General features: G+C 28.4%; 60 protein-coding genes (1 of these 60 cut by a window edge). 23 read left to right on the forward strand and 37 right to left on the reverse strand.

Translation table 11 applies throughout. The features are described from left to right. The 4 genes from E4J94_RS11085 to E4J94_RS11100 form a co-directional block, all read left to right on the forward strand. Window positions 1-177: the end of a WbqC family protein gene (locus E4J94_RS11085; protein ID WP_135835871.1), read on the forward strand. It extends 429 nt beyond the left edge of the window; 177 of the gene's 606 nt are visible here — the last part of the coding sequence; the start codon falls outside the window, past its left edge; it ends in the stop codon at window positions 175-177. Between the two features lie 4 nt (window positions 178-181). Continuing rightward, entirely contained in the window at window positions 182-1783 is a 1602-nt protein-coding gene (locus E4J94_RS11090) for a S8 family serine peptidase (RefSeq protein ID WP_135835872.1), read from the forward strand. A 212-nt stretch (window positions 1784-1995) separates the two neighbouring features. After that, window positions 1996-3591 (forward strand): ABC-F family ATP-binding cassette domain-containing protein, encoded by a 1596-nt coding sequence (locus E4J94_RS11095; RefSeq protein ID WP_135835873.1) that lies wholly within the window; start codon window positions 1996-1998, stop codon window positions 3589-3591. Between the two features lie 137 nt (window positions 3592-3728). Then, on the forward strand, window positions 3729-4484 hold the full coding sequence (locus tag E4J94_RS11100; RefSeq protein ID WP_135835874.1) for an acyl-CoA desaturase: 756 nt from the start codon (window positions 3729-3731) through the stop codon (window positions 4482-4484). A 40-nt stretch (window positions 4485-4524) separates the two neighbouring features. Here E4J94_RS11100 and E4J94_RS11105 read toward each other — a convergent pair whose 3' ends face one another. Next, window positions 4525-5133, reverse strand: coding sequence for a class I SAM-dependent methyltransferase (locus E4J94_RS11105; protein WP_135835875.1), 609 nt, complete (start codon window positions 5131-5133; stop codon window positions 4525-4527). Continuing rightward, window positions 5133-6047, reverse strand: a complete 915-nt coding sequence (locus E4J94_RS11110) for a UbiA prenyltransferase family protein (protein ID WP_135835876.1) — start codon at window positions 6045-6047, stop codon at window positions 5133-5135. The genes E4J94_RS11105 and E4J94_RS11110 overlap by 1 nt, the downstream gene beginning before the upstream one ends. Window positions 6048-6206: 159 nt before the next feature. Here E4J94_RS11110 and E4J94_RS11115 point away from each other — a divergent pair, with 159 nt between their 5' ends. Both E4J94_RS11115 and E4J94_RS11120 read left to right on the forward strand, forming a co-directional pair. Next, window positions 6207-6920, forward strand: coding sequence for a CoA transferase subunit A (locus tag E4J94_RS11115; RefSeq protein ID WP_135835877.1), 714 nt, complete (start codon window positions 6207-6209; stop codon window positions 6918-6920). Between the two features lie 5 nt (window positions 6921-6925). Then, a complete protein-coding gene (locus tag E4J94_RS11120) occupies window positions 6926-7582 on the forward strand; it encodes a 3-oxoacid CoA-transferase subunit B (RefSeq protein ID WP_135835878.1) in 657 nt (218 codons plus the stop codon). A 36-nt stretch (window positions 7583-7618) separates the two neighbouring features. On the opposite strand, the gene E4J94_RS11125 is transcribed toward E4J94_RS11120, so the two are convergent. From E4J94_RS11125 to E4J94_RS11135, 3 genes are read right to left on the reverse strand one after another with little or no spacing between them, the layout of a single operon-like run. Next, window positions 7619-8407 carry a hypothetical protein gene (locus E4J94_RS11125; RefSeq protein WP_135835879.1) on the reverse strand — a complete coding sequence of 263 codons (789 nt, stop codon included), beginning with the start codon at window positions 8405-8407 and terminating at the stop codon, window positions 7619-7621. Then, window positions 8407-9216, reverse strand: coding sequence for a hypothetical protein (locus E4J94_RS11130; protein ID WP_135835880.1), 810 nt, complete (start codon window positions 9214-9216; stop codon window positions 8407-8409). Before E4J94_RS11130 ends, E4J94_RS11125 begins: the two co-directional genes overlap by 1 nt. Next, window positions 9213-10004 (reverse strand): hypothetical protein, encoded by a 792-nt coding sequence (locus E4J94_RS11135; protein WP_135835881.1) that lies wholly within the window; start codon window positions 10002-10004, stop codon window positions 9213-9215. The genes E4J94_RS11130 and E4J94_RS11135 overlap by 4 nt, the downstream gene beginning before the upstream one ends. A gap of 410 nt (window positions 10005-10414) precedes the next feature. Here E4J94_RS11135 and E4J94_RS17915 point away from each other — a divergent pair, with 410 nt between their 5' ends. After that, entirely contained in the window at window positions 10415-10546 is a 132-nt protein-coding gene (locus E4J94_RS17915) for a hypothetical protein (RefSeq protein WP_257468234.1), read from the forward strand. A 53-nt stretch (window positions 10547-10599) separates the two neighbouring features. Here the strand turns inward: E4J94_RS17915 and rimO are convergent, their stop codons facing one another. The 4 genes from rimO to E4J94_RS11155 form a co-directional block, all read right to left on the reverse strand. Then, the gene (rimO, locus tag E4J94_RS11140) at window positions 10600-11904 is read right to left on the reverse strand and encodes a 30S ribosomal protein S12 methylthiotransferase RimO (protein WP_135835882.1); all 1305 of its coding nucleotides are present in this window, start codon (window positions 11902-11904) and stop codon (window positions 10600-10602) included. Between the two features lie 338 nt (window positions 11905-12242). After that, a complete protein-coding gene (locus tag E4J94_RS11145) occupies window positions 12243-13280 on the reverse strand; it encodes a glycosyltransferase (protein WP_185145641.1) in 1038 nt (345 codons plus the stop codon). 6 nt (window positions 13281-13286) lie between these two features. Continuing rightward, entirely contained in the window at window positions 13287-13721 is a 435-nt protein-coding gene (locus E4J94_RS11150; RefSeq protein WP_135835883.1) for a DUF2750 domain-containing protein, read from the reverse strand. Window positions 13722-13726: 5 nt separating this feature from the next. Beyond that, window positions 13727-14884: a THUMP domain-containing class I SAM-dependent RNA methyltransferase gene (locus tag E4J94_RS11155; RefSeq protein ID WP_135835884.1), complete on the reverse strand. Its 1158-nt coding sequence runs from the start codon at window positions 14882-14884 to the stop codon at window positions 13727-13729. A gap of 137 nt (window positions 14885-15021) precedes the next feature. On the opposite strand from E4J94_RS11155, the gene E4J94_RS11160 reads away from it, so the two are divergent. From E4J94_RS11160 to E4J94_RS11185, 6 genes are all read left to right on the forward strand, one after another. Further along, complete coding sequence (locus tag E4J94_RS11160; protein ID WP_135835885.1) at window positions 15022-15930, forward strand: T9SS type A sorting domain-containing protein; 909 nt, start codon at window positions 15022-15024, stop codon at window positions 15928-15930. Between the two features lie 87 nt (window positions 15931-16017). After that, on the forward strand, window positions 16018-16713 hold the full coding sequence (locus E4J94_RS11165; protein ID WP_135835886.1) for an energy transducer TonB: 696 nt from the start codon (window positions 16018-16020) through the stop codon (window positions 16711-16713). 116 nt (window positions 16714-16829) lie between these two features. Next, window positions 16830-18611 (forward strand): aminopeptidase P family protein, encoded by a 1782-nt coding sequence (locus E4J94_RS11170; RefSeq protein WP_135835887.1) that lies wholly within the window; start codon window positions 16830-16832, stop codon window positions 18609-18611. Between the two features lie 141 nt (window positions 18612-18752). Continuing rightward, window positions 18753-19136, forward strand: coding sequence for a Fur family transcriptional regulator (locus tag E4J94_RS11175; RefSeq protein ID WP_135835888.1), 384 nt, complete (start codon window positions 18753-18755; stop codon window positions 19134-19136). Between the two features lie 5 nt (window positions 19137-19141). Next, window positions 19142-19870, forward strand: coding sequence for a class I SAM-dependent methyltransferase (locus E4J94_RS11180; RefSeq protein ID WP_135835889.1), 729 nt, complete (start codon window positions 19142-19144; stop codon window positions 19868-19870). After that, window positions 19867-20568, forward strand: a complete 702-nt coding sequence (locus E4J94_RS11185) for a ZIP family metal transporter (protein ID WP_135835890.1) — start codon at window positions 19867-19869, stop codon at window positions 20566-20568. Before E4J94_RS11180 ends, E4J94_RS11185 begins: the two co-directional genes overlap by 4 nt. A 41-nt stretch (window positions 20569-20609) precedes the next feature. Here the strand turns inward: E4J94_RS11185 and E4J94_RS11190 are convergent, their stop codons facing one another. Then, window positions 20610-21203, reverse strand: coding sequence for a hypothetical protein (locus E4J94_RS11190; RefSeq protein WP_135835891.1), 594 nt, complete (start codon window positions 21201-21203; stop codon window positions 20610-20612). 117 nt (window positions 21204-21320) lie between these two features. Further along, entirely contained in the window at window positions 21321-22019 is a 699-nt protein-coding gene (locus E4J94_RS11195) for a pseudouridine synthase (protein ID WP_135835892.1), read from the reverse strand. A gap of 71 nt (window positions 22020-22090) precedes the next feature. On the opposite strand from E4J94_RS11195, the gene E4J94_RS11200 reads away from it, so the two are divergent. Continuing rightward, the gene (locus E4J94_RS11200; RefSeq protein ID WP_135835893.1) at window positions 22091-22834 is read left to right on the forward strand and encodes a Rossmann-fold NAD(P)-binding domain-containing protein; all 744 of its coding nucleotides are present in this window, start codon (window positions 22091-22093) and stop codon (window positions 22832-22834) included. On the opposite strand, the gene E4J94_RS11205 is transcribed toward E4J94_RS11200, so the two are convergent. The 7 genes from E4J94_RS11205 to E4J94_RS11235 all read right to left on the reverse strand — a co-directional run bounded on the left by E4J94_RS11205 (window position 22831) and on the right by E4J94_RS11235 (window position 31058). Then, a complete protein-coding gene (locus tag E4J94_RS11205; protein WP_135835894.1) occupies window positions 22831-24180 on the reverse strand; it encodes a DUF6056 family protein in 1350 nt (449 codons plus the stop codon). The genes E4J94_RS11200 and E4J94_RS11205 overlap by 4 nt on opposite strands. Beyond that, window positions 24177-25115: a glycosyltransferase family 2 protein gene (locus E4J94_RS11210; protein WP_135835895.1), complete on the reverse strand. Its 939-nt coding sequence runs from the start codon at window positions 25113-25115 to the stop codon at window positions 24177-24179. The genes E4J94_RS11205 and E4J94_RS11210 overlap by 4 nt, the downstream gene beginning before the upstream one ends. Before the next feature lie 52 nt (window positions 25116-25167). Further along, window positions 25168-26088: a tetratricopeptide repeat protein gene (locus E4J94_RS11215; protein WP_135835896.1), complete on the reverse strand. Its 921-nt coding sequence runs from the start codon at window positions 26086-26088 to the stop codon at window positions 25168-25170. Window positions 26089-26168: 80 nt separating this feature from the next. Further along, window positions 26169-27569, reverse strand: a complete 1401-nt coding sequence (gene lpdA, locus E4J94_RS11220) for a dihydrolipoyl dehydrogenase (protein ID WP_135835897.1) — start codon at window positions 27567-27569, stop codon at window positions 26169-26171. A 256-nt stretch (window positions 27570-27825) separates the two neighbouring features. Further along, window positions 27826-28971 carry a DUF4062 domain-containing protein gene (locus E4J94_RS11225; RefSeq protein ID WP_135835898.1) on the reverse strand — a complete coding sequence of 382 codons (1146 nt, stop codon included), beginning with the start codon at window positions 28969-28971 and terminating at the stop codon, window positions 27826-27828. A 113-nt stretch (window positions 28972-29084) separates the two neighbouring features. Continuing rightward, window positions 29085-30098, reverse strand: a complete 1014-nt coding sequence (locus tag E4J94_RS11230) for a beta-ketoacyl-ACP synthase III (protein ID WP_135835899.1) — start codon at window positions 30096-30098, stop codon at window positions 29085-29087. 84 nt (window positions 30099-30182) lie between these two features. Then, window positions 30183-31058 carry a DMT family transporter gene (locus tag E4J94_RS11235; protein ID WP_135835900.1) on the reverse strand — a complete coding sequence of 292 codons (876 nt, stop codon included), beginning with the start codon at window positions 31056-31058 and terminating at the stop codon, window positions 30183-30185. A gap of 174 nt (window positions 31059-31232) precedes the next feature. Between E4J94_RS11235 and E4J94_RS11240 the strand changes: the two genes are divergently transcribed. The 3 genes from E4J94_RS11240 to E4J94_RS11250 all read left to right on the forward strand — a co-directional run bounded on the left by E4J94_RS11240 (window position 31233) and on the right by E4J94_RS11250 (window position 33878). Next, window positions 31233-32039 carry a TerC family protein gene (locus E4J94_RS11240; RefSeq protein ID WP_135835901.1) on the forward strand — a complete coding sequence of 269 codons (807 nt, stop codon included), beginning with the start codon at window positions 31233-31235 and terminating at the stop codon, window positions 32037-32039. A gap of 49 nt (window positions 32040-32088) precedes the next feature. After that, window positions 32089-32904: an HAD family hydrolase gene (locus E4J94_RS11245; RefSeq protein WP_135835902.1), complete on the forward strand. Its 816-nt coding sequence runs from the start codon at window positions 32089-32091 to the stop codon at window positions 32902-32904. Between the two features lie 80 nt (window positions 32905-32984). Then, on the forward strand, window positions 32985-33878 hold the full coding sequence (locus E4J94_RS11250) for a polysaccharide deacetylase family protein (RefSeq protein ID WP_135835903.1): 894 nt from the start codon (window positions 32985-32987) through the stop codon (window positions 33876-33878). Window positions 33879-33921: 43 nt separating this feature from the next. Here the strand turns inward: E4J94_RS11250 and tyrS are convergent, their stop codons facing one another. Both tyrS and E4J94_RS11260 read right to left on the reverse strand, forming a co-directional pair. Further along, window positions 33922-35124: a tyrosine--tRNA ligase gene (gene tyrS, locus E4J94_RS11255; RefSeq protein ID WP_135835904.1), complete on the reverse strand. Its 1203-nt coding sequence runs from the start codon at window positions 35122-35124 to the stop codon at window positions 33922-33924. Window positions 35125-35326: 202 nt separating this feature from the next. After that, window positions 35327-35785 carry a YciI family protein gene (locus tag E4J94_RS11260; protein ID WP_135835905.1) on the reverse strand — a complete coding sequence of 153 codons (459 nt, stop codon included), beginning with the start codon at window positions 35783-35785 and terminating at the stop codon, window positions 35327-35329. 75 nt (window positions 35786-35860) lie between these two features. Here E4J94_RS11260 and ybaK point away from each other — a divergent pair, with 75 nt between their 5' ends. Then, the gene (gene ybaK, locus E4J94_RS11265; protein WP_135835906.1) at window positions 35861-36352 is read left to right on the forward strand and encodes a Cys-tRNA(Pro) deacylase; all 492 of its coding nucleotides are present in this window, start codon (window positions 35861-35863) and stop codon (window positions 36350-36352) included. Window position 36353: 1 nt separating this feature from the next. Here ybaK and E4J94_RS11270 read toward each other — a convergent pair whose 3' ends face one another. After that, window positions 36354-37478, reverse strand: coding sequence for a redoxin family protein (locus E4J94_RS11270; RefSeq protein ID WP_135835907.1), 1125 nt, complete (start codon window positions 37476-37478; stop codon window positions 36354-36356). Window positions 37479-37636: 158 nt separating this feature from the next. On the opposite strand from E4J94_RS11270, the gene E4J94_RS11275 reads away from it, so the two are divergent. Beyond that, a complete protein-coding gene (locus E4J94_RS11275) occupies window positions 37637-38407 on the forward strand; it encodes a hypothetical protein (RefSeq protein ID WP_135835908.1) in 771 nt (256 codons plus the stop codon). 290 nt (window positions 38408-38697) lie between these two features. On the opposite strand, the gene E4J94_RS11280 is transcribed toward E4J94_RS11275, so the two are convergent. Beyond that, entirely contained in the window at window positions 38698-39036 is a 339-nt protein-coding gene (locus E4J94_RS11280; RefSeq protein WP_135835909.1) for a cysteine-rich CWC family protein, read from the reverse strand. A gap of 272 nt (window positions 39037-39308) precedes the next feature. Further along, a complete protein-coding gene (gene brnQ, locus E4J94_RS11285; RefSeq protein ID WP_135835910.1) occupies window positions 39309-40598 on the reverse strand; it encodes a branched-chain amino acid transport system II carrier protein in 1290 nt (429 codons plus the stop codon). A gap of 168 nt (window positions 40599-40766) precedes the next feature. On the opposite strand from brnQ, the gene E4J94_RS17615 reads away from it, so the two are divergent. Next, complete coding sequence (locus E4J94_RS17615) at window positions 40767-40931, forward strand: hypothetical protein (RefSeq protein WP_168801861.1); 165 nt, start codon at window positions 40767-40769, stop codon at window positions 40929-40931. Here E4J94_RS17615 and E4J94_RS11290 read toward each other — a convergent pair. The 4 genes from E4J94_RS11290 to E4J94_RS11305 form a co-directional block, all read right to left on the reverse strand. Further along, a complete protein-coding gene (locus E4J94_RS11290) occupies window positions 40928-41527 on the reverse strand; it encodes a hypothetical protein (RefSeq protein ID WP_135835911.1) in 600 nt (199 codons plus the stop codon). The two genes, E4J94_RS17615 and E4J94_RS11290, sit on opposite strands and share 4 nt — an antisense overlap. After that, window positions 41509-42912 carry a cell envelope integrity protein CreD gene (gene creD / locus E4J94_RS11295; protein WP_135835912.1) on the reverse strand — a complete coding sequence of 468 codons (1404 nt, stop codon included), beginning with the start codon at window positions 42910-42912 and terminating at the stop codon, window positions 41509-41511. Before creD ends, E4J94_RS11290 begins: the two co-directional genes overlap by 19 nt. Window positions 42913-42977: 65 nt before the next feature. After that, window positions 42978-43277 (reverse strand): winged helix-turn-helix domain-containing protein, encoded by a 300-nt coding sequence (locus E4J94_RS11300; RefSeq protein WP_038331250.1) that lies wholly within the window; start codon window positions 43275-43277, stop codon window positions 42978-42980. A 9-nt stretch (window positions 43278-43286) separates the two neighbouring features. Then, the gene (locus tag E4J94_RS11305) at window positions 43287-43919 is read right to left on the reverse strand and encodes a hypothetical protein (protein ID WP_135835913.1); all 633 of its coding nucleotides are present in this window, start codon (window positions 43917-43919) and stop codon (window positions 43287-43289) included. Between the two features lie 143 nt (window positions 43920-44062). On the opposite strand from E4J94_RS11305, the gene E4J94_RS11310 reads away from it, so the two are divergent. Further along, window positions 44063-44557 carry an SIMPL domain-containing protein gene (locus E4J94_RS11310; protein WP_246034310.1) on the forward strand — a complete coding sequence of 165 codons (495 nt, stop codon included), beginning with the start codon at window positions 44063-44065 and terminating at the stop codon, window positions 44555-44557. 282 nt (window positions 44558-44839) lie between these two features. On the opposite strand, the gene E4J94_RS11315 is transcribed toward E4J94_RS11310, so the two are convergent. Then, a complete protein-coding gene (locus E4J94_RS11315) occupies window positions 44840-45559 on the reverse strand; it encodes a 3-ketoacyl-ACP reductase (protein ID WP_135835914.1) in 720 nt (239 codons plus the stop codon). 150 nt (window positions 45560-45709) lie between these two features. Here E4J94_RS11315 and E4J94_RS11320 point away from each other — a divergent pair, with 150 nt between their 5' ends. Further along, window positions 45710-45979, forward strand: coding sequence for a DUF1294 domain-containing protein (locus E4J94_RS11320; protein WP_135835915.1), 270 nt, complete (start codon window positions 45710-45712; stop codon window positions 45977-45979). 5 nt (window positions 45980-45984) lie between these two features. On the opposite strand, the gene arfB is transcribed toward E4J94_RS11320, so the two are convergent. The 8 genes from arfB to E4J94_RS11360 form a co-directional block, all read right to left on the reverse strand. Beyond that, entirely contained in the window at window positions 45985-46377 is a 393-nt protein-coding gene (arfB, locus tag E4J94_RS11325; protein ID WP_135835916.1) for an alternative ribosome rescue aminoacyl-tRNA hydrolase ArfB, read from the reverse strand. Next, window positions 46377-47558: an MFS transporter gene (locus E4J94_RS11330; RefSeq protein ID WP_135835917.1), complete on the reverse strand. Its 1182-nt coding sequence runs from the start codon at window positions 47556-47558 to the stop codon at window positions 46377-46379. Before E4J94_RS11330 ends, arfB begins: the two co-directional genes overlap by 1 nt. Before the next feature lies 1 nt (window position 47559). Continuing rightward, the gene (locus tag E4J94_RS11335; RefSeq protein WP_135835918.1) at window positions 47560-48513 is read right to left on the reverse strand and encodes an aldo/keto reductase; all 954 of its coding nucleotides are present in this window, start codon (window positions 48511-48513) and stop codon (window positions 47560-47562) included. 262 nt (window positions 48514-48775) lie between these two features. Next, entirely contained in the window at window positions 48776-51808 is a 3033-nt protein-coding gene (locus tag E4J94_RS11340; protein ID WP_135835919.1) for a sensor histidine kinase, read from the reverse strand. Further along, window positions 51795-52589, reverse strand: a complete 795-nt coding sequence (locus E4J94_RS11345) for a LytR/AlgR family response regulator transcription factor (protein ID WP_135835920.1) — start codon at window positions 52587-52589, stop codon at window positions 51795-51797. The genes E4J94_RS11340 and E4J94_RS11345 overlap by 14 nt, the downstream gene beginning before the upstream one ends. Window positions 52590-52669: 80 nt before the next feature. Continuing rightward, window positions 52670-53824 (reverse strand): MFS transporter, encoded by a 1155-nt coding sequence (locus E4J94_RS11350; protein ID WP_135835921.1) that lies wholly within the window; start codon window positions 53822-53824, stop codon window positions 52670-52672. Window positions 53825-53832: 8 nt separating this feature from the next. After that, window positions 53833-54222: an SMU1112c/YaeR family gloxylase I-like metalloprotein gene (gloA2, locus tag E4J94_RS11355; RefSeq protein WP_135835922.1), complete on the reverse strand. Its 390-nt coding sequence runs from the start codon at window positions 54220-54222 to the stop codon at window positions 53833-53835. A 3-nt stretch (window positions 54223-54225) separates the two neighbouring features. After that, on the reverse strand, window positions 54226-55305 hold the full coding sequence (locus E4J94_RS11360; protein WP_135835923.1) for an NADH:flavin oxidoreductase/NADH oxidase: 1080 nt from the start codon (window positions 55303-55305) through the stop codon (window positions 54226-54228). A 297-nt stretch (window positions 55306-55602) separates the two neighbouring features. Between E4J94_RS11360 and E4J94_RS11365 the strand changes: the two genes are divergently transcribed. Then, window positions 55603-56937 (forward strand): NAD(P)/FAD-dependent oxidoreductase, encoded by a 1335-nt coding sequence (locus tag E4J94_RS11365; RefSeq protein ID WP_135835924.1) that lies wholly within the window; start codon window positions 55603-55605, stop codon window positions 56935-56937. A 51-nt stretch (window positions 56938-56988) separates the two neighbouring features. Here the strand turns inward: E4J94_RS11365 and E4J94_RS11370 are convergent, their stop codons facing one another. Beyond that, window positions 56989-57642 (reverse strand): hypothetical protein, encoded by a 654-nt coding sequence (locus E4J94_RS11370; protein ID WP_135835925.1) that lies wholly within the window; start codon window positions 57640-57642, stop codon window positions 56989-56991. Between the last annotated feature and the right edge of the window lie 29 nt (window positions 57643-57671).

The raw sequence follows: 57671 nt of genomic DNA on the forward strand, positions 1-57671 counted from the left end.
CCTGAAAATGATTTCAGAAATCAATTTTCTGCTAAAAAAGCTTCTCAATACAACTTACCAGAATATGCACAAGTTTTTGATGATAAATTTGAGTTTATAGAAGGTTTGAGTATCTTAGATTTACTTTTTAGCGAAGGGCCAAGTGCCGCAGTATATTTAAAAAACTTAATAAAATAACAACATGAGAAAATTATTTATTGCTTTAGGATTTGCCTTTACATTAGGGTTTGCTCAAGCACAAACAACAGAAGTACCAAAAGAAAAATGGTATCATGCAGGTGTAGAACAAACAGGTATTTATGGTGTAAATACAGATCAAGCTTTACAATTTTTAAAAGACAACAAGAGAAAAGCAAATACAATTGTTGTAGGTGTTTTAGACAGTGGTGTTGAGAATTTTCACGAAGATTTGAAAGCGAATATGTGGTCAAATCCAAAAGAAATTCCAGGAAACGGAATTGATGATGATAAAAATGGTTACATCGACGATGTACACGGTTGGTCTTTTTTAGGAACAGCAAAAGGAATCAATTACAATGATGATACAACTGAGGTAACACGTATTTACAAAGCTTTATCATCTAAATATGCAACTTTCGATCAGAAAAAAGATCAAGCTGCAATTGCAAAAAATCCTAGTGAATATGTTGAATTTCAAAAAATTCAAAAAGAATATTTAAGCGCTGTAGGAAAAGCAAAATATAACCAACAAGTTGCACAATCTAAATTGAATGCAATTGAAGGTGGCGTAAATAAAATGGTTCTTGAATTTGGTGATACTAAATTAACTAAAGATATTTTAAAGAATTACCAACCAACAGATTCTCAAATCTTAGAAGCTTTATGGATTTTTGGCGAATTAAAAGAAGATCAATGGGTTGGAAAAATGATGAAAGAAGTTTCGAATACCTATTTAGGAGCTGCTCGTCGTGCTGCTAAAGGTGATGCTTTATCTTCTCATTTAAATTTAGATTTAGTTGATCGCAAAGATGTAGATAATCCAAATGATAAGAAAGAACGTTTTTATGGAAACGGAGATTCTAACGGACCTGAGTCTTCTCACGGAACTCACGTTGCTGGAATTATTGGTGCTGTAAGAGGAAATAATATCGGTTCAGAAGGAACTGTTGGAGGAAATAATGTGAAAATTATGTCGGTTCGTACAGTTCCAAATGGAGATGAGCGAGATAAAGATGTTGCAAATGCTATTTATTATGCAGTTGACAATGGAGCAAAAATCTTAAATATGTCTTTCGGAAAACCTTATTCTCCTGATGCAGATTTAGTTTGGGACGCTTTTAAATATGCATCTGATAAAGGTGTTTTAATTGTTAAAGCAGCAGGAAATAGCAACGAAGATATTGATGTTCATGTTCATTATCCTACTAATTTCAGAAATGGAAATATTGTTTCTAAATCTGTTCTTACGGTTGGTGCTTCTACAAAGGACCCAAATGCTTTGAAAGCTCGCTTCTCTAATTATGGCAAAAAATCGGTAGATGTTTTTGGTCCAGGACAAGAGATCTATGCAACTTATCCAGGAGTTGATCAATATCGTTTCTTAAACGGAACTTCTATGGCCTCACCTGCTGTTGCTGGTGTTGCAGCATTGGTTTGGTCACATTATCCAAAATTAACAGCAGAAGATATTCGTAATATTTTAATGGAAACAGTAAATAAAAACGATCAATTAAAAGACATTTCTGTTACTGGAGGTGTTGTAGATTCTTACAAAGCCGTACAAAAAGCTGAGGAAATTTACAAACAACGTAAATTGAAATAATTTTAATACAACTAAAAAAATCAGATTAGATAAATTCTAATCTGATTTTTTTTGATTTAAACTTTTAAAAATATAAATCAAAAAAAGTCTTATATTTGCGCACAACTTTTTAAAGTAAGATTATACATGTAAAATAGAATTTCTTTCAGACACATTAAAAACAGCAACTATATCATAGTTGTAATATTGTTTCATCTATAAAGAAAGAAATTATGTTAATCTTACAAAATATTTCATATACACATTTAAACAATAATGTCTTGTTTAAGGACATTAATCTTATCGTAAATAATCACCAAAAAATAGCATTAATAGGTAATAATGGAACTGGTAAATCAACATTATTTAAAATTATTGCAAGTGAATTAAAACCTTCTACTGGAGAAAAAATAATAGAAAAGATTCCTTATTATATTCCTCAAATTTTTGGACAATATAATCATTTAACAATTTCTCAAGCATTGAAAGTTGATAAAAAACTTTCGGCATTAAAAGAAATCTTAAATGGAAATGTAACAGAAGAAAATTATTCTTTGTTAGATGATGACTGGTCTATTGAAGAACGTTGTATTAATGCTTTACAACATTGGAATTTAGTCAATCTTGATTTTGAACAAAAAATAGAAACATTAAGTGGCGGACAAAAAATGAAAGTTTTCCTTGCAGGAATCATGATTCATCAACCTGAATTTATTCTATTAGACGAACCAAGTAATCATTTAGACAGCGTAACTAGACAGCTTTTGTATGACTTTGTTTTATCTACTAAAAGTACTTTAATGATAATAAGTCATGATAAAAAACTACTCCAATTATTAGATACAATTTGTGAATTGAGTAAAAATGGAATAAAAACCTATGGTGGTAATTATGATTTTTATGAAGAGCAAAAGGTAATTGAAAATAGTGCGTTAAATCTTGATATTAAAAATAAAGAAAAGGCATTAAGAAAAGCCAAAATAAAAGAACGAGAAACTACAGAGCGTCAACAAAAATTAGATAGTAGAGGAAAAGGTAAACAAGAGAAAGCAGGAGTAGCAAAGATTATGATGAATACTCTTCGTAATAATGCTGAAAATAGCTCTGCAAAACTTAAAGATGTTCATTCTCAAAAAATTGATGGAATCTCTAACGATTTACGAGAACTTCGTATCTCGCAAATTGATATGGATAAAATGAAATTTGAATTCAATCATTCAGTATTACATAATGGAAAAATTTTATTCACAGCTACTGATATTAATTATTCATACAACACACATCTTATTTGGAAAAATGATTTAAACTTTCAAATTATAAGTGGAGAACGTATTGTATTGAAAGGTAATAATGGGTCTGGAAAAACGACATTAGTTAAACTAATACTAGGAAACCTTAATCCAACTAAAGGAAATACTTTTAGTTCTATTAATTCGTCTATTTATATCGATCAAGATTATTCATTGCTCAATAACAATCTAACTGTATATGAACAAGCACAAGAATACAATACTATCCCGCTACAAGAGCATGAAATAAAAATAAGACTAAATCGGTTTTTATTTAACAAAAATGACTGGGATAAATCTTGTTCCACTTTGAGTGGCGGAGAAAAAATGCGATTACTACTTTGTTGTTTAACAATTACAAGTAAATCTCCTGAAATTATAATTCTTGATGAACCAACAAATAACTTGGACATTCAGAATGTAGAAATATTAACACAAGCAATTCTTGATTACAAAGGAAGTCTAATTGTTATTTCTCATGATGAATCATTTTTAGAAAAAATAAATATTGGAAAAACAATAGAATTATTGTCTAATTAATAGTAAAAGTAAAAGAATAATTCTTATCCATTCTTTTTTTTCATTATAAATAAAAAAATAATTTAACACTTCTATGATTTTGATTAGGAGATTTAATAATCTTAACAGCTATATTTGTATAAATTTTAAAATTAATAATGACAGCAGTAATCATTATCTTCATCGTACATTGGTATGCCTCTTTATTCTTTCAAACTTTTTTTCATCATAGATATGCATCTCATGCTATGTTCACGATGTCTAGAGCTTGGGAAAAAATATTTCATGTTTTATCTTGGGTATTCCAAGGTTCATCATATCTAAGTCCATATACTTATGGTGTGATGCACAGACACCATCATGCTTATGCGGATACAGAAAAAGATCCTCATTCGCCACAATATGATCCAAATTTCTTTGCTATGATGTGGAGAACACGTATAGTTTATAATGAAATTGATCATGACAAAACGCAAGTTTTAGAGAAATTTAAAAAAGGTGTTCCTTCTTGGCGATCTTGGGATAGATTTGCTGGAAATAACGCAGTTAGATTAGCTTGGGTAGTTATTTATATATTAATTTATGTTGCAGTAGATGCTCCATTATGGACATATTTTGTTTTTATTCCTATGCAAGTTTTAATGAGTCCTTTGCATGGAGTAATTATCAATTGGTTTTCTCATAAATTAGGCTATCGTAATTACGATGTTGGTGATACTTCAACTAATCTAATGCCTATTGATTGGTTAATGTGGGGTGAATGTTTACACAATAATCATCATAAATTTGGTGGACGTCCAAATTTTGCTACAAAGAAATGGGAATTTGATCCTATGTATCCATGTATTTGGGTAATGAATAAATTAAATATTATTCAATTCAAAAAAGGAAAATTAGACACAGATTATATGTAAAATATAAAAAAAAGCGATTCAATGTTTGAATCGTTTTTTTTTATATCTTTTTATAAACTATACTCTCTATATATTTCTTGAAAAAAAATTTTTGTTCAACTATTTCAAAATAGGATTCAAAAAAATCTCTCATTTTAGGTAATTGATTAATTTCTAAATTAATTACAACTCTAAAAAAAACAAACATTAAATTTGTTACAATTCTCTGCCAATCCTCCTGATTTTGATTAAAATCTATATAAAACCAAATACCTTTACTTTTCATATATTCATTCAATTGTAAAAATAATTTTTCGGCTTTATCTTGATCAAAATGATCAAATAGAAATGATGATATTACAACATCATACTTTTTATCAGTTTCAAAATCAAAAATATCAGCAACAATAAAATTTATTTTCAATTTTAAAGTTCTTTCTTTTTTCGCTAGATCAATCATTCTTGAAGAAAAGTCTATATAGTCTATCTCTAAGTTTAAATTTAATTTCTCTAATTCAGGAATGAATTTTCCTGCTCCTCCTCCTACCCACAATATTTTATCTCCTTTTTTTAAATGTTTTAAAATCAGAAAATGAGCCTGATGTTGACGATTCAAAAAAATGAATTTACTTAAAGAATGATAATATGGCGCAATAAAATTATAGTTCATTATTCAAATAAAATTACACTTAAAATTCCACAAATAGCTTTCAATAAAATCATACCATCAATTGCAATTAAATAATACAAAATAGGTTTCGGACGATTTAATTTAAAAGCAAAAACTGCTAAGCAAATAATTGGAATTAACATAAACAGAATTCGATGCAAAGGTAAACCATACCAAATGCCAAAAATTACAAAGCTTAGAAAACCTAAAAATATGAAAGGTAAAATTATTCTATTTAATGTAAAATGATAGCCATATTTCACAACAAATGTTTTTAAATTCCTATTACTATCATCCTCAAAATCTTTTAAATCAAACAGAATTGCATTAACAACACAGTACATAAAAGTTTGAGAAAAAAGAAAGTAGAATTTTGCATCAATTATATAATGTGTTTCATTTTTTAACATTAAAAATAAAACAGGTAAAAATACAGTTGTAATTGCCCATGTCCAACCGATTAAAAACGGCTTCAGAAACGTTGTTTTTCGCAATGAAATACCCAACTTGAAATCATAATATCCAAATGATAAAAAAGCTGTAAAAATTAGTCCAAAAATCCATTTCCAAGACAATATTTCATAATTGGGTATACATTTTATTGTTAATATAATTCCTGCAACAATAGCTACTGTTAATAAGAAATAGGTGAAATATTTAATTGATTTTCTGTAATTTATATAAAATTGTATTCTAGGATTAGAAGATATTTTAATGGTTTTTGGCACCCTATAAGCATATAAATAGAATAATACTGTGATAGAACTTATAAAAGAATAATATGCAATTGAATTGAAAGGTAATCCTATCTTGATATTTGTTTCAATATTTAAGGCTAATGAAAGTAATATTAAAAAAAAATTAGAAAAAAAGATATTTTCGATTATTCGATTTACTACTTTTCGTTCTTTCATTCATTTATATTTAATCTTTCGATAGTCCAAATGTAAGATTTTTACACATTTTTAAAATTTATTTTAAAAGAAAATATAACTTCATTTAAAAAGAAATCAAAAATTTTTAAAATTGATTATCTTTAACGTTAATTAAGAATACAATCAAACACAACAAAAATGATAAATAAAAAAGTAAACAGCATCGAAGAAGCACTTCAAGGAGTTGAAAGTGGAATGACGCTTGCTGTTGGAGGCTTTGGACTTTCTGGAATTCCTGAAAATTTGATTCAGGGAATGGTTGACAAAAAAATCAATAATCTTACATGTATTAGTAATAATGCTGGGGTAGATGATTTTGGTCTAGGATTATTATTACAAGGACGACAAATCAAAAAGATGATTTCTTCTTATGTTGGCGAGAATGCTGAATTCGAACGTCAAATGCTTTCTGGAGAATTGGAAGTTGAATTAATTCCGCAAGGAACTTTAGCTACTCGCTTAATGGCTGCTGGTTATGGAATGCCCGCTATTTTTACTCCTGCAGGAGTTGGAACAGAAGTAGCTGAAGGGAAAGAAATTAGAAAATTCACTTTTCATGGAATTGAAAAAGAGTATTTATTAGAATATGCTTTTGAGCCTGATTTTGCTATTGTAAAAGCTTGGAAAGGCGATACAGCAGGAAACTTAGTATTTCGTGGAGCAACTGCTAATTTTAATCATCCAGCTGCAATGTGTGGAAAAATTACCATAGCAGAAGTAGAAGAATTAGTAGAAGTTGGTGAACTTGATCCTAATCAAATTCATACGCCTGGTGTTTATGTAAATCGTATTATTCAAGGTGTAAAATACGAAAAACGAATTGAGAATAGAACTGTTCAACCAAAACCATAAAAGCGATGTTAGATAAAAATGGAATTGCAAAACGTATTGCAAAAGAGGTAAAAGATGGATATTATGTAAATTTAGGAATCGGTATTCCAACATTGGTTGCGAATTATATTCCTGAAAATGTAAATGTCGTATTACAATCAGAGAATGGTTTATTAGGAATGGGACCTTTTCCTATTGATGGTGAAGAAGATCCAGATTTTATCAATGCAGGTAAACAAACTATTACGACTTTACCTGGTTCTGCTTTTTTTGACTCAGCAATGAGTTTTGGAATGATTCGTGCTCGTAAAATTAATTTGACAATTTTAGGTGCAATGGAAGTTTCTGAAAATGGAGATATTGCAAATTGGAAGATTCCTGGGAAAATGGTAAAAGGAATGGGAGGTGCAATGGATTTGGTTGCTTCTGCAGATAATATTATAGTTGCAATGCAACATGTAAATAAAGCTGGAGAATCTAAATTATTACCTACTTGCTCTTTACCTTTAACAGGTATCAATTGTGTAAAAAAAGTTGTAACTGAATTAGCTGTTTTAGAAATTTTACCTGAAGGCGGTTTTAAATTATTAGAACGCGCTCCTGGAGTTTCGGTAGAAGAAATCAAAAATGCTACAGAAGGAAAATTAATTATTGAGGGTGAAATTCCAGAAATGATTTTATAAAAAAAGACTGTCTAAAAGACAGTCTTTTTTTATAATTTAATAAGGCTGTAAAACAGTTGTAGTCATTGTTGTACTTGCCATTGCTTGATTTAATACATTTGTATCTGTAGGTTTACCTATTCCTAAGTTAACTAAATTATTTCCAGATCCTAAATTTCTATTTCTACAAGCTGCTTGCACTTGATAGCTTCCTTGTGCTAATTTATCTAAAGTAACATTCAGATTAAAAATTTTATAAGTCCCTCGAACGCCACGAACAACGTCAGAACGTACTGCTTTTAATTTATAATCTTCATTTCCTTTTTTCAAGAAAATACCACAAGCAAAACTCGCAGAATAATTAGTTCCTGTTCCTGTTAATCTATTTATTTGTACAGTTGTCTGTAGACTCAATGTAACTTTACTAGAATTTGTATCATCTGTTATAACGAAAGCATCTTTATTATTCTGTAATATTGTCCAATCATTAAGATTAGAATCTAATGTATAAGGATCTGTTTTACCTGTTGACGTAAACTGAATTCCAATCTCATCTTTTGTAGTATTTAAATAGTATAAAGATAAACTTCCCATTCCGTTTGCTATCTGATAACTTTTCCAATTATTAGCTAAATCACTATCTGCCTTTACTTGAAATAATTGATTATTTGTTCCTGCTGATCCTAATGTATTATCATTACCTCCAAGTCTTAGTTCTTTTCTTATATTGATATCTCCGTTTATATCTAATGTTTTTGTAGGAGTATTAGTATTTATTCCTACTTGAGATTTTACAAAAGTTGTCGTAGAAAATATAGTTATAAAATATAGTATAATTGTTTTCATTAATCAAAAATTGTATTAAAATTTTGAGGAATCTCATACACATCCACTTTTAATGAAGATTGTGCCATAAAAGAATTAATATTTACTGAATTAGTTGAATTTATTCCTATTCCTAAAGTTATATTAGCATTTGTTGTATATCTAGCACATGCAACCTCTATATCATGAGAACCTACAGATAGATTAGTAGCTCCTCCAATTTGTGTATGGGTAAGAAAAGTATGTCCAGAAGACGCACTATTAAATAACGTATTGATTCTAACACTTTTTAATAAACCATCTACAAAAATACCACATGCATATTTAATATCAGATCCATTACCATTAACATTATTCTGTTGCACAACTGTTTCAAATTGGAAATAAACCTTACTTTCTGAACTATTAACTGTAAATGATTTTGATAATCCTTTTATATCATAAAATCCTTTTGTTCTTAGATAACTCAATGTTTGATTTTCAGCTAAATCAGTAGACAAATTAGAATTAGTAAAAACTTGGCTAGAAGTGATTTGAAGCCCTATATTATCAGAAAAAGAATCATTAAAAATTAAGTAGAATTTATTAGGCTCATATTCAGGAACTCTCAATGACTTCCATGTAGGAGGAAGTGATTCTCCTTGAGATACTAATACTTGATCTGCTAACCCTTTAGATTCTTTACCGCTATTATCTAAATATAATCGTTTTCTTAATCCAAAATCTCCATTAACATCAAGAGATGATTTAGGTGATAAAGTATTAACACCAATTTGTGCATTTGTAAAAATAGAAATACTTGCTATGATAATTAATAAAGTTTTTTTCATTTTAATCTTGTTTTAAAAGTTACCAACTCAGCTAAATCTATTTTCAAAAATGATTTTAAAGCAAAACTATTCGAGTTTGTAGAGTTGCTTATATTAGTTCCAACTCTAAACTGGTGATTGGCTCCATCTATTCTACGACATGCAACTTCTACTTTATGTATACCCTTCACCGCATTCTCTTCTGTATAGTTTAATGTATAAATATATTGTATAGGAGTTCCTATAGTAAGAGTTTGTATTTTATCTGGTCTTAAAGCAACTAAAATATTGTTCTTAAATATCCCACAAATAAATTTTACTTCACCTACAGTATTTCCTGTTGGAGTACTAGCTTCTATTCCTGCTTGCAACTGATAAGTAACTTTATTTTCTTCTGCTTTAATTTCTATACTTGTACTTAAACCTGAAATTTTATGCCAAGCAGCAGTATATTGTTCACCTAAATTACTCAAAGGTTTATTATCAGGAGCGCTAAGATCAGAAATACCTTTATCATCATCAACAACATAAGTATTAATAAGTTTATATTGACCATTCTCCATAAATGGAACTTTCACATATTTCCAAAGAGGTGCTTTTCCTTCGCCTTGCGAAACAAGTACTTGATCTTTTTCTCCTGCATTTCCTTTAATAAGATCACTTCCACCAACTCTAAGAGGACCTCTTATTACAACATCCCCTTCTACATCTAGTTTACTTTTTGGAATATTAGTATTAACACCTACCTGAGCAAATAATGGACACTGCATTAATAGAAGTGATAAGCTCATCTCCTTAATCAATTTCATTAATTGTTATATTTAAATTATTAATCTTATAAACGAGGTAGTAAATAAGAGAATTTTAAGTAGTATTAGAAGTAATTAATATTTGAAATAAATATTACACAAAACTAGAAGATAAAATTCCTTAAAAAAAACAGATTTTTTAAGAGATAAGTTTGAATTACTTTTATTTAAAAGAACTATAACATTAAAAATGAATATGATATTATTTTTCTTAAAAAAATGCAAATATAAAAACCACTACACATCATAAGTGACATAAATCACACATTAAATCATATCATAATAAAGAAAATCTAGTTTTTTGTTAACATTTAAAAAGAAAAAAATGTTAAATATTTTATAATTAGATTAATAAGTTTGAAATCCAAAACGATAATCATTAATTTAAATAAAATTTAAAACCTAAAATCATGGCTAAAAAGGCAAAAAAAGAAGAAAATCATCTACAAGTACTAGTGGATAAACTAAAAGATCCAAAGCACAAACAACTAGTTCAAACGAATCGTTTAAAGAAAAAACGTCGGAACAACGCAAAAAATTAAACATAAAAAAACCACTTCTAATGAAGTGGTTTTTTGTTTATATCTAAAATTGATTAATCAATTACTTTTCCAATTAAATCGAATTCGTAAGCTTCGATAATTTCAACATTTACAAAATCACCAACTGGTAAATATGTATCAATTGCAGAAATCAAAACTTCGTTATCAACGTCTGGTGAATCATATTCTGTGCGTCCAATAAAGTTATCTCCTTCTTTACGATCAATCATTACTTTAAATTGTTTTCCAATTTTTTCTTGATTTAAATCATACGAAATCTGAGATTGAATTTCCATAATTTCTTCGACACGTTGTTGTTTTACATCTTCAGGAACATTATCTTCTAAATTATAAGCATGTGTATTTTCTTCATGAGAATAAGTAAAACATCCTAAACGATCAAATTTTTGCTCTTGTACCCAAGCTTTCATTTCTTGGAAATCTTCTTCCGTTTCACCTGGATAACCACAAATCAACGTTGTGCGAATCGCCATATCAGGAACTTTTGTACGCATTGTATCTAACAAGGCATTCGTTTTTTCGTGAGTAGTTCCACGACGCATTGATTTCAATAATTTCGTAGAAATATGTTGTAGAGGAATATCAATATAATTACAAACTTTAGGTTCTTCACGAATTACATCTAACACATCTTCTGGGAAACCAGCTGGAAATGCATAATGTAAACGAATCCATTCAATTCCATCAATTTTAACTAACTCCTTTAATAAAGTTGCTAATTCACGTTTTTTATAGATATCCAAACCGTAATACGTTAAATCTTGGGCAATTAAAATCAACTCTTTTGTTCCATTTTTTGCCAATTTCGTAGCTTCTGTAACTAAATCTTCAATAGGACGAGAGACATTTCCTCCACGCATTAAAGGAATAGCACAAAATGAACAAGGACGATCACAACCTTCTGCAATTTTTAAGTAAGCATAATGACGAGGAGTTGTTGTTAAACGCTCTCCTACTAATTCATGTTTATAATCAGCTCCTAAAGCTTTTAATAAAAGAGGTAATTCACGTGTTCCAAAATATTTATCGACATTAGGAATTTGTTCTATTAAATCTGGTTTATATCTTTCTGATAAGCAACCAGTCACGAAAACTTTTTCAACTAATCCATCTTCTTTACGTTGAACATAATCTAAAATAGTATCAATACTCTCCTCTTTTGCATTATCAATAAAACCACAAGTATTAATTACAACAATATCTCCAGATTGTTCATGAACAACTTCTTTTCCATTCGCTTTCAATTGTCCCATCAGTACCTCTGAATCATAAACATTCTTAGAACATCCCAATGTAATTACATTAATTTTCTTTTTCCCAGTCGATTTTGTACGCATTACTCTAATTTAAGTTTGCAAAATTACAAAATATTTAAGACAACCAATTATAAAGATTGAATGAAACAATTATAAAAGTTGTAAATAAAAGTATATTATTGAAATTTATTTGATTAAATATATTTCATGATAAACAATATTCTTATAAAATAATTTAATTTATAATAGAAATAATCAAATACAAACACTTGTTTTTCAATAAATAATATAATTTCAAGTACTTTTATAATTAAAATTAGTATTTTTGATACATAGTATTTTAAGTTAAGAATTTAGAGTAAATTACTTTAAATTAAAAGAGGTCAAGAATGTATATTCTTGACCTTTATTTTTTGTTATTAATCGATATGATAATGACTCGGAAAAGCCTTTTTAGGATTTTGTTTGAGAATATTCAACTTGAATTGGCTTTCTAAGAATCCATAACCATAATTGAAAAATTGAATTAAAGTTGTCTGAATTGATAATAAACCAACTACCGCAGATTTGAAACGAATAGTTGAGAAAATAAAAATCAAAAACATATAAATTAACCACAAAACAAACGGAATTTGTAGGATAAATTGATGTTTTGGAAGAATAAAACTCAACAATAGAAATAGAAACGCAACTAAAGTTCCGGCAAAAAATAGACTCGGAAACCAAAAAGTTGGTTTTATATAATTTGGATGACGTTGATTAAGAATTGGGCGCGCAACTCCAAATTCATAGACTTGTTTCGCAAATTTCTTTAACGAAGTTCTACGTTTATGAATCACTTTCGAATCTTGAAATAATCGCGTTTCAAAACCATTTTCCCACAAACGCATTGACAAATCAGGATCTTCCCCGACACGCAAATCAGCAAAACCTCCCGTTTTTTCGTACGCTTTTCGAGAAATTCCCATATTAAAACTACGCGGCTGAAATTTACCAATTTGCTTTTTTCCACCTCTAATTCCTCCTGTTGTCAAAAAAGAAGTCATCGAAAATGTAATCGCTTTTTGCAAATTTGTAAACGAATCATCTGCATCATCTGGACCACCAAAAGCATCAACAAAATTAATTGTCAATTCTTTTTTAACTGATTCAATATAAGTTGCAGGAATAATCGTGTCAGAATCTAAGAAAATGAAATAATTTCCATTCGCTTTTTCCATTCCATAATTTCTTGATTTTCCTGGACCTGAATTTGTTTTATAATAATAATGAAGATCTAATTGAGTTTCAAATTTAGCACAAACTGTATCCAATTTATTTTGAGAACCATCGTCTACAATAATAATTTCGAATAACTTATCCGTTTGTTTCGTTAAACTTGACAATAATTCTGTCAATTCATCTTGACGCTCGTAAACGGCAATAATTATCGAAAGTTGCAAATCTTCTTTTTCCAAAATATATTATTGATTGAATGATTCTTTCAACTCTAATGTCACTTTCTGAATTTCATCTAAACTCTTAAAATGATTCAATTTAAAATTCGATTTTGATTGATTCAATTCGTGAACAATTGCCAAAATTGTATCCAATGGACTTTGCTCCTCTCCTTTTGAAGTTTCGTCAAAATTAATTCCAACCAAAGAAACTTCTTCAATCATTCCGAACAACCATTCTTCTAAAAAAGTATTCAAATCTATCGAATCAATTGTATGATTTGCCCATTGATTTTGTTTCGCTTTTTCAGCTAAATCTGTATTCGACCAAAAGCAAATCACCTCTAAATTAGAACCATCTTCGTACTCAAATTCTTCCGAATACGAAATAGCAAAACCTTCTTCAGAAGTCAAAAGATATACTTTTTGATCTTGACAAATTTCTTTTATAAATTGACTCACTTCTCTTAATTTTGATTTTTAGCTTTTTTACTTCCTTCGTACATTTCGTATTGTAAAAAATCGCATTCTAACTTACCGTTGAACACTTTTACCTTTTTCGAAGGACGCAAACCTACATATTTTTTGGCTTGTAAATCTGATGTGATAAACCACGCCAATGTATTTGGATAACTCGATTTTAACGTGTCTCCAATTTGTTTATAAAATTCTTGGTTATTGTTTTCGATACGCTCGTCATAAGGCGGATTGAACACCAATAAAACTGGAAATAATTCCTTTTTAGATGTAAAGAAATCTTGATTTCTAACTTCGATGAAATCTTCTAAATCAGCAGATTTTATATTCATCTGTGCAATTTTTACCATCATTGGAGAAATTTCGTAACCAACAATTTTATATTCAGATTCTTTGATACGATTTAGACGCGTATTACGAATTTGTGTAAACAATGTTTCATCATAATCTGGCCAATTCTGAAAAGCAAAATGCTTACGATGAATTTGCGGTGGAATATTGTTTGCAATCATAGCCGCTTCAATCAACATTGTTCCCGAACCACACATCGGATCAAGGTAATTTCCTTTTCCATCATAACCTGCTTGCAACAACAAACCTGCTGCTAAAACTTCGTTAATTGGAGCTGGACCAGTTTCTTCTCGATAACCACGTTTGTGCAAAGATTCTCCCGAAGAGTCTAAAGACAACGTAATTTTATCATGTGAAATATGTAAGTTAAAACGTACATCTGGAAAATCTTTATCAATACTTGGACGACGATCATTTTTTTCTTTGAATCGATCTACAATAGCATCTTTCACTTTTAATGCTGCGTAATGCGAATGCGTAAAATAATCTGAATGAACAGTTGGATCAATCATAAAAGTTTGATCGACACTCAAATAGTTTTCCCAATGGAATTTTTTGAATTTCTCATACAATTGATGATCATTTTTAGCAGAAAACGAAAGAATTGGCTTCTGTATACGAAGTGCAGTACGCAAGCTGTAATTTGCTTTGTACATGAAACCTAAATCGCCATTAAATTCAACCATTCGGTTTTGAATTTTAACATCTGCCGCACCCAACGCTTTTAATTCTTGCGCTAATATTTCTTCGAAACCAAAAAAGGTTTTCGCAATCATTCTGAAATTTTCCAAGGAAATAAAATTTTCACAAAAGTACGGGAAATAAAGGAAATTGAGAAGCTAGATTCTATATTAATAATATATTAACAAAAAGTATTTGAAATCAATAAAGTAGATTTATATTTGTCCATATTTTAATCAAATTAAACTTATTTATGAATAAATTTTTATTTTCTGCTCTATTAAGCACTTTATCATTATCAACTTTTGCCCAAGAAAAAAAAATATCTTTTGAAGTGAATGAGGGATATTACAGCAATGTTTTTGATACAGATAAAGGTTGGTCTTTTTATGGAGACAATTCTAATACAAAAATATGGCTTTCAACAGACAAAGCTTCTGACGGAAAAAAATCTGCTTATTTTAGTTATTACTCTACAAATTCGAATGCTAATGATAAATGGAACGGAGTTATGTACAAATTACCTGATTACAAACATTTTTCAATATCCGTAGATGTTAATGCTGATGCTTTAAACAGATCAAATTATAACTTTCTTAAATTAACTAATATACAAGGATTTAGTTATTCTACTGTTGGTACTTTTTCTTTTTATAAAAATGGAAGAATAGGCATTAATGGGACAGCTTTACAAGCTTCTTATACTTGGGAGCCTACTAGATGGTATAATTTAAAATGTGAAGTTAATTTAAATACTAGATTAATAAAATATTATGCAAATGATCAACTAATTTATTCTGAAACAATTTCTAATAATACTATTACTAAAATTGATGAATTAAGTTTTGAAACTAATAATTCAAGTACTAGTGCTGGAACTGAATTCTATTTTGACAACATTATCATCAAAAATTTAGAGAATTTATCTACAGATGAATTAAACAAAAAAGAAATAAAGATTTACCCAAATCCTATTCAAGATGTTTTATCAATCCAAACAAATGATAAAATTAATTCAGTAGAAATTTTTGATTTAACAGGAAAATCTATTTTAAAATCATCTGAGAAAAAAATCAATACACAAAATTTAGCAAAAGGTGTTTATATTGTAAAAGTAAAAACTACTAATCAAGAAATTTCTCAAAAAATTATTAAAAAATAATTTTATATAAATATTCAATTATTAATCTCATTTCTATAATTAGTTATGGGATTTTTTTTTAACTTTATTTATTGTATAATCCAATTTATGTATCAAAAATTATTAACTCCTCTACTCTTTTTATTGAATTTTATCTCCTATGCTCAAGAAAAAACTATTGGAGAATATTCATTCCAAAATTTTAATTACAAAGTGGTTGAAAGGATTACTGATGATTCAAAAAAAATGAATTATGAAATACAAAGAGTGATTAATGACTCTGTAATTTCTAAAATAGAACAGATAAAATATTATAAAACAACACAAGAAGAGTATAATTCTACATACAAGTTGATTGATGGTATTTTTACATTCATGATCACCCTAAACAAAGATAATCAAACAATGTATGGAGTAAATCGTTTTTTTATCGGAGAATATGGCAAATTATTTCCAGGAACTGAAAACGAAATTTTCACAACAATAAAACCTATTGAAAACAATTATAACGCTCAGTTCAAAGGAGGAATTGAAAAGCTACGTCGTTGGATACAATATAATTTTGAAGCGGAAAGATTAATTAAATCAATAGGAATTAATGGCTTTAACATTCAAGTCAAATTGGATATAGACAAAGAGGGAACTCCTATATTAACTGAAATTGTTGGTAATGATAATCCAAAAATTCGTACAGAAGTAGAAAGAATTATTCGTAGAATGCCCAAATGGATTCCTGCAAAACAAAATAATGAAAACGTTGTTTCAAAATTTTCTATACCTATAAATATTATTGGAATAAAATAATTACTTACAAAAAAATAAAACACCTTTTTAAATTTAAAAAAGGTTTTATTTTTCTTCCCTTCCATTCTTCGTACCTTTCGACTATCAAAATTTAACTTTTTAGAATTCGATATAAAATGGAAAACATCACAGATCGTCTTTCAGCTTTGAGAGAAGTTATGAAACAAAATGGCATTAGCGCAACAATTATTCCTGGAACAGATCCACACGGAAGCGAATATTTACCAAATCGTTGGAAAGAGCGTACTTGGATTTCAGGTTTTAATGGTTCGGCTGGAACTGCAGTTGTAACTTTAGAAAAAGCGGCTGTTTGGACAGATTCAAGATATTTTATTCAAGCAGAAGATCAACTGAAAGATACAACTTTTGAGTTGATGAAAATGAAGATGCCAGAAACGCCTTCTATTAACGAATGGATTATTTCTCAATTAAAAGAAGGAGAAGTTGTAGGACTTAATCCTCAAATGTTTGCGCACAATGCTTTTGCAGAAAATTTTAATGAATTTTCATTCAATCAACTTTCAGTAAAAAATATTGATTTAATTGATTTAGCTTGGCAAGATCGTCCTGCTTTACCAGAGAATCCGTTCTATATTTATGATGTAAAATTTGCTGGAAAATCTTCTTCAGAAAAAATTTCGGAAGTGCGCAATGAAATGAAAAAAGTAAATACCAATGTCTACATTATGAATTCGTTGGACGAAATTGCGTGGTTGTTTAACATACGTGGAAATGATGTTAACTATAATCCATTGACAATTTCGTATGCTGCTGTAGATACAGAAAATGCGTATTTATTTATAGATGAAGAGAAAGTAACTGCCGAAACAAAAACTGCTTTAGCAAACGAAGGAATCACGATTCAACCTTATTTAGCAATTTATGATTATTTAAAAAATCAAAACGAAAAATCGCATGTTTTGGTAGATGGAAATCGAATCAATCAATCGTTATACGAATCAATTTCTTCATCTTCAACAATTAATTTAGCTGCTTCTCCAGTCACAAATCTAAAATCTGTTAAAAACGAAATCGAGCAAGAAGGTTTCAGAAATGCAATGGTAAAAGATGGTGTTGCATTGACGAAATTCTTCATGTGGCTAGAAGAAAATATCGAAAATAATATTAATGAAGTTACAGTTTCAGATAAACTAATTGAATTTAGATCTCAGCAAGAAAATTTCAAAGGAGCTTCTTTCGGAACTATTTGTGGTTACGCTGATCATGGTGCAATGAATCATTATTCTGCAACTCCAGAATCTGCTTATAAATTAGGAAAAGAAGAAATGTTGTTAATCGATTCTGGAGCACAATTTTTAGAAGGAACAACAGACATTACGCGTACGTTAATGTTAGGAGAACCAACGGCACAACAAAAAACAGATTATACATTAGTTCTAAAAGGAAATATTGGTTTATCGGAAGCTATTTTTCCTATTAATTCTCGTGGTTCTTTGTTAGATGTTTTGTCTCGTAAAGCGCTTTGGGAAAACGGCTTCAATTACGGACACGGAACTGGACATGGTGTTGGTCATTTCTTATGTGTACACGAAGGGCCACAAAGTATTCGTTTAGAAGAAAATTTAACACCGCTAAAAGCCGGAATGGTACTTTCTAACGAGCCTGGTTTGTATCGTGATGGTGAATATGGAATTAGAATTGAGAATTTAATGATCGTACAACCTGCGATATCAACTCAATTTGGTGATTTCTTAAAGTTTGAGATTATTACAGTTTTCCCAATTGAGAAAAATTTGATTGATGTTAATTTAATGACAGACAAAGAAATTACTTGGTTGAATAATTATCACCAATTTGTTTTCGAGAAAATTTCTCCATTCTTTGACGAAAAAGAAAATGTTTGGTTGAAAGAAAAATGTGAAGCTATTGCCAAGTAAAGTGACTCAACAATAATCTAAAATCATTCTGAATCTTCTTTCAGTAATATCTTGAAATAAAAAAAATCCTATTCATAATTGAATAGGATTTTTTTTATTTCAAGATTTCTTTGTACTATTGCAACATATTTGCATTAAGAAATGAAAAGACGAAATACTCCAACAAAACAAGCAGTTTTAGATTTGTTCGATTCGTGTTCTACTGCATTAAATCAGGAACAAATCGAAACACAATTACAAGGAAAAATGGACAGAGCAACGATTTATCGTATTCTGAATAATTTTTGCGAAGACGGAATGATGCATAAAGTTGTGGGAGATGATGGTGTAAATTATTTTGCGATGTGCAAAACTTGCTGTAAACATACACAACATCACCACGATCATTTTCATTTCCGTTGTACAACTTGTAATCAGTTAATTTGTTTGAAAGAAGAAATAAATATTAATTTACCCGAAGGTTTCTCAATGAAAGATTGCAATTGCGTTATCTCAGGAACTTGTCAAAATTGCCAAAAAAAATAACAACAATGGATTTACAATGGTTTGTAAAATGGTTTAACTCGCCATATTATCATATTTTATACAAAAACAGAAGTTTAACTGAAGCAGAGGATTTTATTAAAAAAATCACAAATTATTTACAACTTTCAAAACATGCAAAACTATTAGACTTAGCTTGTGGAAAAGGACGACATGCTATTACATTAAACAAATTAGGATTTGATGTTTTAGGAATAGATTTATCCGAAGAAAGTATCAAACATGCTAAGCAATTTGAAAATGAATATTTAAAATTCGAAAAACATGATATGCGCGAAGTTTATCATCCAAATGAATTTGATGCAGTTTTCAATCTTTTTACAAGTTTTGGTTATTTTGAAGAATACAAAGATAATTTTAAAGTTTTTGAAGCTGTAAAACAACAAATAAAATCGCAAGGAATATTTGTTTTAGATTATTTAAATGCAGAAAAAGTAGTTTCAAAAATGATTCCTTATGAAGAAAAATTGATTGATGGAATTTTATTCAAAATTACAAAATCTGTCGAAAATGGTTTTATAAAAAAGGAAATTGATTTCACAGATAAAGGCGAAATATTTCATTTCGAAGAATTTGTTCGATTAATTTATTTTAATGATTTCAAAAAAATATACGAAACGGAAGGTTTTGTCTTAGATAAAGTATTTGGAAATTATAATCTTGATGCTTATGACGAACAAACTTCTGATCGATTAATTTTAGTTTTAAATAAATGATAGAGAGTTTAATCTTAATTTCTAGTGTTTTAATTGGTGTACTTTTCTCTAGAATTTTACTCAAAAATAAACACAATTCAAAACTACTACTAACTTTTAGTGGAGCATATTTCTTAGCGATGACAGTTTTAGAAATCTTGCCACAAGTCTATGGACACCCATCTGAAAATCATAGTCATCATTCAATTGGATTATTCGTATTATTAGGAGTTGTTGTCCAATATATTTTAGAGACTATTAGTAAAGGTGTTGAGCATGGACATATTCATTTGCATAAAAAAGAGCAATTTCCTTTTGGCATTTTTGGAGGATTATTTTTACATTCAATCATCGAAGGAATTCCAGTTGCAAATGCCGAATCACACAATTTCATGTGGGCAATTTTTGTACATAACATCCCTGTTTCCATGATTTTGTTTAGCGCATTATGTCAGCATACAGAATCTAACGCAAAACGTTTTCTCTTTATGACATTGTTTGCTTTAGCTGCTCCAATGGGTTATTTTTTAGGAAAACATACAATTATTTCTAATTATTCTTTGGAAATGAGTGCAATTGTTTCAGGAATATTTTTACATATATCAACCGTTATTTTATTTGAAAGTAATGAAGGACATAAATTTAATTTGAAAAAATTCGGTTCTATTTTAGTTGGATTTATTCTCGCATATCTCACGGTTTCTATGCACGTGCATTAAGTAAAAAAAGAAGTTCAAATTTGAACTTCTTTTTTTATTTATTATAACATTTTACGATGATCTAAAACTAAAATTTCTCCATTTGAAATAAATTTCCATTTCTGATCTTTTTTGCATTCGTTTTTAGGTGTTTCAGATTTAATATCAAATTCAACTTCTTTATTTTTCATTAAAATTGAAGTAATATATTCACAATCTCCAATCTTGATATTTGTTGAGACATTATCTTTCTTCAATAAATCAGTTTCAGGAATAGTTTTTATAGCTTCATTAATAATATTTAAATCTAATTCGCTGTAGATTAATTCAAAATTATCAGCTACTAAATTCGTAGATAAACGAAATGAATTTGACTCTACATCTGTACGAATCATAATATTCTTAGTATTTAAATCCAGTTCTTCTGCTCTTTTTGGACAATCCAAATAATCTGGAATCTTATGAGCTTGCTTACTTTCTAAATCTTTTTGAAATGTCTTAATCTCAGAAAACATTTTTTTCTTTTCTTCGGAAGCTTCCTTAAATTCTATTGTTTCTGTTAGTTCTTCAGTAGAAAGTTTTTTAGTTTCAGATTTATTTTCTGTACAATTAAATAAAAGTAGTAAAGTAAAAAAAGAGTAAAAATAATATTTCATAAGCAAGGATATTTGGTTTTACTAATTTATGAAACATTATTCTCAATTTCAATTATTTAACGTTCTGATTTTTTTAAAATTTAATATAAGCGATAAATTGAGAAATCTTAATTAAGATTATTTATATTTTTTTAAATCTAAACCAAGAATATCTCCAACTTTTTTAAATTCTTCATTTACTTTTGCATTTAATGTAATTTGTTCATTTGTTATAGGATGATTAAATATCAATTGATGAGCATGAAGCATCATTCCTTTCAAACCAAAATTCTCTAACCACAATTTATTTTGTTTGTTACAGCCATGCGGACGACTTCCTAAAATTGGATGAAAAATATGACGAAAATGCTTGCGTAACTGATGCATACGACCAGTTTCTGGAATTGCTTCTACCAAACAATAGCGTGATGTTGGATGATTGTTATATTCTAAATCAATTTCAGCGGTTTGTAAACGATGAAAATAGGTAATTGCATTCTGTTTTACGCCGTCATCATTCGTCAAATCATAATCAATCGTCATTTCTTCGGGCGCCCAACCACGTAAAATCGCCAAGTATTTCTTTTCAACTTCTCGCGTTGCAAAACGATCATTCATAATTTTTAGACATTCCTTATCTAGAGCAAAAAGTAAAACTCCTGACGTTTTTCGATCCAAACGATGAATGGGATAAACATGCTGCCCACCGATTTGATTACGTAATTCCTGAACTGCAAAAACAGACGCATCACGCGCATAAAAGGATTTGTGAACCAATAAACCACTCGGTTTGTTAATGGCAATAATATATTCGTCTTGATAAAGAATTTCTAACATTTGGCAAAAATAGAAAGTTATTTTCGGTTAGAAAATAGAACAGTCTTATATTTATTGAATAATAAAATTGAATGAAAAAAGGATTGATTATTGGAAAAGGTTGGTTAGGATCAAGATTAGAAAAGTATTTAGAAAAGCAATTTTTGATTGAAACCACAAAACGAATTTCGAATGCTGAAAATTGTTTCTCTATCGATTTTGATAATTATAAATCTGAGAAAATCTCAACGGATTATGACTTTGTTATTGTGACAATTCCATTTGGAAGAAGAAATAATTTGGATGATTTACATAGCCGATTTAATCATTTAATGAAGTTTTTAGGAGATTATAACAATCAACTTATTTTGTTAAGTTCAACAGCAATTTATCCTGAGAATAATGAAATAATTTCGGAAAAAACAATTAAAACTATTCATTTAAACAACCATTATTATTCAATTGAAAATCAATTAAAAGAAAAATATAATCAATTAGTTGTTTTACGCTTAGGCGGATTAATGGGAGACGATAGATTTCTTTCTAAATATTTGACTTTAGAACATCCGAATCTATCTCAAATAGTCAACCATATACATTATAAAGATGTTTGTCAAGTGATCGAAAAAATGATTAATACAAATAAAAATTCATCAACTTATAATATCGTTGCACCAGAATATCCTACCAAAGAAGAAGTGTTAGAATATCAGCTGAACAATAAAATTATTTCTTCTATAAATCGTGAAGGAAAAATAATTTCAAGTCAAAAAATACAAGATGAATTTAATTATGAATTCATTTATCGAAATCCTGTATACTTTAAAGAAAATTAATAATCTTCCTTCACAACTTTAACACTTTCTAAATGATAGAATATAGCCATAGATTTATTTATAAAACTATTTGATTCTAACGAAACATCTTTAAACATTAAAGATCTTGGCGGATTATAAATTGGTTTTATTACACAATCACCTTTACATTTTTTAAGATCATAGTCACGTTGAATAACCTGTTTTTTATATGAAAAAACTTTACCTTGGAATATGTCCTCATAAACCAATTTCATGTTACTATCTTTTTGAAAATCATTCTTCGGTAAGTACATATAAATAATAGCTACAACTACACCTAATGTATAAACCATTTGAGCATTCATATTATACTTATTCATCACTTTTACAGCTATAAAAAACAAGAAAAAGAATGATACAAAAATTAACATATTCTCTACCCTTGGAGGGAAATTTGCTTTAACACCGTATATAGATATAACGATACCTACAAACAAAAAACCATTCATTAAAATCAGCAATCCCCATATTGGTATTTTATGAAAAGTGTAATTTTCTATCTTTACTATTCTTGCTAAAACCAAGAAAAATATAAAAGCCATAATATTATATCTTATATTAATGACTATAAATTTCTTTATACTTAAAACTAGTAAATCTATAAATGTAAAATCTTGGGGATGTAATTGACTACGCACTTGATTTCCCGGAGAAAATAATACAAAAGCCATTAAGACTATAGTTAAAAAACTTCCCAACAAAACAAAATTATTTATCTTTTTTGTATTAATAAATTGTACTATAGCAGTTAAAACAATTGTAATAAAAGAAAACCCTAAGTAAATCTCACTGCACCCTCCTAGAATTAGTATTGAAAGTATAAAAATTATTTTATCAATTAATCTATTATTCTTATAAATATTTATAATCGATCCTAAAAATATAATGAAGAATATTGATGGAAAAAAATAGGTAATACTCCCTGCTAACCAATAATAATTTTCGGAAAGAGAACATAGTAATAATGTATAAATAGATAAAAAACTCGTCGATAATAAAAAACGTTTCTTAAGATTATCTACTTCAATACTTTTTAAAAAGTATAAAAATCCTACAAAAAAAAGTACAATAAATACTAAACTATATATTCCAAAATAATTTATAGAATTAAAAGCTAAAGGAGAGACTGTTAAAACTCCTGTTGCAATATATCTTGAAGTCCAATCTAAATATCTTTGAATTTGAATATCTACAAATGAATTATTTTTTAATGCAACACCATATGAAAAATCATCAGCAGAAGGATAATTATAAAAACAAAGAAATATGATTGGAAATAATATTAAGAAATTTAATATTATTAATATAAGTACACTTTTTTTCATTTGGTATAATATTTTTTAACAATAAACTTTGGTCTTTGCTTTACTTCAAGAAAAATTCTTCCTATGTATTCACCTAAAATTCCAATTCCAATTAATTGTATGCTTCCAATAAATGTAATTGCCGTAATTAAAGATGCATAACCATGTTCGGATATACCGAAGAAGATTTTTTCAATTATTATTTTTAAACCAAAAACAATAGAAAAAACTGCTATTATTAAACCAAAATATAAGAATAGTTTTAAAGGGAAATTTGAGAATGAAGTAATACCATCTAAGGCTAACTTAAATAATTTTAGAAAATTGAATTTTGTACTTCCTGCAATTCTCTCTTCTCTTGTATACTCTACAATTGTTGTTTTGAAGCCAACCCAATTAAACAAACCTTTCATAAAAAGCTGGTTCTCTTTAAGTTTTAAAATTTCTTCAACAACTTGTTTATCCATTAATCTAAAGTCTCCAACATTTGATTCTAGTTTTACATCAACTAAACTATTGTACAAATCATAAAAAAGATTCGCAGAAATTCTCTTCAAAAATGAATCACTATTTCTATCTATTCTTTTTGCTAAAACCACATCAAATCCTTCTTCGTATTTAGTCAACATTTCAGAAATTACGATTAATGGATCTTGTAAATCTACATCAATTGGGATTACAATATCTCCTTTCGCATAACTTAACCCAGCAAAAAGAGCATTTTCTTTTCCAAAATTTCTAGAAAAATCTACAATATGTATGTTGTTATATTTGGAAAAATTCTCAATTAATAAACTCAAAGTAGAATCTTTACTTCCATCATTTATAAAAACAATCTCGAGTAAATATTTACTTTTATTAATACTGTTATTGTAAAAAACAAATGTTTCATTTAGAAAAACTTCTATAGTAGCTTCCTCATTATATACAGGAACTATAAGGCTAATCGTTTTCAATGTTGGTTAGTTTAAACTTTATTGCAAAAGTAGTTTTATTTTTGAATAATAATCAATTACGATACTTATCTTTTTTTGATTTTGCTCTAAAAACTAAAATAAATATCACGATAGATAAAACGGAGATTAAAATGGTATCCCAATTTTTCTGAAAGAATTTTTTCAACGAACTTTCTTCATTACTATTAGATGATGAATTAGATTTTATTGATTTTGACTCCTCTATTCTTCTATCAATTAATTCGTTTGAAAATCCGTATTGTTTGGCTAATTCATAAACTTCTTTTGCTTCCTTCTCTCGTAATAATAAAAGAATATTACCATAATCAAATAACAATTGAGCCATTATTTCATCTTTTGGCTGAATAAAGGAACGTCTTTCATTCAATTGAAAATAAAGCTGATTTTTTAGACTATTCAAATCTTCTTTACTTAATGTTGAAACTGGAAAATCTTCATTTCCAAAATCTCTATTAATCAAACTTTCACTTGATAATTGTAATTGTTTCAACTTAATTTTTAGAATATTTTGATGAATCCATTCTGATTTATTATGCGAATCTGGATTTAAAACCAAAGCTTTAGAAATCCATTTTAAAGCATTTTCATTATCACCAATCAGTTCGTAAGCAGTTCCAATATTAGAAGCAGTAGAATATCTGTTTGGATATTTTTTCTCGACTTCTAAATACAAGTCTATCGCTTGTTGATATTTTCCTTGCAAAATCAAAATCAAACCTTTATCACTAAGTAAATCAGCATCAGGTTTTACAGCAAACAAACTATCAATTTTCTTTAAATCATTATCTAAATTCTCTGTATAAAACGTGTGTCCATGCGGAATATTACCTTCTCTATCTTCATAAATATAAGAACCTATAGAAAGTATTTTACTCTCTCCATTTAAACAAGCTAAAGAAAATATAGAAGCAGTAATAGAAATCAGAACAAATAGACTTTTTAAATATTTCATTTTTTGGAATTAATGCTTAAAAATAACAAAAAAAGCTGCTCTTACGAACAGCTTTTTAGAATTTATCTTAAATCTATTGATTAAGCGTGAATTGGACGATTGTCTGTAGCAGCTAAAGCAGCTTCTTTAATCGCCTCTGAGAATGTTGGGTGAGCATGAGATATTCTTGTTAAATCCTCTGCAGATGCACGGAATTCCATAGCTACAACTCCTTCTGCAATTAGATCAGCAGCACGAGCACCAATAATATGCATTCCTAAGATTTCGTCTGTGTTTTTATCTGCTAAGATTTTAGCAAAACCGTCTGTATCCATAGAAGCACGAGCACGTCCTAAAGCTTTGAAAGGGAAAGAACCTACTTTGTATTCTACTCCTTCTTCTTTTAATTGCTCTTCAGTTTTACCAACTCCTGCAACTTCTGGCCAAGTATAAACAACACCAGGAATTAAATTATAGTTGATATGAGGTCTTTGACCTGCTAATTGCTCAGCAACTAAAACACCTTCTTCTTCTGCTTTGTGCGCTAACATTGCACCAGCAACAACGTCACCAATCGCGTAAATGTTAGAAACATTAGTTTGTAAGTGATCGTTTGTTTTAATACGACCTCTTTCGTCTACCTCTACTCCTACGTTTTCTAAACCTAAAGATCCTGTGAAAGCACGACGACCAACAGCTACTAAAGCGTAATCTCCGTTAATTTCAATTTCTTCTCCTTTTTTAGAAGTTGCTTTTAATGTTACATCGTTTCCGTTATTTACAACAGAAGTTACACCAGTTGAAGTATGGAATTTCATTCCTTGTTTTTTCAATACTTTTGTCAATTCTTTAGACAAAGCACCGTCCATTCCTGGAATAACGCGATCTGCATATTCTACAACTGTAACTTGAGAACCTAAACGTAAGTAAACAGAACCTAATTCTAATCCGATAACACCACCACCGATAACGATTAAGTGTTTCGGAACTTCTGTTAAAGCTAAAGCTTCTGTAGAAGTGATGATACGAGTTTTATCTGTTGGCGCAAATGGTAATTCAGATGAAACTGATCCTGTTGCGATAATTGTATTTTTAGCTTCAATTTCTTGAGTAGAACCGTCTTTAGCCGTTACAACGATATGAGTTGCGTCTTTAAAAGCACCTGTTCCTTCTAAAACATCAATGTTATTTTTACTCATCAAGTATTTGATACCAGCTACGTTAGTATCTACAACACCTGCTTTTCGAGCAATCATTTGAGTGAAGTTTACTTTTGGAGCATCGATTTCGATTCCGTGCTCTTTAAAGTGATTTACAGCATCGTAATAGTGGTGAGAAGAATCTAATAAAGCTTTTGATGGAATACATCCTACATTAAGACATGTACCTCCTAAACTTTCTTTCTCAATAATTGCTGTTTTAAATCCTAATTGCGCTGCGCGAATAGCTGCAACATATCCTCCAGGTCCAGCACCAATTACGGCTACATCATAAGAACTCATATAGTTTTATTTTGATTTATTATTATAATTAATTTAAACTCTACAAATATAACCAATATTGAGTAGATTTTCGTTATAAAATTGTAATGAATTTTGTTAGGAAATTGAAAACTTTTCAACCTATTTCAACTTATCCGATTGAATATATTTTAGGATTTCATCTTCTGTACACAATTCATAATCTGGAGAAATTCCTTTTAGGTATATACTAATAAGTATCTCGAAGTTATAAATTAAAATATATTATTTAAAAAAATCAGTTTGTGAATAAAAAATCTATTTGATTATTTAAATTATCTTTAAATATTTCTATAGATTTTTCACTTTGAATATAAGGTTTTACTTTTTGATAAAACATATTATTCAAAGTAACTAAATTACAATATTCTAAAGTAAATGGTATTTCATTATTTTCTAGAAATAAATTAAACATTGATATCTTTTCAAGGTTAAATTTTTTAATAAACAAAGCTCTTTCATTTCTAGATTTAAAATTTTGGAAATCTATTTCTTCTATTAAAATATTTTCATACATGAAATTTGTAATCAAATTGATTTGACTTTCTGTTAATTCAAAACCAACATCAATATCTGAGTTAACTGTTATTTTTGCAATAAGAAAATCATAGAGTTGTTCACAAAAAAAATCCGAAATTATTGTGAATTGTTCTTCTATAACCTCTTCATACTCTTGATTATCTTTACCAAGTATTTTTTCTCCTACACTTGTTAACATTGTATTCATTCGTAATGTAACATTGTTCAGTTCTTCAACACTATTAAGAACTTTTAATACTTCTTTTTGCTTTTGAAGTCCATCAAGATATAAATAAAATAATCCTGCAAATTGACTTTGTAAATAATTTTCAATTTGTTCAATTTTCTCAAATGATTTTATTGGTTTAGTGATTAATAAATCAATAAACTTAAATACATTAACTGAGTCAACATGAGCAAATTTGAATTCGGCTGATTTTTTATCATTTTTATTTTCATAATCTTTCATGTTTTCAAAAAAATCTTGATTTTCTTTAAACGTTCTATATTCTGATAAAACATTTTTTTCTATAAAAATGAATAAAGGAATATTCTTTTCTAATGCAGTTTCGAATTCCTTTCTAGTTACTGAAATATAATCCTGCTCATACTTTTTAATATCATCTTTTAAACTTCCATTAGTAGCAGAAGAACCATATCTTCCTCCTACAATTAAAATCATTACATGACATAATTTTACTTCGTTATAAGCAGAAATGTCTATTGGCTTATCAAATTCATATGTGACTTTATCACTCTCAAATAAAACAGACTCAAATCCATAATTATCAATAAAATGTTCTAATCTTTCCCTTACATGTTTTAAATCATAATAAGTAGAGCTAACAAATATTCTAGGTTTCATTATTTTTATTTCTTTCAAAATAATACAACATACTAATATAACCAAAAACCCTTCACTTTTCAGTGAAGGGTTTTCTATATTTTAAATTCGAAAATCTAATTTCTGACTTATGTTTACCAGTTCATCAAAACAGAACCCCATGTAAATCCAGCTCCAAAAGCAGTCATCATTACTAAGTCACCTTTTTTGATTTTACCTTCTTTTTTTGCTTCACTCAACGCGATCGGAATAGAGGCTGCTGTTGTATTTCCATAACGCATAATGTTGTTGTAGACTTTCTCATCTGGTAATCCCAATTGTTTTTGTACAAACTGAGAAATACGTAAGTTCGCTTGATGTGGAATGAATAAATCTAAATCTTCTGGCTTTTTATTCGCAGCCGATAAAGCTTCGATAATTGATTCAGGAAAACGAGTTACCGCATGTTTGAAAACATAGTTCCCATTCATATATGGATAAATTTCTTTTTTAGTTAAAGTGTTTCCTTCTTTCAATAATTCGTCTGACCAACCTGTTTTTGTTCCTGGGAAAGTAACTGCTAATTCTTCAGCAAATTCTCCTTCAGAATGTAAATTAGTTGATAAAATTCCACGTCCTTCTTCTTCCGATGCCGAAACAATTACCGCTCCTGCTCCATCTCCAAAAATTACTGAAACACCACGACCTTCATCCGACATATCTAATCCGAATGAGTGAACTTCTGCTCCAATCACCAAAATATTTTTGTAAACACCAGCCTTGATAAAAGCATCAGCCGTTGATAATGCATACACAAAACCAGAACATTGGTTACGAATATCCATTGCGCCAATAGTGCGACAACCTAACTCTTTTTGTACCAACACACCGTTTCCAGGGAAATAATAATCTGGAGATAAAGTAGCAAATAAGATAAAATCGATATCTTGAGTCGTGATTCCTGCATCTTCTAACGCATTTTTAGCCGCAATAACACCCAAATCTGTAGACGAAATCTTAGAACCTGGCTCGATATGTCTTCTTTCGACAATCCCTGTTCGTTCCTGAATCCATTCGTCATTGGTGTCCATCACCTCAGCTAAATCAAAGTTTGTAACAACTCTTTCGGGAACATAATGCCCAACACCTGTAATAATAGAGTGTATCATGTGATTATGGTTTACTTTTCAATTGAAGCAAAGATATTAAATGATAAGCATTCTTTAAAACAAATGCGTCTTTTTGACAATAAATTATTTAGAAAATCTTGTTTTTAATATTCCGTTCATAATGATAGAAAGTACCATTACCCCTGTAGCAATGTAAAATATAGGATTCATATGTTCTGAATCTCCAAAAATAAGGCTTGCCAAAATGATGCCATAAACTGGTTCTAAATTTACGTTCAGCATCAACGTAAAAGCACTTACATGTTTCAGTAAATCAACTGATTCTATTTGTGCAAATGCTGTAAAAATTACACCAAGCAAAGTCAACCATCCTAAGTTTGACCAACTTATATTTACAACTTCGGAAATAGCTTCTGGTTGAAAAAGAATCATCACCACAGAAAGTGTGATCACACCACCAATCATTTCGTATAAAGTAACTTTAGTTGGTTTGATTGATTTTGGTAATCTCGAATTAAGAACTGCAAACAATGCGGAAAGAAAACTACATAGAATACCGATGATAATTCCTAATTTATAATCTTCTGGCGATGCATTAAAAATAACAGCTACACAAGCAGAAACGATTATGGCAAGAATAATTTCGAGTAGATTAATTCTCCGCTTAAAGAAAATAGGTTCTAAAATCGCACTAAAAAGAGCACCCATCGATAATGTACTCAACGCAATTGAGATATTAGAAAGTTTAATCGACAAATAAAATGTAAACCAATGTATTCCGACTATTCCACCGATAGCAAGTAATCTCAATAATTCGTTTTTGGTCACTTTGAAATCCATTTTTCTGAATTTCATATAGATAAAAACAGCAATTGCCCCAATAAGAACACGATACCAAACCATTGGCAACGCACTCATTGTGACTAATTTTCCGAAAACTCCTGTAAATCCCCAAAGAAGTACGAGAAACTGCAACCGAAGTTGAACTTTTGAAATCATTCTAACCCTTTTTCGCAAAAGTAGAGTTTAATTCTAGATTAAAATAAGGTTTCAAACGATTTATTCCTAAAAAATAAAAGTTAGAATAGATCAATATTAAATTAATATTAAATAATTATTTCATTAAGTTTAAATATACTACTTCGTTGTATTTTCGAACTTCAAAATTTATCGATGGATTTTAGTATTTTTTTACAAGCAGATGCATTAATAGCATTATTTACATTAACAATGTTAGAAATCGTTTTAGGGATTGATAATATTGTTTTTATCTCTATTTTATCAGGTAAATTACCTGCACATCAACAAAAGAAAGCGCAACAACTTGGTTTATTTTTAGCTATGTTTACACGTGTTCTTTTACTATTCTCTTTAAGTTGGGTAATGAGTTTAACCACTCCTTTATTCAATATCGGCGATTGGATAGGAATAACATCTACAGATTGGCTTGAAAAGCTAGCTATTTCTGGTAGAGATTTAATTCTATTAATTGGAGGTTTATTCTTAATTTATAAATCTACAGTAGAAATTCATCATAAAATTGAAGGTGTTGAAGAAAGCGAAGGGAAAATTAAAGTACATTCTTTTGCTGGAACTATCATTCAAATCTTAATTTTAGATATTGTTTTCTCTTTAGACTCTGTTATTACAGCAGTTGGAATGGCAGAACATATTGAAGTAATGATTGCTGCAGTAATTATTGCTGTTGCGGTTATGATGCTTTCTGCAAGTGCCGTTTCTAAATTTGTTAATGATCATCCGACAGTTAAAATGTTAGCTTTATCATTCTTATTACTAATTGGTGTCTCGTTATTAGCTGAAGGTTTCGACCAACATATCTCTAAAGGTTATATTTATTTTGCTATGGGATTCTCTGTTTTAGTTGAATTTTTAAACTTAAAAATGAAAAAGAAACATTCAAATCCTGGAGTAATTCGAAATATGGTTGGAGACGCAGAACAACAAAACAAAAATTTATAACTAATTTTAAGGTCTCTAATTTGAGACCTTTTTTTATTCAAAAAAATCCATGCAAAATATAAAATTAATCGTTACAGATATGGACGGAACATTGTTGCGTTCTGACAACTCTTTAAGTCCTGAATTTAATAAAATCTACAAAAAATTAAAAGAAAACAATATCATATTTGTACCTGCAAGTGGTCGTCAATATTATAGTATTGTTAATTATTTTGAAGATATAAAAGATGATTTAGCTGTTATAGCTGAAAATGGTACTTATGTTACCTATAAAGGAAAAGAAGTTTTTGTAGATAACTTAAATTGGTTTATTGTAAAGGAAATAATCCGAGAAGTTAGAAAAATAGAGGGTGCTAATATAGTTTTAGCAACTAAAAACACAGCCTATGTAGAATCTAGAGACGAAACGTTTTTAGAGTATTTTAAAAATTATTATAATAAGAACGTTTGGGTTGAGGATTTAACAAAAATAGAGAATGAGCAATTTATTAAGATTGCTATTAATCATACTAAAGGAACAGAAAAAAATGTCTATCCAAAATTAGTTGATTTTGAAAAAAATGGATTAAAAGTTGTTGTTTCTGGAGAAGTCTGGTTGGATGTAATGAATAAAAACACAAACAAAGGTGTTGCATTACAAGCATTGATAAATAAGTTAAATATTTCACCTGAAGAAATCATTGTTTTTGGGGATTTTATGAATGATTTAGAGATGCTAAATTTGGCTAAATATAGTTTTGCAATGAAAAATGCGCACCCAGATATAATAAAAACAGCCAATTTTATAGCTCCATCAAATAACGAAGATGGTGTAATTCAAATTATTAAACAATATTTACAACAATTAGAGGTTGTAAACACTTAATAATCTTACAAATAAGACAATTAAATTAACAGATAAATAAAATAAAAATTACTAATTTCGCAAAAAAACCTAAATACCCAATGTTCATAATCAACAAACACCTAAAAAATATATTTGTTTTTGGTTCTTTATTTTTCGTTTTTTCTTGTAAAAATGAAAATAAACCAATTCAAAACCTAAGTAAAATAACAGAACCTAAAGAAATTCTGCAAGATGATATTGATACTATTTATACAGTAAAAATAGACTCTACAAAATTGGAACAAGAACAAGATACTATTACAAAAGTTGAGAAACAAAATCCTATTGATTCTACAAAACAATATGTATATCTAACTTTTGATGATGGTCCATATAAAGGGAGTAAAAACATCAATAAAATTTTAACGGAAGAAAACGTAAAAGGAACTGTTTTTTTAGTTGGATTTAATGCTTTTACAAAAGATTTGAAACAAAATGTAGAAGATTATAAATCTAATCCTAACGTAGAAATTGCGAACCATACATTTTCTCATGCTCGCAATAAATACAAAGCATTTTATAGTTTACCAGAAAATGTCTATGAAGATATTCGCAAGAATGAAGTTGTTTTGGATATACATTCTCGATGGGTTCGCTTACCTGCACGTAATACTTGGCGTTTAAATAAACGTAAAAAAGATGATCCTGTAAAGAATGCTATTCCTGCAGCAGATTTAATAGCAAAAAATCAATACTATATTTATGGTTGGGATTATGAATGGAATAGAAATAAAAATGGATTAACAGCACCTGAAAATATCTACGATGGAATTGTTCGTCACTTGGATCAAAATAGAACTTTTGAAAAAAATCATTTGGTAATTTTGATGCATGATGATATGTTTAATTCTGATGTAAATGCTGAAAAACTAAGACAGTTGATTATCTTACTGAAAAAGAATCCAAAAATTGTTATAGAAGGTATTTCTAGTTATCCAATTAGAATTAGTTAAATATAAAAGCCTCTAAAAAAGAGGCTTTTTTTTATTTTTTAAATTAATTCAACTCAAAGAAATCTCGTTTACCAATTTTTACTTTGATACCACTATCTAAAATAAAATCACTTAAAGGATCTATATTCTTCTCCCCATTAATCTGTACAGCTCCACTCTCTATTAAACGACGAACTGCAGTTTTTGATATATCTTTTTTTAATTGATGACAAATATCTAACAATGTAATATTATCATTATCAATGTTTAATGAATCAATCTTAACCGTTTCGAAAACTCTATTTTCATCATTTCTTTTCTGAAATTGATTGTTAAAAAATTCTTCCGCATATTCTGCTTCTATTTCAGAATGATATTGAGTAATAATATTTTTAGCAACTAACTTTTTAATTAACATTGGATTATCCATTTTCAATCGATCATTTAAACTTGACTTTTCTTCTATTGAAAAATCAGTTGCTAAAGCAATATATTCTTCTAATAAATCATCTGGAATTGACATTGTTTTTCCAAACATTTCATTAGGTTCATCTGTCAATCCAATAATATTATTCAACGATTTGCTCATCTTCTCTTTTCCATCAGTTCCTCTCAAAAGTGGCATACACAGTACAATCTGAGCAGTTTCACCATTGGTTTCTTGCAATTGTCGTCCCATTGTACAATTAAATAATTGATCTGTTCCTCCCATTTCAATGTCTGCATTTATTTTAACCGAATCGTATGCTTGTAATATTGGGTAAACCAACTCATGCATTGCAATTGGAGTATTTTCTGTAAAACGCTTATTAAAATCATTTCGATGCATTAATTGTGCAACTGTAACTTTTGACAGTAACTGAATAACCTCCGAAAAAGCCAACTTATCTAACCAATCAGAATTAAACACAATTTCCGCTTTTTCTATATCAATAATTTTTGATAATTGATTAATATATGTTTCTGCATTTTTCTGTACTTGATCTGCATTCAGCGGTTGGCGACTTTTATTTTTTCCTGTAGGATCTCCAATTTGCGCTGTAAAACTACCTACTAAAATAACTATTTGATGCCCCAAATCTTGAAATTCTTTCAATTTCTTCAACACAACGGCGTGACCAAGATGCAAATCTGGTGCAGTAGGATCAAAACCTAATTTGATTCGTAATGGTCTATTTTCTTTTTTTGTTAATTTTAATTTTTCTTCCAATCCATTCTCTGGTAAAAAAATAGCTACATTTTCTTTTAAACTTTTTAGATCTTTCATATTTTTTGAAAATAAAAAAGCCCGAGCAAAACTGCTCGGGCTTGTAGATTATGATTAAATTTTTGACGTACAAAACTAATACGAAGTATACACATAGTCTACCCGAGCAAATATTGTACGATAATAAGTGCTAAAAAACGGTAAACGTAATATGTGTTGCAAAAACTTCATTTGTAATGCAAAGGTAGCATTATTTTTTACTTTAAGGATTTTCTTTCCAAATTTTATCTGAAGTCTCTAAATATAAAGGAAGAGCAGCTGATCCATACCAATTATAAATCTCGAAATCTAATAATTTTGCTTCTACAGCAGGATCAGTTTGTAAAATTTTTTCCAATTCTTCTTTCGTTTCAATATCTTGGAAAATAAAAATTCCACGATATTTTTTCTCATTTTTTCCCATAGGGCCAGCAACTACTAACTTCTTCTCTTCTACTAAACGGTCGATATTTGCCATATGACCTTTGAATTTTTCTGCAATCAAGCTACTATCAGTCGATTGATTTGATCCAGTTTTTAGAATAACAAAAAAATATGATTTCATTCCATATTTATCCGCTTTCAACTCTTTTGCTAAATCTTCATCATAATTTGGATTTGATTTTTGAGCATATGAAATAATAGATATAAATGTGAAAAATAAGAGAGTATACTTCTTCATAAGTAATTTTTTATAAAAATAGTCTAAAAAAAAAATTTCGTTATAACTTTGAATAAATTTTTATAAACTTATAAAATGAGCAATAAAACTGCGAAAACAAATGCAGTCCGAATTTTAGATTCGCATAAAATTCCCTACGAATTACGCGAATACGAAGTAGATGAAGAACATATTGATGCGCTACATGTTGCAGATTCTTTAGGTGTAAATCCTGAAGGAATTTTTAAAACTTTAGTCTTAAAAGGAAATGTAGAACCGATAATTATCGCTGTAATCCCTGCAAACACACATCTTGATATGAAAAAATTTGCAAAAATTTCTGGTAATAAAAACTGCGAAATGCTTCCTTTAAAAGATTTATTGAATGTTACAGGTTATATTCGTGGTGGCTGTTCACCAATTGGTATGAAAAAACAGTTTCCTACATATATTGAAGAACTTGCTATTTTACAAGATCAAATTTGTATCAGTGCAGGAAAAAGAGGTTTACAAATTATTTTAAATGCAGAAGATTTAGGAATTTTAATTAATGCTAAATTTGAAGATATCACACAATTTGATTTATAATTTATTTACTATTCAGAATGATTTTTTCTAAAATAACAGGAAATTTTGCTTCATCTTCAAACGTTAAATCTGGATTTGCATATACAATAATTCCATTTTTATCAATCACATAAGTTGCTCTATTGTTGTAACCTAAACGATTGTAAGAATTATACATTAATGAGATAGTATAATTTTCGTCATTTAAATACATAATATTATTTGTTCTCAGAGCAGATTTCCATACCTCTAATAATGGATTTGTAGAACTTGAAATTGCATAACTTTTTACATCTTTCAATAAAGGATTATGATCTATTAATTGAATTTGAGCAGCACAAGTCATTGCAGCTTTTGTATCAATCGAAGTAAAATCTGGTAAAATTTGTCCACTAAAAGCTGCAGGATAAAACGTCAATACTTTGAAAGTCGATTTATCATCCAAAAACTTCTCTGTTGAATTAGTCTTATAATTTGGTCCATTCAAGATAAAATCTGGTGCTTTATCTCCTACTTTCAGCGTATTATTTTTTGTGAAATTTATTTTAATCTCGTCTATTTTCAATACTCTTTTAACTAATTTTTCTAAAGGTTTCAAATGCTCGCCTTGTGCACGATAATCATTGTCTCTCATTAAAATTTTATTATTCTGATCAACTAAAAAAAGAACCGAACTTTCAACCAAAACATTGTTGCTAAAATTATTAGTTGGAATTATAGTAGAAACTGAATTTTGTTTAAAAGGTTTCAAACCAATTGCATTATATATTTTTCCACTTTCATCATAAATAACTTTAGTACCATCTAACTTATTTTGATTGGAAGATTCATTAAAAGTAAAGATTTTATTTGGCTCTTTACTCCATTTATCGTCTTCATTTACAATATAAATCACATCAATCTTTGGTAAATTCTGAGATGTAAATGCCAGATTTTTCACAAAATAATAATTCAGCGATGTTGTCATCATACTTGCATATGTATTCGTTTTGTATAAACTTGGTGTGAATACAATAATTTTCAAATTTGAAGATTGCTCTAAATTTTCAATTTTATTCATCGGAAATTGAGCTCCAATATTCAGATTCTGAGCATTCAAAAAAGAGAAACTAAAAAAGGAAAAAATAAATACAAAAAATCTTGACATATAATTTTAATTGTTAAAAGATCATGCAATAAACAAGCACAAGTTAACCTTTTTCTTTATTTAGAAAAAATGATAATCAATAAGATTTAATTATCAGAGATCATTTTCTCTAAATCAGCTATATTTGTATTTATTTTAACTTTAAGTATTATATCGAAATGGAATTCAATGTTACCAATGCTTTAAAACAACTAAATACTGATTATTCTGAAGATAAAGCTTCAGAAATTATAGAAAATCTATTATATAATTCAACTGATTTTTCTGATGAAGATCATGAAATAATTGATGAGTTAAATGATAAATTCTTACGAATTGCTGCACAAATTTTTGTGGAAGATTTGGCATATGATTTCAATACTTTAGTTAATTATTGGGAAGCTTTTATTGGGCAATTAACAGAAGAACAATCTCAAAATTTATTAAATTTTGCAATTGAACAAACTGATGTTGATTTTGTCGAAGACTTTATTATAGGTTATAGAAAATTTTATACGAATCCTAAAGAAAGTATAACTTTTTTTAATAAAATAGATGAACATCAATTTTATGAAATTAAGTTTTTCAAAGCTCGTTGTTATGAAGTTTTAAATGAAGAAGAAAAAGCAGTTGAAGCATATGTTAATTATTTGAATTCTGACTATTTTAAATTAGAAGAAAATGCTGAACAAGCTGCTGTGAATACTTTTTATATTAGTCATAATATTGCTCCACTATTAGTTAAGGTAAAAAAATACAAAGAAGCAAAAGTATATTTCGATAATGTTTTAAAGAATATAAATTTTGAAGATTACTTAGCTAATTTTGAAGATTCTAATCAACAAGAAATCAAAAGCTTCTTAGAAAATTATGTTACAACTTTACAAGAAATTGGAGAGGATACACCTGCTAATGACTTTTCTAAAAAAATAATGCAATATTTTTCTTAAAAACACAACATACGAAAATACATTATTGAAATTATTCAAAATACTCATAAATAGGTAGTTTTAACTTTTTATTATTAATAAAATAAATCTAATCTATTTTAGTATAAAAAAATAAATAATAAAATATTTATCAAATTAAGAAGTTGTTTTACCTTTGTATTATAAATAATTTATTCATAGTTGTTAAGGATAATGATGTTTGAAGATGAAAAGAACATCCTTAATAAAAATAGAGTTTTTTTATAGTATTTTTAGGTTGGTTAATGGTTCAATGAAGATTGAACCATTTTTTATTTCTTAAAACCATAAGCGCAATGTCTACAACCATTTTGACAGCATTTCCCTTTCTGATAATGAAAGAATTCTGTAAAAACCCAATATCCATTTTCTATATAATAATGAATATGAGGAATGAACTCTGAAGGCATTGTTGGATGCGGATATTCGTTATCTAATTCAACAAAATAATTTAACTTTTCTATACAAGAATTACACAAACATTTGTAATGTGTTTTCTTCAAAAATTCTTTTATTTTGTCTTTAATAATAATAGTAGAACAAGCACAATTTTCTATATCATCTACTTTACACTCCATTGTTTCGTTACAACGCGAACAATTTTCAATCATTTTATTAGATATTTTTTGATTTTTTAAAATACGAAAAATCTTAAACTTTTATTAAAACTTAAAATTATTTTTCTTACAACCATCATAAATAAATATATATAAATTAATTTTATTAAGACATAAAATAAACCTTTTAAAAATAATATATTTATTTTCAAAACTTTACGAAATTTGTAAAAGAATAAAGAATAGACATTATAATTATTCTTTTAGTGTTTTTTATAGTAGTTTTGATTGGTTAAAATCCTCTGAAAAAATTTTCAGAGGATTTTTTATTTTCTTAATCTATCAATCAATAATCCGATTACAAAACCTATAATTGATGGAGCAATCCAACCTAAATCATACTCAAAAAATGGAATTTTATTTAAGTTTTCAATTGTTAGTTGATCTAACTTTCCTAATAATTTTAATAAGCCTAAGATTGCTATAATTGTTGAAGCAATCAACGCAAAAATATACGGAGTTTTACTCTTTACAACTTTACCAAATAACACAATATAAATAACTAATGTAATTGTAATTGGATATACAAATGCTAAAGGCGGATAAGCAAAATTGATAATTTCATCTACTCCTTTTATTGATAATCCGAACGAAATAGCAGTACATAAAATAACTAATATTGTATAACTTAATTTTTCATTTGTTAAGCGACTAAAAAATGTTCCTACAGCAGAAGTTAAGGCGATTGAAGTTGTAAGACACGCAAATGCCATACATAAAGCAATTGCTATTAATCCATAATGACCTAATGTATTACGAGAAATCTCTATTAATAATTCTGCACGAGAAATGTCAGGATTTGTAATTCCAGAAGTTGCTCCTAAATAAATTAATCCACCATAAACAAATAAAAGACAAGTTGTAGAAAGTAGTCCTGCAATAGTAACAATTTGAGATTTACTTTTTGGATCAGTATAACCTTTGCTTTGTGCAGCTGTTATAATAATTCCAGCAAATATGACAGAAGCTAATACATCTAATGTTTGGTAACCTTCTACAAAACCTTTAGAAAAAGATTCAATCATTGTTAACTTTGAAGGTATAAAATCAGCAGTAGGATTAATTATTCCCACAGTAATTAATAATGTTAATAAAATTAATAAAACAGGAGTTAAATAATTTCCAATAACATCGACTACTTTTGATGGACGAATTGCTAAAATAAGTGTTATAGCAAAAAACAATAAAGATCCCCAAAAAGGATTCATTTCAGGAAAAAATGGTTTAAGTCCTACTTCAAAAGTTGTTGCGGCAGTTCTTGGAATTGCAATTAAAGGTCCAATACAAATCATAATAATTGTTCCTAAAATTGCTGCTAAATATTTATTTACACGATTTCCTAAATCATTAAAATTATCTCCAGAAAATACAACAGATAGAATTCCTGTAAATGGTAATAAAATTCCAGTTAAACCAAATGCTAACATTGCTACAAAATAATTAGAACCAACTTCTACTCCAATTAATGGAGGTAAAAGAAGGTTTCCTGCTCCAAAAAACATCGCAAATAACGCGAATCCAAGTGTTAGTATATTGGTTAACTTTTTACTTTTCATATATTTAATAATTCTTTTTACTCAAAAAAACGATTCGCAAATTACTATAATTGCGTTTTGAAGCCTTAAACTTAGTAGAATTATTCGATAATTACATTGCTATTTTATAAATTCGACAGATTTTAATAATTATTTTTATATTTATTAAAATTTAAACTTTAATATATTATGAATTATCTATATCATCAAATCTTAATTCATTTGAATTTTTATCAATTGAAATATTACAATTCGTTGGTGCATAACCTTTACCAATTGGTTGAAAATATTGTCTATTATAAAAATGCTTATCCTCATAATTCCGAAGCAAACATTCATAATATAAATTATTAATCTTTTGATTTTAAAATTTTTGCTATAATATTTATGAGATAAATATTAAACATAGTAAAGCAAATTGATATTGTAGGATATCCAAAAACAGCGAAAAGTATTATAATAAAACTAAAAAATAGTATTAAAACAACCGCTAAAAAAATTGAAAAATAATTAAGATAACTAAAAGCTATTGCTTCTTCATTATCAAAATTAGTATAGAATATCGCAGCTAAAAAATTGACAACAATTAAAAGAAACAATAAATAACCTAAAAACGGCATATAAAAACTTAAATCATGAAATCCACGAATGATTGTTTTATCCAAAACAAAAGCTACTGAAATACAAAGCCATGTCACATTGGTCCAAACAAATACTTGTCCAGAATTAGAGAAAACTTTTCCTAAAAACAACTCCGAAATCTTATCAATTTTCAAGTAAAATGACATTCCAAATAGGCAAATCACAAACTCTATAATAAAAATAGAAAAGCTGAAAATTGTATCATTATTTTTAACCACAATATCTGTAAAGGAAATTGCCATCAGTACAAGACCGATGACAAAAATCCCCAAAAATAAGTGTGCAAATGTTATTTTGTTTTGTTCCATTCGATATTTTTTGAATAGTACATTAAGATTGCAACAATAATAAATAATCCTATACTTCCCACTAACAACGCGTGTTCTTTGAGTTGTAAAACACTGTAGATAAACGCATATAATAAGATTAACATTAATGTAATTTTGAATGTTAAGCCAAACGATTTTAGAAAAGAATTGACGAAAAATGTAATCAATAAGATGGTTGCACCTGATGATAAAAAGTAAGCGATGTCAAATCCTAAATATTCTGATAACGATAACAATAATACAAAATTAACACAGATTGCAAATCCAACTAACGCATATTGCACCAAATGAATATTGAAATTATTTCGACTTTCGATAAAGAAAAACGCCACAAATGTTAATCCAATAAACAAAATCGCATATTTTGTCGAACGATATGTTTTGTCATAATGATCGTTCATTTGCAAGAAATTAATGCCAAAACTATAATCTGAAAAGTTAGAAGCGTCTTGCCAAATCTGTCCTTGCAAAGGGTTTTGTTGATAAATAGACCATTTTACATTGGTTTTTCCTTTCTTGGTTTCGGGATCAGAATTAGGTAAAAAATTTCCATCATATTTCAAATCTTTCCAATTTGTAGTCAAATCAACTTTTGTATTAATCGCCGATGGAATGATATTCAACATTTGCGAACCTTTCATCACCAAATTAATCGAAACTTGATTAAAATCGAATGTAGAAGGATCAATTTTTTGAGACATCATTTGCACAGGCATCACTTTTTTAGTGGCACTCACTTGTTCCGAATATTCTTCATTTTCTGTTCTAACTTCTGGTTGAATATCAATTGTAGAAGTCGAATTATCTAAATTCAACGGATAATTTTTATTGTTAGATTGTACAATCACTTTGTTCTCATATCCTTTTGAATCTGAGATTCCGAAAACAATTTTAGTAGAAACTACATTTTCTGCACTTACTTCCATTTCTGCAAGCATATCCGAATAATTTTTAAATTTCGAATTGATATTTAGCTTCGAATTATAAACTACAGCTTCATAAATACTACGACTTTTTAGCTGCGTATCAATCGTTCCATTGATATATAAATCATTTGCCGAAATATATTTTTTCACTTGTTGTTTCATAACTTTTCCTTGCCCATCATTTACATTTTCCATGTAAGTAACTTCGATAAAAGGACCATAAATTGTCTGTTTTCCACTCCATTTATCTGAAATTTCTGTAATTACTTTATCCTTATTTCCTTGTCGTTCTTCAATTAAATTTAATATGAACGGAATCGGAATTAATAGTCCTAAAACTAAAAGGCATACCAAAAATCCTTTTATCATTGTTTTGTTTTGTGAATAAACTGATTGATTTTCAGTTTGATATTCATTCTCTAAATCATTGTTTTCCATAATTTTGAATTTTATTATTTATTATTAAAAGTACTTTGTTTTTCAAAGTTTAAATACAAAAAAAATTATTTTATATTCTTTATTAATTTTTCGAGATAGTTCAAATGCTCCTGAAAAGCTTGTTTTCCAAGTGCTGTTATCGAATAAGTTGTATTCGTTTTTCGACCTATAAATCCTTTGTGCACAGTAATATAATCGTTTTCTTCTAGGTTTTTTAAGTGAGAAGCTAAGTTACCATCAGTTAAATCTAAAAAGTCTTTCAAATCCTTAAAAGAAATTTCTTCATTCATCACCAAAGCACTCATAATTCCTACACGAATACGATTATCAAAAACTTTGTTTAATTTATTAAGATTAAAATCCATGTTGCAAATTTAAGCTTTGTAATCATATTTTCGCACCATCCAAATCCCAAAAATTAGATGTAAAAGTCCGAAACCGATAAACCAAAACAATAAACCGTTGAAAATAAAATAGAAAGCCAATAACCCTAAAAAGATTTCGCACATTGCCAAATATTTTATCTCTACAATTGTATCACGCTCCACTGTATATAAAGCCAAACCGTAAAACAACAACGTTGCTGGAGCCACATAAGCAAAACTAAAGTTATTGATGAAGATCAAACTTACTAATCCTCCAACAATTAAAACAAAAAGAAATTTACGTAAAATTCGTTTGGTTACTGGATTTATAAATTTAACACCGTCTTTTGTCGATTTTCTTGTCATAAAAAAGAAACCTCCAATACAAGCAACTACTAAAGTTATAACTCCTAAAATGAATAATTTAATTTCTAAATTTTTCATTAAAATAGGCGTTAATGTTCCTCTATAATTTACTTGAAGTGCATCTTGTAAAATTAAAACATAAGCTATAAAAGCAGAAATCATTCCCACTACTCCAACCCAAACACCGCTCCATCCACTAATACTCGTGAATTTTGATGTGCGTTGCATTATCGATTTGATTTCGTTTAAACTTTCTATAGGGTTATTTGTGTTCATATCAAAAGTACTTTGTAATTCAAAGTTAATATAAAAAATAATTTCTCCAAATATTTTTACAAAAAAAATCCAATTTTATTCATTAAATTTTTATATACTTATGTAATAAGTATCTTAAACTAAAAATCATTACAAATTAAATTATGAAAAAAATACTTCTACTTTCTATTTTATTTGCAAATCAAATATTTGCTCAAAAAAATTATATTGACCAACCTTTCATTGAGACAAATACTAAAATTGATTCTTTAGTAATTCCGGATAAAATTTATCTTTCCATTAATTTGAATGAAGCTGATTCAAAAAATAAAAAATCTGTTGAAGAGCAAGAAAAACTATTAGAATCAACTCTGAAAAAATTAAACATTGATACAGAAAAAGATTTAGCTCTTTTAGATTTCTCAAGTAATTTCAAACAGTATTTTTTAAAAAATCAAAATGTATTAAAATCAAAAATGTATTCAGTTTTAGTAACTAACGCAATTACAGCAGGAAAAGTATTATTAGAACTTGAAAAAGTTGGAATTTCAAATGTAAATATTGAAAAAACAGAATATTCAAAAGCAGAAGAATTATTGTTAAGCTTAAAATCAAAAGCAGTTTTAAAGTCAAAATTAACAGCTGAAAAACTAAGCTAAACCTTTAAATCAAAAAGTTGGTAAAGCAATTTATATTTCTGATAATACAAATACTATATCAAATACATTACAAGCTCAAGATCAGGGACTTAAAATTAGAGGTATGTCAAATATTTCTTTAAATAAAGCAGAAGAACTAATTCATACAGAATTTCAAAAAATTAGGTTTGAAGTTCAAGTTGATGTAAAATATATCTTAGAATAATAAATTATCAAAATCTATTATATAAAAAAGACTGAATATTTACTTTCAGTCTTTTTTTATTACTTTACATTTTCTTCTTAAGGATTTGTAGACCATAAAGAAGCTGAAGCCAACATTGCTCGTTTATCTAATTTTAATAAATCGACAATTAATTGAGCAAAATCTTCTGGCTGAAGCACTTTTTCTGGATTCCCATCTGTTATTTTCAACACATCTTTTGACATTTCAGATGCAATTGTACTTGGAGTTAAGGTCGTAACTCGAATGTTTTTCTTTCTCAATTCGAACATCAACGATTCTGATAAACCTATCAATCCCGCTTTTGATGCTGAATATGCGGAAGTAACTGCATTTCCTTTTAATCCTGCTGTTGACGAAACATTAATAATATCTCCACTCCCTAAGTCTACCATCGAAGGAATTACTGCTTTAGAAACGTAATATGGTCCAAATAAATTGGTACGCACAATCTCTTCCCAATCGTTTTCTGGCATTTCCAAAAAGCTTCCGAAAGCCGCAATACCAGCATTATTAATCAAAATATCAAACGCTCCAAAACTTTCAATTAATCGTTCTAATTGCATTTTCACTTCAACTTTTTCAGCTACATTAAAAATAGAATAATCAGCTTTTACCCCAAAACTTTTTATTTCTTCAACAGTTTCTTCTAGTGCTTTTTTATTTCTACCTGTTATAGCAACATTCACTCCTTCTTTCGCTAAAGCTAAAGCAGTAGCTTTTCCTAGACCTCTACTTCCTCCTGTTACTAAGGCATTTTTCCCTTTTAAATCTTGCATAATTATTTTATAATCAAAGTTTTACAATTTATTTTTTGAAGATTTTTTGTGATTATTTTCTACAAAGATAATCAACATAGATTTCTAGTAAAAATATTTTTTATCTACTTATTTATAGGTATTTTTACTCCTTAATATACACTATACAGAATGAATACATCTTTATTTTTTACTCTACTCTTTATCAATATCTTCTCATTTATTCTATTTAAAATAGATAAAAAAAATTCTATTCTTGGAAAAAGACGTATTTCTGAATTTGCACTTTGTTTTGTTACTTTAATTGGAGGTACAGTTGGTTCTCTTATGTCTATGCAAATTTATCGACACAAAACAAAAAAGACATCATTTATTTTCAAAATATTAATAATTGTGGCACTTCAATGTAGTGCTTTATTTATTTTGGCTGATAGAATTTAATATCATCAAAGTCTAAACCTGCGATTATCTTTTTTTTCAGCTTGTTGTTTCTTTTGATTCAATCTTTTTTGTTGAGAGGCTTTCGTAGGTTTTGTTTTTTTTCTAAATTTTGGAATAATCAAAGATTTTTTAACCAACTCTAACATTTTCTTTATTGCAGATTCTTTATTCTCTAATTGAGAACGAGATTCCTGGGAACTGATTTGCAAATATCCTTCAGAATTAATCTTATTTTTCAATTTTTCTATAATTAATGCTTTTTCTTCCTCGGAAAAAAAATGAGATGCTTCAACGTTCCATTTCGCTAAAACCATTGTTTCAACTTTATTCACATTTTGTCCTCCAGCTCCACTACTTCGTGCTGTTTTATAAGTTATTTCTGAAGAAAAATCTATCATTACTTATTATTTTTATTAAATAAAATATGAGAAATCAAACAGATTAAAGTAAAAAATACACCAACAGCAACCACTCCATTCCACTGAAACTTATCCCAAGCATTTGCTGCAATAAAAGTTCCTAAAGATCCACCAATAAAATAGCTTGTCATGTAAACTGTATTTACCCGATTTCCTGCTTTTGCATCTAATCTAAAAATAATAGTTTGATTTGAAACGTGCATTGCTTGTAAACCTAAATCTATCAAAATTACACCTACAATTAACCCCCAATACGTATAACCAAACTCATAGAAAAATCCCCAAGAAATTAACATAATGATGATTGAATAAAAGATAATTTTTGAGGTAGACAAAACTTTTGACACCTTTCCTACCAAAGCAGCAGCTAATGCTCCTACTGCACCAATTAATCCAAATGCACCAGCTACATCACTACCAACAAAGAAAGGAGCTTCTTCTAAATGGAAGACCAACGTTGTCCAAAAAGCACTAAATGCTGCAAAACCTGCCGCTCCACGAAGCGATGCTAGTCTTAATTGGGGTTGAGATTTCACTAAATCTACAATAGATATCATCAGACTATTATAAGTTCCTTTGAAATTTGGTTGAATTTCTGGCAAAAAAATGTAGATAAAAATCCATAACACAAACATTAAAATTGCACCTATTAAATAAACCTCGCGCCATCCTAAATATTCTCCAATAAAACCGCTAAAAACACGAGAAAGTAAAATACCTACAAGTAAACCACTCATAACCATTCCTACAGCTTGCGCCTTGTTTTTAGGTTCTGCTAATTCTGATGCCATTGGTACAAAAACTTGTGGAATAACTGAAGTAAAACCTATTAGAAAGCTTAATGGAAAAAGCCAACTTACAGATGGAGCAAAATACATTCCCAAAAGAGCTGCAATTATAAAAACAAAATCGATTAGAATCATTCGTTTTCGTTTCAACAAATCTCCTAAAGGAATAATAAATAACAATCCACATGCATAACCTATTTGTGTTAGCATCGCAATATTAGACACTTTACTTTCAGAAACATTAAAATCCTTTGCAATTAATGACAATAATGGCTGATTGTAATAATTATTAGCAACCACCAAACCACTCCCTATAATCATTATCCATAGAATGATAGGAGTTAATTTTGGTTTCATTTGTAAATTTTCCATTTTAATATTCGCTTGCTTCTGTCAAAAGTTTAACATCATCATGAGAAAGCTGAACATTTACTGCTTCTACAAAAGCATCAAGATGTTGTTCTTTAGTCGCACTTGCAATTGGTGCTACAACGGTTTTTTGTTCTAATAACCAAGCTAAAGAAACTGCAGAATATGAAATATTGTATTGACTAGAGATTGTTTCTAGAGCATTTAGAATTCGAAAACCTCTTTCGTTCAAATATTTTTTTATTCCGTCACCACGCAAACTTTTTCCTAAATCTTCTTCTGTTTTGTATTTACCTGATAAGAACCCACTTGCCAAACTGTAATAAGGAATAACAGCTAAATCATATTTTTCAGCAACCGGTTGCAAAAATTCCTCGAAATGCTGACGATCATATAGATTATATTCAGGCTGCAATGTTTTGTATTGAGGCAAATTATAAAGTTCCGATTTATCCAACGACTCTATTAATCGTTCAGAAGAAAAATTTGAAGCCCCTATAAATCGAACCTTCCCCTCTTTTATTAGCTGATTGTAAGCTGATAACGTTTCTTCTACAGGTGTATTAACATCATCATAATGAGTCTGATATAAATCGATATAATCAGTTTGTAAACGAATAAGAGATTCTTCTACCTCTTTTAAGATATGAGCCTTTGTAGTATTGGGCTTATCTTGAATCATATTTCGTCCACCAACTTTTGTTGCCAACACAATTTGATCTCTTACTCCTCTTGATTTTAACCAATTTCCAATAATTCTTTCCGATTCAGTTCCCACATTACCAGAAACCCAGTAAGAATAATTATTTGCAGTGTCTATCGCATTAAATCCTCTATCTAAAAAAGCGTCTAAAATTTGAAAAGACTCTTCTTCATTCAATGTCCAACCAAAAACATTTCCTCCGAAAAAAATTGGTTTTATCTGTAAATCTGTATTTCCTAATTGTACATTTTTCATAAGTATCAAAGATAAAAAAAAGCTACTTTGCAGTAGCTTCTTGTTGTAAAATTTTTTGACTCACACGTCGAAAAATGTAACTTTTAAGATACTTACAGTGTTTTCATAGGTTTAGAAAACGAAGTATCTAAGTTTAATACTTAGTTTGAAATCGATATACAAATATAAATAACACATCATTCCTATCATAAAAATAGGTTTTCAACTTAGTGAAATACCTTTTCAACGAGGTAAAACTTGAATATATTCAGGTAAATTAATATTATTGAATGTTTAAATTCATTTTAACAACAGTTCCTTTATCATGAAAATCAATAAATATATTTTTTTCATAATTTTGGTTCAAAAGCTGTAATCTTTCTTCTATAATTTTTAAAGCTTTAGATTCATATATTTTACTAGTTGTTCCATTGTTATTACTTCCTTTCCCATTATCTTCAATAATCAACTGTAAGTAACTCTCTTTCAGATATAAACTCAACTTTATTTTTGGTTCTAATTTGTTTTTATCAAAAGCATGAACAAATGCATTTTCAATTATTGGTTGAATTAGCATTGGCGGTATTTTAATTTTATAAATATCCAATTGAGAATCTATATCAATTTCAAATGAGATTTTGTTTTGCCATCTAAAATTTTCAACTTCCACATAAAGTTTTAAAAAATCAATTTCATCATTTAAACTAATTTCATCTTTGGTTGATAGATTCAACATTTGACGAATTAAATGGGAAAATCGTCCAAGAGAATTCAAAGCATTATCAATATCATTATCCAAAATATAAAATTGAATAGAATTCAAAACATTGAAAATAAAATGTGGATTCATTTGGGATTGCAACGCAGTAAGCTTTGTTTCTGTCAATTGACGTTCCAATTGCAATCGCTTATTTTCTTGTTGATTTATTTCATTTAATTGATTTATTTTTAATTGATTAAATTTATTTAAAGTACTTATTTTATTTGAATTATACTTATAAATAATCAATCCAAAGGTTAAAAAAGACAACAAAACAAAATAAATATTCAAATAAAAAGGTTCTGCTATATACAAAGATAAAAGATCTACAATCTGCTTTTCTCCATTATTAGTATCAGTTATTTCTAATTGAATTTTATATTCTCCGTATCGCAAATTTCTTAAAAAAATTGTTTCGTCATTAAAATAATCATTCCAACTTTCTTCTGGATTAATACGATATCTGTATTTATAATTTTCAGGAAAATTCGCATCTACAATAGAAAAGTTTATAGCCAAATTATTTTCATTATTCTTTAGTTTCAAATTTTTATTTATTAAATCGAACCAAGAAAATTTTTCATCACCAAACGCAATGTCATTTATTTTAAGATCTGTGATTAATACTTTCTTTGTGAGGTTTGGTTGATGCAATAAATTATTTAAATCTAGTTTATAATATCCATTTTCAACTCCAAGAAAAACAGTTTTCCCATCAAAAATAGATGAATGAATATCTTTATTTACAAAACCTTGCTCATTACTAATCATATAAGTTTTGTCTTTATTAAAAACAAGCAGGTTTCTATTTGTTCCAATCAAAATACTTTCTCCAAAAATATCGATAGAACTTATATTTTCTCCTCCTATATCACGAATATTAATTATTTTTTTTATGATCAGTTCATCTTCTTTTATTTGTAAAATGTAAACTTTCGCAAACTCTGTAGCAACCATTAATTGATCATTTCCTATACATTTTATCATTTTTAACTTCGATTCGTTAAATTGATTATTCTGTAAATAAGAGATAAATTTCCCGTTTTCATATTTAAATAATCCATCTAAAGATGAACCGAAAAAAACAGCATTTTTATTCTGACAAATTGAAACAACATCTTTCGGTACATTTCCTTGAGCAGCAGAATAAGAAGTGTATTTTATATTTTTTAAATCATCAAAAATTAAAATTCCTCCAAAGGGGTTTGTTTGAATAAATTGATTATCAAAATATGTAAATTGATTTGTTTTATTTGGAAGATAATGCTTAAAATTTCCTTCAAAATCTAATTCAAAAAGCCCTAAATTTGTTGCTATTAAGAAAGATTCTTCATGAATTATAATCTTATAAAAGCGAAGATTTTTTGCTTTTAAAGTATAATCTATTTCATAGAAATCTTTATTTGATTGATTAAGAAAATTTTTATATTTTTCTTTATTTTGGAGCATGTAATTATAGAAATTATCTCTTTTAACTAACTTCTTGAATTCATTATTTTGCTTAAGATAAAGTCCTTCTGGAGTTAAAAAATAATCAACATTTTTTATTTTAAGTATTTCTATTACTCTCTTATTGTCAATTGTTGAAAAATCTAAAAAATGATTAAAATGAACTTCAAAAAGTCCTTTATCTAAACTTCCTACATAAATTAAATCATCTGTTTTACTATTAAAAATTCTATAAGGATAATCAGAAGTTATCTTGAATTTTTCTGTTTGATCATTTATCTCATTTTCTGTAATTTCCGATACTATTCCATTTCCTGCACCTACGTCATTACCAACAATAAGTAAAGAATTTCTTTTTTTAGAAAGATTATGACTTCTAATAATTGGTAAATCATAAGTTACATAAGTTGATTTATTATTAAAAAAATCATTTATTGGGATTTTTTTGAGACCTTTTGATGAAGAAAAATACAGGTTATTATGGTAAACGAAACTATAATTTATTTTATCAAAAGGGCTGATTAGTTTTAGTTTTGAACGTGTAACTTCATAAATACCATGATCTATAGTTGTGACATATATTTTATTTTGATATTCAAAAAAAGAGACTGCTTCAAAAACAATATTATTACTTTTCTCAAATGAAGGATTATATATTTTTTTAAATTTTGTATCAATAATAGAAACTCCTCCTTGTGTTGCAACATAAACCAAATCATTTATATAAAACAAGTTACGAACTCTATCTGAAACTAATCCTTTAAATGTATTTATTTGTTCAAAATCTTGGCCTGAAAACTTTAAAATTCCTTGTCCATAACTTCCAAACCAAATATTATGTTCCTTATCTTCTACTATTGTCCAAATATTATTATACTGAACTTTCTCAAAACGTTTTAGTATTTTGAAGTTATTCATATCTTTTACAAAAACTCCATAACGAGTTCCTACCCAAACAAAATTTCTTGAATCTTTATAAATACTCAAAATTTCATTAGCAGGTAAGCCATTTTCGTACGTATACTGTTTTGTTAAAACAAACTGAGCAAAAAGTTGATTTGAGCAAAAAATAAAAAGGATTAATAATAGAATTTTACGAAACAACATTCGAAAGAATTTTATAACCTAAAGATGTAACAGGAAGATTTATTTCTCCTCCTTTAGGAGAACAATTTAAGATTAATTGATTATTTCTCTTATCAATTTTTTTTGCAAAATTTATATTCACCAAATAAGAACGATTAACTCTAAAGAAATTTGTTTGATTAATTAAATTTTCAACTTCTTTCAACGTTTTAGTAATCATAAAGACATCATCTTTTGTATAAATAGTACAATAGCTGTCATCTGCTTTGCAATAGATAATTTCATTTATTTTTAAAACTAAAACTTCTGTTATCGAAGGAATAAAAATTATTCCATGTTCGTTTTTAAAAATTTCCTTAAGGTTTTCTGTATCTACTTCTTCTTCTGAATCTTCTTTTATTATTTCTATTTTATTACTTCTATTTATATCATTTTGTCGTTCTTCAAAACGTTGCAATAAAATTTTAAGATCAGAAATAGAAATTGGCTTCATTAAATACCCCAAACATCCCCATTGATTAACAGCTTGCAAAATATAATCAGAATGTGCAGTTGTAAAAATTACATCAAAAGAAATGTCATTAAAATAATCGAATAATTTAAACCCAAATTCTTCTGGCATTTGAATATCTAAAAAAACAATATCTGGTTTATTTTCTTTTATTTTTTCCACTCCTTCTTTTACAGAGCTTGCTGTATCTATGGAAACAAAAAAATCAGGTAAAGCATGTTGAATAACTTTTTTTAATCCTTGTTGAGCAAAGTGTTCATCATCAATAATAAGAGCCTTGTAATTGTTCATCCTAGCGTATTTAATACAAATATAAAATAAAAAAGGATGCTCTATACGAACATCCTTTGATTATAATTGAAGTAATATTTTTATACTCTTTTCGTTTTTAATTGTAAAAAAATGGCTGCTATTATCGATCCAACAGACGCCATAATAAAACCAACCCACAATTGCGAATTAAAACCTAATCCCATTGCGATTGGAATCCCTCCTAAAAATGCTCCTAAAGCATTTCCAATATTAAAACTTGCTTGACCAGCTGCAGCTGCTAAAGTCTCAGATCCTTTTCCGTTATTAATTAACATCATTTGGATTGGCGAACCAATTGTAAATGCAATTAATCCTGTTACAAAAGACATAATATAGGCCATTACTTGAATATGAGAAGTAAAATAAACGATAACTAAACAAACTGCCATTGAAGCAAATGAGATAATTGCCGCTTTATTAGGAGACATGGTATCAGCTAATTTTCCACCGATAAAATTTCCAACAAACATTCCTAAACCAATTAAAGTCATAATAATTGGAACTTTTGTTTTTGGTAAATCAGCCACATTTGTCATCAATGGAGAAATATAACTTATCCAAGCAAATAAACCTGATGTTCCGATAGAGATCATCACAATTAATACCCAAGCTTCCCATTTTTTGAAGAAACTTAGCTGTTCTACTAAACTTCCTTTGTTTGTATTTTTAAGATTCGGAACCCATAGCGAAATAGCTAACATTGTGATTAACCCTAAACTTGCAATAATTCCAAACGTTAGTCTCCAAGAAAATACTTGTCCCAATTTTGTTCCTAATGGAACTCCAACCAAATTAGCAAAAGTTAATCCTGCAAACATAATCGAAATAGCTTGCGCTTCTTTTCCTTTTGTTGCTAATTGTGCAGCAACAACAGATCCTACTCCAAAAAATGCTCCGTGAGGTAAACCAGACATAAAACGAGCTATTAATAAAGTATTATAACTTGGTGCGATAACAAAAAGTGAATTAAAAATGGTAAATAATAACATAAAAAAGATCAATACTTTTTTAGGTGAATATTTACTTGTAGCCATAATCAATGTTGGAGCCCCAACCATTACACCCATTGCATACATTGATATAAAATTCCCTGCTGTTGGAATTGAAATATTCAAATCTTTTGCAAAATCCTCTAAAACTCCCATCATCGAAAATTCCGTCATTCCGATGGCTAAACCTCCCATTGCTAAGGCAAGTAAACTCTTTTTTACCATTTATTCTTCTATTCTTCGTATAATTCTATTGGCAAACCATCTGGATCTTCAAAAAAAGTAAACTTCTTCTGCGTATATTCATCCACTCTAATTGGCTCTACCATCACATTCCACTGCGCTAGTTTTTCTACTTCATTTTCTATATTTTCCACAGCAAAAGCAATATGTCTCAAACCAGAAGCTTCTGGTCGAGAAACACGTTTTGGGGGATTAGGAAAAGAAAATAATTCGATGCAGTAATAATTTTGCAAAGCTAAATCTAATTTATAAGAATCACGTTCTTTTCTATAAACTTCTTGTAAAATTTCGAAGCCTAAAATTTCTGTATAGAAAGATTTCGATTTTTGATAATCCGAGCAAATAATTGCTATATGATGTATCTTTTTTAATGCTAACATAACTTAAGCGTAATGATTATTTTTTGCTCTTTCATATTGTGGCAACCACTTTACATCTGCGTTTAACTCTTTTGCAGCACGCAATACAAAATATGGATCGCGTAATAATTCTCTTCCTAAAAAGATCAAATCTGCTTCGCTATTATTTAGAATTTTTTCGGCTTGTTTTGGCTCAAAAATTAATCCAACAGCACCTGTAATTATTTTAACTTGATTTTTAATTTCATTCGCGAATGGAACTTGGTAATTTTTTTTAACATCAATTTTTTGATGACTCACTCCTCCTCCAGACGAAACATCAATCACTTCTACTCCATTTTGTTTTAAAATTTTACATAATTCAATTGTTTCTTCTAAATTCCAACCATTTTCAGCCCAATCCGAAGCAGATAAACGAATCCAAAGTGATTGAGTTGTAATGTATTTTTTCATTTCTTCTACAATTTCCAAAACAAAACGAATTCTATTCTCAAAACTACCTCCATATTCATCTGTTCGATTATTGATTAAAGGTGACAAAAACTGGTGAACCAAATAGCCATGTGCACCATGAATTTCTAAAATCTCAAAACCAGCTTTTATAGCACGTTCTGTTGCTTTTCCCCATTCTTTTACAATATTATCAATTTCTGAAACTGATAATTCAAGTGGAACTTCATCCGATTCATTAAAAGGTAAATTAGAACTCGAAACCGTTTTCCAACCATTTTTTTCGTCAGATTTTATTTGATTGTGTCCCAACCAAGGTTTTTCTGTACTTGCTTTTCGTCCTGCATGTGCTAACTGAATTCCAGGAACACAATTGTATTTTTTGATTTCGGAAGTTAATTTCTGATAAGCTTCAATATGTTCATCATTCCAAATTCCTAAATCGCCGTACGAGATTCTACCTTCTGCAACAACAGCTGTTGCTTCTTGTATAATCGCCGAAACATTACCTACAGCACGCGAAATATAATGCTGAAAATGCCAATCATTTGGAAAACCATCTTCCGAAGAATATTGACACATTGGCGACATAATAATTCTATTTTTTAATGAAATTGATTCATTTATATTAATTGATTCAAATAATTTGCTCATTACTTGTTTTTTTTGATTTGATTAATTTGGAATAAAAGTCGTGAATTTGATTGATTTCTTAAAATGATTATGCTTAAATAATTTTAAACAAATTACATTTTCATTGATTATAAAAATTACAAAAAATCTAAATTCATTAATAATTATCTTCTTTTATTTAAAACTGACAAAAAACATAAATTTAAAAAAATCTAATAATCAATCCGATATAGTAGTAAATATTTAAGGTTCAGAATAATTTTTAATAAATCTTTCATTGTTTCTTAGTTTGTTCGTAATTTTACAAAAAAGTGAATTTTGGAAAAGAAAAAGATTGTCATTTTAGGTGCTGGATTTGCCGGACTTAAATTAGCCCGTAAATTAAATAATAACCCACACTTTTCTGTTACACTTATTGACCGTTATAACTATCATCAATTTCAACCTCTATTTTATCAGGTTGCAACAGCTGGGATAAACGCAAGTGATATTTCATTCCCAATTCGTAAAGTTTTTCAAAATAGTAAAAATGTTAGCGTACGATTAGCTGAAGTAACATCAATTAAAAAAGAGCTTAATATTGTTGAAACTACAATCGGAGATTTTTCTTACGATTATTTGGTTGTTGCCATGGGATGTACCACAAATTTCTTTGGTAATAAACAAATTGAGGAATTATCATTCCCAATGAAATCCACAAACGAAGCTTTAACGCTAAAAAACAGATTGTTAACAAATTTCGAAAGTGCTTATTCTGCTGAATCAGAAGAAGAATTGGAAGAAATTTTGAACATTGTTGTTGTTGGTGGTGGACCAACTGGAGTAGAGCTTTCTGGTGCAATTGCACACATGAAAAAACACATTCTACCAAAAGATTATCCAGATTTAGATTTCTCTAAATTAAACATTTATCTTATTGAAGGAAGTCCTAATTTATTAGGCCCAATGTCTGACTTAGCTCATAAAAAGTCTTACGAATATTTGACAAATATGGGAGTACATGTTTGGACAGAAGGACGAGTTACAGATTATGATGGAAAAACTATTTCATTAGCTGATGGGCGTACAATCAAAACAAGAAACTTGATTTGGTCTGCTGGAGTTACAGGAAATATTCCTGAAGGAGCCGTTTCTCAAGAAGAGCTACAAAGAGGTAATCGTTTCAAGGTAGATCGTACAAGTAAAGTTATTGGTACGAAAAACATTTATGCTATTGGAGATATTGCTTCAATGGAAACTCCTAAATATCCATATGGACATCCTCAATTAGCACGTGTTGCTGGAGATCAAGCTGTTCTGTTAGCCAAAAATTTCAATAAAATTGGTCAAGGCTTATCAGATGATAAATTAACTTTATTTGAATATGATGATCCTGGTTCTATGGCTACAATAGGTAAGCATAAAGCAGTTGTAGATTTACCTAAATTTTCTTTTTCTGGAAGATTAGCATGGTTTACTTGGATGTTTCTTCACTTAATGCTTATTTTAACTGTACGAAATAAATTAGCTATTTTCTTTAATTGGGCTCAGAATTATTTCACTAATGACTCTTCATTACGTATTATTGTTCGTCCTACTAAGAAAGATTTTAGATTTAATTTAAAAGGATATAGACGTTTCCCTAAAAATAGAGACAAAGAAATAGAAGCTTAAAATAAAAAAGTCCACTCAAATTGAGTGGACTTTTTTATTTATTATTTTATATTATTGATGTCTTACAGAAGATCTTCTTACTCCTGTTTTTATTCTTTCAACTGAAGACGGTCTCTCACTAACGATTCCTTTCGCTGATTTATTGTATAATTGAATAAAGTCAAATAAGCCATCAAAATCTCCTGATAATGTTTTTCCATTTACTACTCTTAGTGCAAAGTTAGCGTTAAGTAAACTTCTATTATATGGATCAAAGTAATTTCTTAAATTAATAGACCCAGATGTAAAATCATCATTTAATAAAACAAAGCTCCCTGAATTTAAAATAGGAATATAATCTTTCATCATTGGATTTTCATAATATTCTACATAATCTATTCCTCTATCATTAGAACCTTTAATATAATTTCCATTAAAATTTAAATCTCCACGTTGGAAAATTTCTAAATATAGATATGAGCCATTTAACTTTCCATTTTTTGGAACTGGATTTGTAGATAATTCAACACTATAATAATACCCCCCATCTGCCTGCTCTATATCTGCTACAACTGCATTTCTAATAGGAAAAGAAACTCCATCATAATTTACTTGACCTACATTTACAATATCTGGAATGTAATCATAATAATCATCATTACTGACACATGAAGTTAAAGTAACTGAGGAAACAGCTAACATTGCTAAAAATATAATTTTTTTCATAATTTCTAATTTTTCAAAACTAATCTTCT

Origin of the sequence: Empedobacter tilapiae (assembly GCF_004785645.1) — a bacterium.
Lineage (GTDB): Bacteria > Bacteroidota > Bacteroidia > Flavobacteriales > Weeksellaceae > Empedobacter > Empedobacter tilapiae.

What these genes read in the sequence shown, in the direction of transcription:
- E4J94_RS11090 (WP_135835872.1), top strand. Translation starts at nt 182, where the DNA reads ATGAGAAAATTATTTATTGCTTTAGGATTTGCCTTTACATTAGGGTTT.
- E4J94_RS11095 (WP_135835873.1), top strand. Translation starts at nt 1,996, where the DNA reads ATGTTAATCTTACAAAATATTTCATATACACATTTAAACAATAATGTC.
- E4J94_RS11100 (WP_135835874.1), top strand. Translation starts at nt 3,729, where the DNA reads ATGACAGCAGTAATCATTATCTTCATCGTACATTGGTATGCCTCTTTA.
- E4J94_RS11105 (WP_135835875.1), bottom strand. Translation starts at nt 5,133, where the DNA reads ATGAACTATAATTTTATTGCGCCATATTATCATTCTTTAAGTAAATTC.
- E4J94_RS11110 (WP_135835876.1), bottom strand. Translation starts at nt 6,047, where the DNA reads ATGAAAGAACGAAAAGTAGTAAATCGAATAATCGAAAATATCTTTTTT.
- E4J94_RS11115 (WP_135835877.1), top strand. Translation starts at nt 6,207, where the DNA reads ATGATAAATAAAAAAGTAAACAGCATCGAAGAAGCACTTCAAGGAGTT.
- E4J94_RS11120 (WP_135835878.1), top strand. Translation starts at nt 6,926, where the DNA reads ATGTTAGATAAAAATGGAATTGCAAAACGTATTGCAAAAGAGGTAAAA.
- E4J94_RS11125 (WP_135835879.1), bottom strand. Translation starts at nt 8,407, where the DNA reads ATGAAAACAATTATACTATATTTTATAACTATATTTTCTACGACAACT.
- E4J94_RS11130 (WP_135835880.1), bottom strand. Translation starts at nt 9,216, where the DNA reads ATGAAAAAAACTTTATTAATTATCATAGCAAGTATTTCTATTTTTACA.
- E4J94_RS11135 (WP_135835881.1), bottom strand. Translation starts at nt 10,004, where the DNA reads ATGAAATTGATTAAGGAGATGAGCTTATCACTTCTATTAATGCAGTGT.
- E4J94_RS17915 (WP_257468234.1), top strand. Translation starts at nt 10,415, where the DNA reads ATGGCTAAAAAGGCAAAAAAAGAAGAAAATCATCTACAAGTACTAGTG.
- rimO (WP_135835882.1), bottom strand. Translation starts at nt 11,904, where the DNA reads ATGCGTACAAAATCGACTGGGAAAAAGAAAATTAATGTAATTACATTG.
- E4J94_RS11160 (WP_135835885.1), top strand. Translation starts at nt 15,022, where the DNA reads ATGAATAAATTTTTATTTTCTGCTCTATTAAGCACTTTATCATTATCA.
- E4J94_RS11165 (WP_135835886.1), top strand. Translation starts at nt 16,018, where the DNA reads ATGTATCAAAAATTATTAACTCCTCTACTCTTTTTATTGAATTTTATC.
- E4J94_RS11170 (WP_135835887.1), top strand. Translation starts at nt 16,830, where the DNA reads ATGGAAAACATCACAGATCGTCTTTCAGCTTTGAGAGAAGTTATGAAA.
- E4J94_RS11175 (WP_135835888.1), top strand. Translation starts at nt 18,753, where the DNA reads ATGAAAAGACGAAATACTCCAACAAAACAAGCAGTTTTAGATTTGTTC.
- E4J94_RS11180 (WP_135835889.1), top strand. Translation starts at nt 19,142, where the DNA reads ATGGATTTACAATGGTTTGTAAAATGGTTTAACTCGCCATATTATCAT.
- E4J94_RS11185 (WP_135835890.1), top strand. Translation starts at nt 19,867, where the DNA reads ATGATAGAGAGTTTAATCTTAATTTCTAGTGTTTTAATTGGTGTACTT.
- E4J94_RS11190 (WP_135835891.1), bottom strand. Translation starts at nt 21,203, where the DNA reads ATGAAATATTATTTTTACTCTTTTTTTACTTTACTACTTTTATTTAAT.
- E4J94_RS11195 (WP_135835892.1), bottom strand. Translation starts at nt 22,019, where the DNA reads ATGTTAGAAATTCTTTATCAAGACGAATATATTATTGCCATTAACAAA.
- E4J94_RS11200 (WP_135835893.1), top strand. Translation starts at nt 22,091, where the DNA reads ATGAAAAAAGGATTGATTATTGGAAAAGGTTGGTTAGGATCAAGATTA.
- E4J94_RS11205 (WP_135835894.1), bottom strand. Translation starts at nt 24,180, where the DNA reads ATGAAAAAAAGTGTACTTATATTAATAATATTAAATTTCTTAATATTA.
- E4J94_RS11215 (WP_135835896.1), bottom strand. Translation starts at nt 26,088, where the DNA reads ATGAAATATTTAAAAAGTCTATTTGTTCTGATTTCTATTACTGCTTCT.
- lpdA (WP_135835897.1), bottom strand. Translation starts at nt 27,569, where the DNA reads ATGAGTTCTTATGATGTAGCCGTAATTGGTGCTGGACCTGGAGGATAT.
- E4J94_RS11225 (WP_135835898.1), bottom strand. Translation starts at nt 28,971, where the DNA reads ATGAAACCTAGAATATTTGTTAGCTCTACTTATTATGATTTAAAACAT.
- E4J94_RS11230 (WP_135835899.1), bottom strand. Translation starts at nt 30,098, where the DNA reads ATGATACACTCTATTATTACAGGTGTTGGGCATTATGTTCCCGAAAGA.
- E4J94_RS11235 (WP_135835900.1), bottom strand. Translation starts at nt 31,058, where the DNA reads ATGATTTCAAAAGTTCAACTTCGGTTGCAGTTTCTCGTACTTCTTTGG.
- E4J94_RS11240 (WP_135835901.1), top strand. Translation starts at nt 31,233, where the DNA reads ATGGATTTTAGTATTTTTTTACAAGCAGATGCATTAATAGCATTATTT.
- E4J94_RS11245 (WP_135835902.1), top strand. Translation starts at nt 32,089, where the DNA reads ATGCAAAATATAAAATTAATCGTTACAGATATGGACGGAACATTGTTG.
- E4J94_RS11250 (WP_135835903.1), top strand. Translation starts at nt 32,985, where the DNA reads ATGTTCATAATCAACAAACACCTAAAAAATATATTTGTTTTTGGTTCT.
- tyrS (WP_135835904.1), bottom strand. Translation starts at nt 35,124, where the DNA reads ATGAAAGATCTAAAAAGTTTAAAAGAAAATGTAGCTATTTTTTTACCA.
- E4J94_RS11260 (WP_135835905.1), bottom strand. Translation starts at nt 35,785, where the DNA reads ATGAAGAAGTATACTCTCTTATTTTTCACATTTATATCTATTATTTCA.
- ybaK (WP_135835906.1), top strand. Translation starts at nt 35,861, where the DNA reads ATGAGCAATAAAACTGCGAAAACAAATGCAGTCCGAATTTTAGATTCG.
- E4J94_RS11270 (WP_135835907.1), bottom strand. Translation starts at nt 37,478, where the DNA reads ATGTCAAGATTTTTTGTATTTATTTTTTCCTTTTTTAGTTTCTCTTTT.
- E4J94_RS11275 (WP_135835908.1), top strand. Translation starts at nt 37,637, where the DNA reads ATGGAATTCAATGTTACCAATGCTTTAAAACAACTAAATACTGATTAT.
- E4J94_RS11280 (WP_135835909.1), bottom strand. Translation starts at nt 39,036, where the DNA reads ATGATTGAAAATTGTTCGCGTTGTAACGAAACAATGGAGTGTAAAGTA.
- brnQ (WP_135835910.1), bottom strand. Translation starts at nt 40,598, where the DNA reads ATGAAAAGTAAAAAGTTAACCAATATACTAACACTTGGATTCGCGTTA.
- E4J94_RS17615 (WP_168801861.1), top strand. Translation starts at nt 40,767, where the DNA reads ATGAATTATCTATATCATCAAATCTTAATTCATTTGAATTTTTATCAA.
- E4J94_RS11290 (WP_135835911.1), bottom strand. Translation starts at nt 41,527, where the DNA reads ATGGAACAAAACAAAATAACATTTGCACACTTATTTTTGGGGATTTTT.
- creD (WP_135835912.1), bottom strand. Translation starts at nt 42,912, where the DNA reads ATGGAAAACAATGATTTAGAGAATGAATATCAAACTGAAAATCAATCA.
- E4J94_RS11300 (WP_038331250.1), bottom strand. Translation starts at nt 43,277, where the DNA reads ATGGATTTTAATCTTAATAAATTAAACAAAGTTTTTGATAATCGTATT.
- E4J94_RS11305 (WP_135835913.1), bottom strand. Translation starts at nt 43,919, where the DNA reads ATGAACACAAATAACCCTATAGAAAGTTTAAACGAAATCAAATCGATA.
- E4J94_RS11310 (WP_246034310.1), top strand. Translation starts at nt 44,063, where the DNA reads ATGAAAAAAATACTTCTACTTTCTATTTTATTTGCAAATCAAATATTT.
- E4J94_RS11315 (WP_135835914.1), bottom strand. Translation starts at nt 45,559, where the DNA reads ATGCAAGATTTAAAAGGGAAAAATGCCTTAGTAACAGGAGGAAGTAGA.
- E4J94_RS11320 (WP_135835915.1), top strand. Translation starts at nt 45,710, where the DNA reads ATGAATACATCTTTATTTTTTACTCTACTCTTTATCAATATCTTCTCA.
- arfB (WP_135835916.1), bottom strand. Translation starts at nt 46,377, where the DNA reads ATGATAGATTTTTCTTCAGAAATAACTTATAAAACAGCACGAAGTAGT.
- E4J94_RS11330 (WP_135835917.1), bottom strand. Translation starts at nt 47,558, where the DNA reads ATGGAAAATTTACAAATGAAACCAAAATTAACTCCTATCATTCTATGG.
- E4J94_RS11335 (WP_135835918.1), bottom strand. Translation starts at nt 48,513, where the DNA reads ATGAAAAATGTACAATTAGGAAATACAGATTTACAGATAAAACCAATT.
- E4J94_RS11340 (WP_135835919.1), bottom strand. Translation starts at nt 51,808, where the DNA reads ATGTTGTTTCGTAAAATTCTATTATTAATCCTTTTTATTTTTTGCTCA.
- E4J94_RS11345 (WP_135835920.1), bottom strand. Translation starts at nt 52,589, where the DNA reads ATGAACAATTACAAGGCTCTTATTATTGATGATGAACACTTTGCTCAA.
- E4J94_RS11350 (WP_135835921.1), bottom strand. Translation starts at nt 53,824, where the DNA reads ATGGTAAAAAAGAGTTTACTTGCCTTAGCAATGGGAGGTTTAGCCATC.
- gloA2 (WP_135835922.1), bottom strand. Translation starts at nt 54,222, where the DNA reads ATGTTAGCATTAAAAAAGATACATCATATAGCAATTATTTGCTCGGAT.
- E4J94_RS11360 (WP_135835923.1), bottom strand. Translation starts at nt 55,305, where the DNA reads ATGAGCAAATTATTTGAATCAATTAATATAAATGAATCAATTTCATTA.
- E4J94_RS11370 (WP_135835925.1), bottom strand. Translation starts at nt 57,642, where the DNA reads ATGAAAAAAATTATATTTTTAGCAATGTTAGCTGTTTCCTCAGTTACT.